This is a genomic window from Klebsiella pneumoniae (genome assembly GCF_000742135.1).
Classification (GTDB): domain Bacteria; phylum Pseudomonadota; class Gammaproteobacteria; order Enterobacterales; family Enterobacteriaceae; genus Klebsiella; species Klebsiella pneumoniae.
In genome coordinates, this window is the sequence record NZ_KN046818.1 from 4,126,696 (window position 1) to 4,182,970 (window position 56,275).

Here is a 56,275-nt window from a genome sequence, read left to right on the forward strand (position 1 = left end):
GGGGGTACGGCATCAGCATACCCGCTTAAAGAAATATGCGGAAGTAAGGATTTAGCATATCTATATGCGGAAGGGAAATAATGATAAGCAAGAAGGAATAAGCGCGATATAAGGGAGCGGCCTTTGCCGCCCCCAAGTGAAGGTGTTACCGCTATTTCCAGCTGGCGTGTCTATCGCGATAGCAATCGACCCACATGGCGGTGGCGCCGCAGATAGCCACCGGGAGGATCACCAGGTTTAACACCGGGATCATTGTGAACAGGCTGGTGAGCGCCCCAAACTGCATATTCATCACTTTGCGACTGCGCAGCGCTTCGCGCATGGTTTTGAAGGGAACCTTGTGATTATCAAAGGGATAATCACAGTATTGAATCGCCAGCATCCATGCGCTGAACAGGAACCAGAGTACCGGGGCTACCGTCTGGCCAACGCCGGGAATAAAGTAGAGCAGCAACAGCACGATGGCGCGCGGCAGATACCAGGCCAGCTTCTGCCACTCACGCTTCATAATCCGCGGAATATCTTTCATGATGCCAAAGACGCCGACGTCCGGCGGGGTAGCGCCGGTCAGGCGCGCTTCCAGCTGTTCCGCCAGCAGGCCGCTGAACGGCGCGGCTATCCAGTTGGCGATCGTCGAAAAGAAGTAGCCAAACACCAGCAGGATTGAGAGCACTACCACCGGCCACAGCAGGTAGTTTAGCCACTGCAGCCAGTCCGGCACATGGCTCATCAGCGAGGGGATCCAGCTGCCGAGACGGGTAAACAGCCACCAGAAGGCAGCGCCCATCAGCAGCACGTTAACCAGTAAAGGCAGGAAGACATAACGCCGTATGCCCGGCAGCCCGATGAGTTTCCAGCCCTGCGAAAAATAATAAACGCCGCTGCGCGGGGTCGGTGCGGATGATGAAACCATAGCCAGGCATTGCTCCTTTTTTAACATCCGGTGTGAATGCTCGCTTATTTTATCGGGTCGTCAGACAATAACCAGTTAGGAAATGTTCGAAAAAACAGCAAAAAGCACGATTTAGTTCATCTTTATGTGGTGAAAGCGACCGACGCACTTGCACTTGAGGTAATCGGCAAATACTCTTAGTGAGTAAATGTTTGCCGTGGTGGCAAGGTGTTAGAACAACAGAGAATATAATGATGCAGGATTTGCGTCTGATATTAATCATTGTTGGCGCGATCGCCATAATCGCTTTACTGGTACATGGTTTCTGGACCAGCCGTAAAGAACGTTCTTCGATGTTTCGCGATCGCCCACTGAAACGTATGAAGTCGCGCGACGATGAGTCGGAAAACGACGACTTTGATGATAATGTTGAAGGCGTAGGAGAAGTCCGCGTTCATCCGGTGACTCACGCCCCGCACGGCGCGCATGGGGAGCATGAAGCCCCTCGTCAGTCGCCGCAGCACCAGTACCAGCCGCCTTACGAGCGCCAGATGCAGCAGCCTGCGCGTCCTGAAGAACCGGTTCGCCAGCCGCCGCAGCCGCCGCGCCAGGCCCCGGTTCCACCGCAGCAACAGCCTGCGCCGCATGCGGCTCCGCAGCCTGGCTGGCAACAGCCGCAACCTGCGCAGCCGCCCGTACAACCGCAACACCAGCCGCAGCCTGTTGTGCAGCAGCCTGTCGCGCCGCAACCGGTGACGCCGACCGTCGCTCAGCCGCAGCCAGCCGCCCCGCAGCAGCCTGCGCCACAGCCTGTTGCCGCGTCGCAGCCCGCCGTCGCGGAACCGCAGCCGGTAGAGCCGCAGCAGCCCGCCGCGCCGCAGCCGAAAGAGCGCAAAGAGACGGTCATTGTGATGAACGTCGCCGCGCATCATGGCGCCCAGCTTAACGGTGAAGTGCTGATCAACAGTATCCAGCAGGCCGGCTTTAAGTTTGGTGAAATGAATATTTTCCACCGCCACCTAAGTCCGGACGGCAGCGGTCCGGTGTTGTTCAGTCTGGCCAACATGGTGAAACCGGGAACCTTCAATCCGGACAGCATGGCGGATATGATGACCCCTGGGGTGACTATCTTTATGCAGGTCCCTTCCTACGGCGATGAATTGCAGAACTTCAAGCTGATGCTGCAGTCTGCGCAGTATATCGCTGACGAAGTGGGCGGCGTGGTGCTTGACGATCAGCGTCGCATGATGACGCCGCAAAAACTGCGTGAATACCAGGATCGTATTCGCGAAGTGAAAGACGCGAACGCCTGACGTTCCGCGTTAACTCAATTCCTTCTCAACCCCCGCCTGTCGGGGGTTTTTTATCATTGATGGTGTGATATGGAACCAATCGAACAACAACTGACTGAACTGCGAACCACGCTTCGCCATCATGAATATCTGTACCACGTTATGGACGCGCCGGAAGTGCCGGATGCGGAATATGACCGCCTGATGCGCAAGCTGCGCGAGCTGGAGAGCCAGCACCCGGAGCTGATTACCCCGGATTCGCCAACACAGAGGGTGGGGGCGGCGCCACTCACCGCCTTTAGCCAGATCCGCCATGAAGTGCCGATGCTGTCGCTGGATAACGTGTTTGACGAAGAGAGCTTTCTCGCCTTCAACAAGCGGGTACAGGATCGCCTGAAAAGCACAGATCATCTTACCTACTGCTGCGAGCTTAAGCTCGACGGCCTCGCGGTGAGCATTCTCTATGAAAACGGCGTGTTGGTGCAGGCGGCAACCCGCGGCGACGGCACCACCGGCGAAGATATTACCTCTAACGTGCGAACTATTCGCGCCATCCCCCTCAAGCTGCATGGCGAGAATATTCCTGCACGCCTTGAGGTACGTGGGGAAGTGTTCCTCCCGCAGGCCGGGTTTGAAAAAATCAATGAGGAAGCTCGCCGCACCGGCGGGAAAGTGTTTGCTAACCCGCGTAATGCGGCAGCGGGTTCGCTGCGCCAGCTCGATCCGCGCATCACTGCGAAGCGACCGCTTACTTTCTTCTGCTACGGCGTGGGCGTGCTGGAGGGCGGCGAGCTGCCGGCCAGCCACTCGGCTCGGTTGCTGCAGTTCAAAGCATGGGGGCTGCCGGTGAGCGATCGCGTCACCCTGTGCCATACCCCCGAGGAAGTGCTTACTTACTATCGTAAAGTCGAGGAAGAGCGTCCCCACCTGGGCTTTGACATTGATGGCGTGGTGATCAAAGTCGATTCGCTGGCGCTGCAGGAACAGCTGGGTTTCGTCGCCCGCGCGCCGCGCTGGGCCGTGGCCTTTAAGTTCCCGGCACAGGAGCAGATGACCTTTGTCCGGGACGTGGAGTTCCAGGTGGGCCGCACCGGGGCGATTACGCCGGTGGCGCGTCTGGAGCCGGTCCATGTTGCCGGCGTGTTGGTGAGCAATGCCACCCTGCATAATGCCGATGAAATTGAACGCTTAGGCTTGAAAATCGGCGACAAGGTGGTGATTCGCCGGGCAGGCGATGTGATCCCGCAGGTGGTTAACGTGGTGCTTTCCGAGCGTCCGGCGGATGCCCGGGATGTCGTCTTCCCGACCCACTGTCCTGTATGTCAGTCAGACGTTGAACGGGTGGAAGGCGAGGCGGTAGCCCGCTGTACGGGCGGCCTGATCTGCGGCGCGCAGCGCAAAGAGTCGCTCAAGCACTTCGTCTCCCGTCGCGCGCTCGACGTTGACGGCATGGGCGACAAGATCATCGACCAGCTGGTGGAGAAAGAGTACGTCCATACCCCGGCGGATCTGTTCCGGCTGACGGCGGGGAAACTGACCGGGCTGGATCGGATGGGGCCGAAGTCCGCGCAAAACGTAGTCAACGCCCTCGAGAAAGCCAAAGAGACGACCTTCGCACGCTTCCTCTACGCCTTAGGTATTCGCGAGGTAGGAGAAGCGACGGCGGCGGGCCTGGCGGCGCATTTCGGCACTCTCGAAGCCCTGGAGCAGGCTTCCATTGAGGAGCTACAGAAAGTTCCTGATGTCGGCATCGTCGTCGCTACCCATACCTTCAACTTCTTTGCCGAAGAGAGCAACCGCGATGTCATTGCGCAACTGCTGGCGGAGGGGGTTCGCTGGCCTGCGCCGGTGGTGGTGAAGGCGGAAGAGATTGATAGCCCGTTTGCAGGCAAAACCGTGGTCCTTACCGGCAGCCTCAGCCAGCTGTCGCGCGATGACGCCAAAGCGCGTCTGGTGGCGCTGGGGGCGAAGGTGGCAGGCAGCGTGTCGAAGAAAACCGACCTGGTGATTGCCGGCGAAGCGGCGGGGTCTAAGCTGGCGAAAGCGCAGGAGCTGGGCATCGAGGTGATTGACGAAGCCGAAATGATGCGTCTGCTGGGAGAATAACGTGGATAAAGCGCAGCTGGTCGAGATAGCCAATACCGAAATGCCGTTCGGTAAATACAAGGGACGTCGCTTAATCGATGTCCCGGAAGAGTATTTATTGTGGTTCGCGCGTAAGGATCAATTCCCTGCCGGGCATCTTGGCGAACTGATGGCGTTGACCCTGCTGATTAAAACTGAGGGGCTGAGCGATCTGGTCCAGCCCCTGAAGAAAGCGCGTTAGGCTTTGGCCGCGTTGGCCTTTTCCTCAGCGAGACGCGCATCGGTTTGCTGCTTGTAGCGCCGCGCCAGCACCGCGCAGACCATCAGCTGGATTTGGTGGAAGATCATCAACGGCAGCACCATGATGCCGAGGATGGAGGTCGGGAAGAGAATATTGGCCATCGGAATGCCGTTGGCCAGGCTCTTTTTCGAACCGCAGAAGACGATGGTAATCTCATCGGCTTTGTTAAAGCCGCAGCGGCGGGCGACAAAGACGTTGACCGCGATGACGATGGCCAGCAGCACCAGGCTGACCACCACGATAAACAGCAGCGATCCCAGACCGACTTTATGCCAGATGCCATTCACCACCGCCTCGCTAAAGGCGGAGTAAACCACCAGCAGAATCGAGGTCTGGTCGGTCTTACCAATCCACTTCTTATGCTTCGCCACCCAGTCGCCAATCCACGGCCGCGATAAGTGACCGAGCACGAAAGGCAGCAGCAGCTGCAGCATAATTTTACCGACCTGCTCCAGACTGCCGCCTGCGCCGTGAAGGTTCATCAGGACCCCCACCAGTAACGGGGAAACAAAGATCCCCAGCAGGCTGGAGGCCGAGGCTGAGCAAACCGCAGCCGCGACGTTGCCCCCGGCCAGCGAAGTAAAGGCGATAGCGGATTGCACGGTGGCCGGCAGAATGCACAGATAGATAAAGCCGCTGTAGAGCATCGGATCGACATTCACCGGCGCCCACCAGGCAAACAGAACCCCGAGTAGCGGGAAGAGAATAAAGGTGCTGCACATCACCCAGAGATGCAAACGCCAGTGGCTGCCGCCGGCGATAATCGCCTCCCGGGAGAGTTTAGCGCCATGCATAAAGAACAGTAGCGCGATGGCGGCGGTGGTCAGATGTTCAAAGAAGGGGACGAAAGCGCCACGGGCCGGGAAGAATGAGGCCAGCAGGACAACGGTGATTAGCGTGGCCGTAAACGGATCGAGAATACGGAAAAGTTTCATAAACGCTCCTGAAAAGAGATGCGCTATTGTGCTTTTTTTCATTTGAGAAATAAAATTGATTTATTGCATCTATTCATGAATAAAAAAGATGAATTACTCTCTGCGTCAGTTAAAAGTATTTGTCACCGTCGCCCGGGCCAGAAGCTTCAGCCGGGCAGGGGAGATGATTGGCTTAAGTCAGTCGGCCGTCAGCCATAGCGTCAAGGAGCTGGAGCATCAGACCGGCGTCCGTCTGCTCGACCGTACTACTCGCGAAGTGGTGCTCACCGAGGCGGGTCAGCAGCTGGCGGGCAGGCTGGAACGTTTGCTTGATGAGTTGACGATTACCCTGCGTGACGCCGGGCGGGTAGGCCAGCAGCTGAGCGGCACCGTCAAGGTCGCCGCCAGTCAGACGATTTCCGCCCACCTTATTCCGCAGTGTATTGCTCACAGCAATCGTCGTTATCCCGATATCGATTTTGTGCTGCACGATCGGCCCCAGCAGTGGGTGCTGGAAAGTATCCGCCAGGGGGAAGTGGATTTTGGCATCGTGATTGATCCGGGCCCGGCGGCAGACCTTCAGTGTGAAGTGGTTCTGGCGGAACCATTTTTGCTGCTCTGCCGGGAGGATCATCCTTTTGCCAGCCTGACAGAAGTGCCGTGGCAGGCGCTGCAGGATGAAAGGCTAATCCTGCAGGATTATGCGTCCGGCAGCCGCCCGCTGATCGATGCGGCCCTCAGCAGGCTGGCTATCCGGGCGAACATCGTCCAGGAGATTGGCCACCCGGCAACGCTGTTTCCGATGGTAGAATCGGGAATTGGCATCAGCGTTCTGCCGGCGCTGGCGCTACCGTTACCGCAGGGGAGCCATCTGACGGTGAAACGGCTGACTCCGGTGATGGAGCGGCAGCTGATGCTGGCATGCAGGAAAAATCGCTCGCTGTCGACCGCCGCTCAGGCGTTATGGGAAATTGTGCGTGAAGAAGGGGAGAATTTAACCGCCGCCAGGGTTGAAGATCCGCTATATCAGCGCTGACAGAGGGGATTGCTGCGGAGGGACTCGTGGCAGGGCCATGTTCCGCGCATAGCAAAAAGGCGCCTTTAGGGCGCCTTTTTACATTGGTGGGTCGTGCAGGATTCGAACCTGCGACCAATTGATTAAAAGTCAACTGCTCTACCAACTGAGCTAACGACCCGAAGTGGTGGGTGATGACGGGATCAAACCGCCGACCCCCTCCTTGTAAGGGAGGTGCTCTCCCAGCTGAGCTAATCACCCACTTCGGTACTTCACATTTTGACAGAAAATCCAGCTGGCGAGAAAGTGGTGGGTGATGACGGGATCGAACCGCCGACCCCCTCCTTGTAAGGGAGGTGCTCTCCCAGCTGAGCTAATCACCCCCGCTGTGTGGAGTCGCATTATAGGGAGAGTTGAAAATGAGTCAACGCCTTTTCTAAAGAATTCGTTCGTTCGTCGTAAAATTAAACAAAGCGATCGCGAAACCGGCGCCATAGCATGATTTATAAACAAAAATGGCAAACCGTGACGTTCCGATGGGAACAACATTGAGGAATCAGCCCACGGTGTTAGAATATTGACCCATAATTTCCACCGGACATTGCCGGCTATCGGCATCTTTATTAAACGTAAGGCCAATTCATGAAAATCAAAACTCGCTTCGCGCCAAGCCCAACCGGCTATCTGCACGTTGGCGGTGCGCGTACTGCTCTCTATTCCTGGCTTTTTGCCCGTAACCACGGCGGTGAGTTTGTGCTGCGTATTGAAGACACCGATCTCGAACGCTCCACCCCGGAAGCAATTGAAGCCATCATGGATGGCATGAACTGGCTGAATCTGCAATGGGACGAAGGCCCCTATTTCCAGACCAAACGTTTCGATCGTTATAACAACGTAATCGATGAGATGCTGGAAGCCGGTACCGCTTACAAATGCTATTGCTCGAAAGAACGTCTGGAAGCGCTGCGCGAAGAGCAGATGGCGAAGGGTGAGAAGCCGCGTTACGATGGCCGCTGCCGCCATAGCCACGAGCACCATGCTGACGATGAGCCGTGCGTCGTGCGTTTCGCCAACCCGCAGGAAGGTTCGGTTATTTTTGACGATCAGATCCGCGGACCTATCGAGTTCAGCAACCAGGAACTGGACGATCTGATCATTCGCCGTACCGATGGTTCCCCGACCTATAACTTCTGCGTGGTGGTAGATGACTGGGATATGGCGATCACTCACGTGATCCGCGGCGAAGATCATATCAACAACACGCCGCGCCAGATCAACATCCTCAAAGCGCTGAATGCGCCGGTGCCTGTTTATGCGCACGTGTCGATGATCAACGGCGATGACGGTAAAAAACTTTCCAAGCGCCACGGCGCAGTGAGCGTGATGCAGTATCGCGACGACGGCTACCTGCCGGAAGCGCTACTCAACTATCTGGTGCGCCTGGGCTGGTCTCATGGCGATCAGGAGATTTTCACTCGCGAAGAGATGATTGAGTTCTTCTCGCTGGGCGCGGTGAGCAAATCCGCCAGTGCCTTTAACACCGATAAACTGCTGTGGTTAAACCATCACTATATCAATACCCTGCCGGCGGAGTATGTGGCAACGCATCTGCAGTGGCATATCGAGCAGGAAAATATCGACACTCGCAACGGCCCGCAGCTGGCTGAGCTGGTGAAACTGCTGGGCGAGCGTTGCAAGACGCTGAAAGAGATGGCCCAGAGCTGCCGCTACTTCTATGAAGAGTTCGCTGAATTCGATGCCGACGCCGCGAAAAAACATCTGCGTCCAGTGGCGCGTCAGCCGCTGGAAGTGGTTCGCGATAAGCTGGCGGCGATTAGCGACTGGACGGCGGAAAACGTCCATCACGCGATTCAGGCAACTGCTGATGAGCTGGAGGTGGGGATGGGTAAAGTCGGTATGCCGCTGCGCGTGGCGGTTACCGGGGTAGGGCAATCTCCTGCGCTAGACGTTACTGTCCATGCTATCGGTAAATCCCGTAGCGTAGATCGTATCAATAAAGCGCTGGCTTTTATCGCTGAACGCGAAGGCCAGGCGTCCTGACGGCGTCGCAGCTGAAACAACGGCAGGTTACCCTGCCGTTTTTTTTGTCTGTTATTCCGGACTGGCGATGCCGAGGCGGGCAAGAAAACCACTAATCCCTTCCCGGGCCAGCAGATCGCGGAGCTGCAGCTGTTCTGCCGGAGTCATCAGCTGTAGGGTTTCCGTGATTTGCCGCCAGATCGCGTCTGCCTCATTGACCAGGTATGCACCTGGCGATTCCGCGAGATGATTGTCGGTAAGCAGATGGCGTCTGGCAGGGATGTTGGTCAGAAACTCGCGTACCGGTTGGTCGATAACCACCAGTCGCGCTCGCCCCCCTTTAACGCCGGGTATTGCTTCGGTGCGCCATTGTTTCTCGCGAACCCAGCGATTGATCGTTTGTCTGGCCAGCCCCAGGCAGTCGGCAAGCTCTGCGGGCGTCATTTTATCTTTCAGTTTCATCATGGTTTACCGATCGCGGATCCCTAACCGAAGCAGTAACCCGGTGATCCCCTCGCGCAGCAACAAAGACATAAGCTGCTTCTGCTCGCTGGGGGTGAGTTCTTTACTGAGGGTCAGCAGCAGCGATTCCAGATCGCTATCATGGGGAGAATAGATGCCGGGCGTCTCCGCCACCCGCTGGGCGCTGCGGATAAACTCCCTGACTTGCTCATTGACATGGACCAGGCGCGCTTTGCCGCCCTGGACGCCAGGTCGCGGAGAGGTTTGCCAGCCTTCTTTCCGCACCCACTTATTGATAGTTTGCCGACTGTAGCCGGTTAGATGGGCAATTTCTTCAGGTGTCATTCGTTCCTTGAGCATACTATTTCCTGAGTAAATGTATGGGAATTAGCTGCCCATGTTATAGCATCCTTTTACGTGAAAAGGTGACCTGTTTAACTTCTGACTGCGATAAGGCTCGCAATGTCAGCAAGTTGCCTGCTTTTTCAGCGATTGAATCGGGAAGGATAATTTTGCCGTTGACACCTGAGCGAGGAATTCATATTATGCCGCCCGTCAACACGACACGCTTTACGTTACGGGGCTATAGCTCAGCTGGGAGAGCGCTTGCATGGCATGCAAGAGGTCAGCGGTTCGATCCCGCTTAGCTCCACCAAATTCTGCACCCAGCGGATTTGGTTCGTAAAGAAGTCCTGTGGGGCTATAGCTCAGCTGGGAGAGCGCTTGCATGGCATGCAAGAGGTCAGCGGTTCGATCCCGCTTAGCTCCACCAAAATTCAGAACCCTCGCTTCGGCGGGGGTTTTTGTTTTTAGCGGGTTTCATGTAAAGCACTTTCTGGTTACGTCAGTTAATCTCCAGCAATTAAAATCGAAAGTAATTTCAGACTTTTTCCTGATAATTCGCCTTGCCTGCCCTAAATAAGCAACATAACATTTCCCCCATTAAACGTGATGAGGTTTCTGGAGTTTTAATTAACAATAATGCTTGATAAAATTAACATTAATATCAAAAAAACTCTATTGGCCTTTATCATTTGTTTAGTCGCTATTCCGCTGGCTCGTTTTATTTCACCGCAAACGATAATTGACGGCAATCTTATTTATATTGCCTGGCTGCCAATCAGCGTGATGTTTTCTGTTATTTTTATCTTTGGCCGCTATGCAATTGCGCCATTAATTCTCGCGTTTGCCATCACCAATAGTTTTCTCATTAAATTAACGCTGCCGCAGGCGTTTATCTTACTTTTTTGTCAACTGTTCGCCGTGTTTGTCTCCTGCGCTATTCTGCGACTGTTGGTGGGGAAGCGCTGGCGCTGCGGTCCAACGGCAAAACATATGGGGGCGCGGATCTTCTGGGGCGGCTTCTTCGCGCCGGTGCTCCTGAAAATCACCATGTATCTCGCCGGACAATATTTTGCGTTTCCATTAGCTATTACCAGTTACTTTGGTAGTATGCCGTTGATTTATACTGTAATAGATATCCAAAGTTTAATCAGTGCGGCATTAATTTTTACGACGTTTCTTTATTATCCAATGCGGATGATTATCAGTCCGCGCTACGCCCGACGTTTCTGGCAGCAGGAATGTTTACCGTGGCTGGCACCGCAATATCGCTCCTTTACCCTATATTGGTTTATCGCGTTGGCGGTGATATTAACGCTATTGTGTGCGCCGTATCAGTCTGAATTTATTGCCGGTTATTTAGTTCCGGTTATTTTTATTGTTTACTTTATCGGTATCAGTCGAATAGGCCATGCGCTATTGCGTATTTCATGGTCTGTCTCGGCCTTTTTGCTGGTGGTATATAACAAAAACTTTCTCCAGGGGGTGCAAAGCGAGTATTCACTCTCCTTTGTGCTGTCGGTTCTGATCTCCTTTACTATCTGTTTGTTTTATATGGCCGACATCTATGCCCGCAGCGACCGCAACAAACGCCGCTGGCGTAGCCAGGCGGAAGAGGATCCGCTGACCGGCTTGCCTAACCTGCGCGCGCTGGAGAGCCATTTACAGAGCTGTCCTCAGCAGGCTATCTGCAGCCTGCGTATTGATAATCTCGACTTTCTCAGTCGGCATTATGGTCTGATGATGGGGGTGGACTGTAAACGGCAGATTATTCGGGCGCTGCAACCGCTGCTGGGAGCGGCGGATAAAGTCTTTCAGGTACCGGGCAGCGAACTGATCCTCGTGCTTGATGGACCGGAGCCGTCGTCCCGCTTGAACCATATGGTCGCGGTCCTCAACCACAAAAAGTTCAGCTGGCACAATCAGCCGCTGGATTTGGAGTTTGGCGCGGCCTGGGGCCGCGATGACGGTCAGGGTGAGGGACTTTACCAGATGCTGGGCCAGCTAAGCTGGCTTTCCGAACAGGCGGGCAGTGAACGTCGGGTGCTGGCGCTGGACGAGGAGCAGGATCTGGTGGTGGATCAAACTACCGAGCAGGTGCGCCTCCTTATGCGCGTCAAGCAAGTGCTCAAAGATCGCGCGCTGATGCTCTATGCGCAACCGATTCAGAATCCGGAGGGGGAGGGTTATCATGAGATCCTCACGCGCATGCGCTGTGGCGATAGCGTCATTATGCCCGACCGATTCATTCCGCTGATTGTGCAGTTTAACCTCAGCCAACGTTTTGACATGCTGGTGCTGGAGACCTTGTTCAGTATGCTCCATAAGCATCCCGGCCAGCGATTCTCGGTCAACCTGCTGCCTGCAACTCTGATGCAAAAGAACAGCGCAGGGCAGATTATCGCGCTGTTTCAACGCTATAGCGTCTCGCCAGAACTTATAACTATTGAGGTGACCGAAGAGCAGGCCTTCTCTAATGCGGACACCAGTCGGCAAAATCTTGAAGCGTTGCGCGCGTTTGGTTGCGCCATCGCTATTGATGACTTTGGCACCGGCTATGCGAACTATGAACGTCTGAAACATTTACAGGCCGATATCATTAAGATTGACGGCTGCTTCGTCCGCGACATCCTCACGGACCCGCTGGACGCCATCATGGTGAAATCGATTGTCGAGATGGCGCGGGCGAAACAGATGAGCGTGGTGGCGGAATATGTCGAAAGCGAACCGCAAAAAGCGCGCTTGCTGGAGCTGGGCGTGAATTATCTGCAGGGTTATCTGATCGGTAAACCACAGCCGCTGGGTGAATGTCGGGCAAAAAAAAGCCGGGCATTGCCCGGCTCAGATGACTGACGTCTGTTACAGAACCAGCGCCGCAATCGAGGCGGACAGCACGCTAACCAGCGTGGAGCCGTACACCAGCTTCAGACCGAAGCGAGAAACTACGTTGCCCTGTTCTTCGTTCAGACCTTTGATCGCCCCGGCAATAATACCGATAGATGAGAAGTTGGCGAAGGAGACCAGGAAGATAGAGATAATGCCTTCCGCGCGCGGGGAGAGCGTCGAGGCAATTTTCTGCAGATCCATCATGGCGACGAATTCATTGGAGACCAGTTTGGTAGCCATAATACTGCCCACCTGCAGCGCTTCGCTTGCCGGCACACCCATCACCCAGGCGACCGGGTAGAAGATATAGCCGAGGATACCCTGGAAGGAAATGCTATAGCCGAACCAACCGGTCACGGTGGCGAACAGGGCATTCAGCGCCGAGATCAGCGCGATGAAGCCGATCAACATCGCCGCCACGATAATCGCGACTTTAAAACCTGCCAGAATATACTCGCCCAGCATCTCGAAGAAGCTCTGACCTTCGTGCAGATTCGACATCTGCAGATTTTCTTCGCTCTCTTCCACGCGGTAAGGGTTAATTAATGACAGAACGATAAAGGTGCTGAACATGTTGAGCACCAGCGCCGCAACGACATACTTTGGCTGCAGCATGGTCATGTAAGCGCCTACGATGGACATGGACACGGTGGACATCGCCGTCGCCGCCATGGTGTACATGCGGTTGCGCGACATTTTGCCGAGAATATCTTTATACGCGATAAAGTTTTCCGACTGGCCGAGGATCAACGAGCTCACTGCGTTGAAGGACTCCAGCTTGCCCATGCCGTTAACTTTCGACAGGACGGTACCGATCGCGCGAATGACAATCGGCAGGATACGAATATGCTGCAAAATGCCGATCAAAGCCGAAATGAAGACGATAGGGCACAAAACTTTGAGGAAGAAGAAGGCCAGGCCTTTATCGTTCATGCCGCCGAACACGAAGTTTGTCCCTTCGTTGGCAAACCCGAGGAGTTTTTCAAACATCTCGGAAAATCCTTTCACAAAACCCAGACCAATATCGGAGTTGAGGAAGAACCAGGCCAGCAGGACTTCAATGACAAGCAGTTGAACAACATAACGAATACGGATCTTTTGGCGGTCATGGCTGACCAACAGGGCCAGTATAGCCACCACAACGATCGCGAGGACAAAATGCAAGACGCGGTCCATAGTTGCTCCAAATATGAGGCAGGTTAAATTTCCGTGCACATTCTATGCAACGGCTTTAAAGAAAACGAGATCAATTGCACACTATTGCAAGGAACTGTGACCAATGGCAAAAATAGTGATCCAACATCCACTTTTGTTATGTTACGTAAAGGTTTTAAAAGTTGCATTCTTGTACTACTCTTAATAGCGGGCTGGATCTCGTTTTCTGACGCCCGTATTCCATTTCCGGCCAGCTATTGTTCCCTTCTATCACAGCAATCATTATCTCCATTCTAAATGAACTTGATAATCATTCGCATTTTGATAGCATGAAACATAGCAAAGGCTATATTTCCAGAGGCAGAAGATGACTAGCAGTCGCGTTGAGAATAGCAGTAGTCGCGCCGCGCGCAAGGTGAAGCTCGCCTTAATGGGCCCGGCTTTCGTCGCTGCCATTGGCTATATCGATCCGGGTAATTTCGCCACTAACATTCAGGCCGGCGCCAGCTTTGGCTACCAGCTGCTGTGGGTCGTGGTGTGGGCTAACCTGATGGCGATGCTGATCCAGGTGCTTTCTGCCAAACTGGGCATTGCCACCGGCAAAAACCTGGCCGAGCAGATCCGCGACCATTACCCGCGTCCTGTTGTCTGGTTTTACTGGGTACAGGCGGAAATTATCGCTATGGCCACCGATCTGGCTGAATTTATCGGCGCCGCGATTGGCTTTAAGCTGGTGCTCGGCGTGTCGCTTCTGCAGGGGGCGGTGCTGACCGGGGTGGCCACTTTTCTGATCCTGATGCTGCAGCGGCGCGGACAAAAACCACTGGAGAAGGTGATCGGTGGATTGTTGCTGTTTGTCGCCGTGGCCTATGTCGTGGAGTTGATCTTTTCCCAGCCCGCGCTGGCTCCTCTGACGAAAGGGCTGGTGATCCCCACACTGCCCAACGGGGAGGCGGTATTCTTAGCCGCCGGGGTACTGGGGGCGACCATTATGCCGCACGTTATCTACTTACATTCCTCGCTTACCCAGCATCTGCATGGCGGAACGCGAAAAGAACGCTATAACGCGACCCGCTGGGATGTGGCGATCGCCATGACCATTGCAGGGTTCGTCAATCTGGCGATGATGGCGACCGCTGCGGCGGCATTCCACTTTAATGGCCATACCGGCGTCGCCGATCTCGATCAGGCCTACATGACGCTGGAGCCGCTGCTGAGCCACGCGGCGGCGACCATCTTTGGCCTCAGCCTGATTGCCGCCGGTTTATCGTCGACCGTGGTGGGCACTCTGGCAGGTCAGGTCGTTATGCAGGGGTTTATCCGCTTTCATATTCCGCTGTGGTTTCGCCGGGCGATCACCATGCTGCCGTCGTTTGTCGTCATTCTGCTGGGGCTGGATCCTACGCGCATCCTGGTAATGAGTCAGGTGTTGCTCAGCTTTGGCATTGCGCTTGCCCTGGTGCCGCTGCTGATATTTACCAGCAATGCGAAGCTGATGGGGGACCTGGTGAATACCCGTTGGGTGAGAGGCATCGGCTGGGCGATAGTCGCTATTGTGGTGAGCCTGAACGGCTGGTTAATAGTGGGGTCGCTGCTCGGGGTGGATTAATTGATTCCTGATGCTGAATAAAGTAAAGGGGAGCCGATGGGCTCCCCTTTTCGTTTGTTAGTGATGGCCATGTCCATGACCGTGACCGCGCCCACCCGGGCCGCGTCCCCAGCCGCCGCGGTGGTCATCGCGGTCGTTCCAGCCAGCACGATAGCCGCGCTCCCAGGCTTTATCTCTGCCTTTGTACCAGCCTTTGTGCCAGCCGTTGTCATGACGATGCCAACGGTTATCACGCCATTCATAGTGACGACGCCAGTAATCACGGTCGCGCCAGCTGCCACCGTCCCAGTAGTTACCGTAATTGTCACGATCGCCTATTTGTAATTTTACCGACGGCAGCAGGGTGATTTCACCAGCGTTAGCGACCAGTGGCCCTGCGGCCAGCAGTACTGCTGCCAGAATCAGTGACCTGAACATACTCTTCTCCTTCACGATCGGGGCCGTAAGCGGCCTGTTAACCTGATATTACGGGCCGGTAAAGACCCGCCGCATCGGACGAACTCCGAAAGCGCAGGAAAGAGCACTTTTTGCTAAAGTAACATTTGCTTTACAGCGCAAGGATGGCGTCAATGGCCGCGCACTCCTCGGTGGTGAAATGGCGATTCTGCAGCATGCCGACGGCATCATCCAGTTGCGCGGTTTTGCTGGCGCCGATCAGCACCGAGGTGACTTTCTCTTCACGCAACACCCAGGCCAGCGCCATTTGCGACAGCTTCTGCCCACGCGCTTCCGCCTGCCTGCTAAGCTGACGAATTTTTTCTAATCGGGCTGGAGTCAGTTGCTCCGGCTGCAGAAAACGACTGCTGCTGGCGGCGCGCGAGTCGGCCGGAATGCCGTTGAGATAGCGGTCGGTAAGTTGCCCACCGGCCAGCGGTGAAAACGCTATGCTTCCAATCCCTTCCGTCTGCAGAAAATCCAGCAATCCTTCTTCCACGCCGCGTTCGAACATCGAGTAGCGAGGCTGGTGAATGATGCAGGGGGTGCCGAGGTCGTTAAGGATCTTCACCGCCTCCCGCGCCTGGGCCAGAGGATAGTTGGAGATCCCGACATATAGTGCTTTACCCTGACGAACCAGATGATCGAGCGCACGCATCGTTTCCATCAGCGGCGTCTGTGGATCAGGCCGGTGATGGTAAAAAATATCGACGTATTCCAGCCCCATGCGTTTAAGGCTCTGGTTAAGACTGGCTACCAGATATTTTCGCGATCCCCAGTCGCCGTAAGGGCCGTCCCACATCGTGTAACCTGCTTTAGTGGAGATGATTAACTCATCGCGATAAGGCAGGAGCGACTCTTTCAGGATACGGCCAAAGTTGCTTTCCGCCGAGCCCGGCGGCGGCCCATAGTTGTTGGCCAAATCGAAATGGGTTATACCGAGGTCAAAAGCGTGCAGGAGCATCTGCCGGCTAGTTTCCACTCGCGTTTCATCGCCAAAGTTATGCCACAGGCCAAGGGAAATGGCCGGTAGCTGCAGACCGCTGCGGCCGCAGCGACGGTACTCCATCATTTGATATCGCGTGGTGCTTGCCTGGTAAACCATTCTTTCTCCGCCGACAAAACAGGTTGTGTATACGTTTACACTAAACAATGTTCTGCGTGGAGTACACTGCTTTTTCTGCGTAATTATTGCTTTACACTGCCATTATCACCTCCCATCTGGACAGGCGGATCGCTTATTCAATACTCAAATTACACCTGCACCAAAATGAGGATAATGGATATGCAACCGACCTACACTATTGGGGATTATCTGCTGGATCGCCTTGTCGACTGCGGTATTGACCGCTTGTTCGGCGTGCCGGGAGATTACAACTTACAGTTTCTCGATCGCGTCATCGCGCACAGCGCCTTGGGGTGGGTCGGCTGCGCCAACGAGCTGAATGCGGCATATGCCGCTGACGGCTATGCGCGCATCAAAGGGGCCGGTGCGCTGCTGACCACTTACGGCGTCGGCGAATTGAGCGCGCTGAACGGCATTGCGGGTAGCTATGCGGAACATATTCCGGTATTGCATATTGTCGGTGCGCCCTCTACCGGCGCCCAGCAGCGCGGCGAACTGCTGCACCATACCCTCGGCGATGGCGATTTTCGCCATTTCGCCCGCATGAGCGAGCAGATCACCTGTAGCCAGGCGCTGCTGACCGCCGGCAACGCCTGCCATGAAATCGACCGTGTGCTGCGCGATATGTTGACGCATCATCGCCCCGGCTATTTGATGCTGCCAGCCGATGTCGCCAGAGCGGCAGCGATTGCCCCAGCCCAGCCCTTGCTGGTGGAGCCCGCTCCGGCGGATGAAAACCAGCTTGCCGGGTTCTGCGAACATGCCAGCCGCCTGCTGCGGGGCAGCCGACGCATTTCCCTGCTGGCGGACTTCCTGGCGCAACGTTATGGCCTGCAGAAGACGCTCCGGGAGTGGGTGGCGAAAACGCCTGTCGCCCATGCGACGATGCTCATGGGCAAGGGATTGTTCGATGAGCAGCAGAGCGGGTTTGTCGGCACCTACAGCGGGATTGCCAGCGCGCCGCAGACCCGGGAGGCGATTGAAAACGCCGACACCATCATCTGCATTGGCACGCGCTTCACCGACACCATCACCGCAGGATTTACCCAACATCTGGCGCGGGAAAAGACTATTGAGATCCAGCCCTTCGCCGTCAGGGTGGGCGATCACTGGTTCAGCGGGGTGCCGATGGATAAGGCTTTGGCCGCGCTGATGACGCTTTCCGCCCCGCTGGCGGCGGAGTGGGCTACACCTCAGATCGTGGCGCCGGAGGCTGAGGAGGGCGCTGAAGGCGAGTTGACCCAGAAAAATTTCTGGGCGACGGTGCAGGGCGCCCTGCGTCCGGGGGATATTATTCTCGCCGATCAGGGGACGGCCGCCTTTGGCATTGCGGCGCTGAAGCTGCCCTCTGAAGCATCGCTGATCGTCCAGCCGCTGTGGGGCTCGATTGGTTTTACTCTCCCGGCCGCCTATGGCGCACAAACCGCGGCGGCGGAGCGGCGGGTGGTGCTAATTGTCGGCGATGGCGCGGCCCAACTGACCATTCAGGAGATGGGCTCCATGCTGCGTGATAAGCAAAAGCCGCTTATTCTGCTGCTGAATAACGAAGGGTATACCGTGGAACGGGCGATTCATGGTCCAGAGCAGCGCTACAATGACATCGCTCTGTGGGACTGGCAGCGGCTGCCGGAAGCCTTCGCCCCTGACGTTGCTTCGCGCTGCCGACGGGTCACTCAGACGTCTGAACTGCGGGAGGCGATGACGGAGAGCATCACCTCCGATACCCTCACTCTGGTAGAAGTGATGCTGCCGAAAATGGATATCCCCGATTTCCTGCGCGCGGTGACGCAGGCCCTTGAGGAGCGAAACAGCCGCGTTTAATCGGTATGCCGTTTGGCAATCATCAACGGTCTCCCGGCCAGCAGCAGCCAGGCCGGGAGCATCACCATACACAACAGCGGCAGCAAAGTCGTATCCGGGACCACCACGGCGGCCATAAACAGGCTCAACCAGCCGTCGCGAGTGACGACCAGCACCATGCCGAGGATCGCGCAGGAAACGGTGATTGCCGCCGGCACCGCGTCAACATGAGCATGCAGCATCAGCCCCAGCGCTACCCCGACGAACACCGCCGGGAAAATTCGCCCGCCGCGAAAGCCGCTGGCTGAGGCAAGAACCAGGGCTGCCAGTTTGACCAGCGCGATAAGCAGAAAATCCGCGGCGGTTAGCGTCTGGCTGAAGGCCAGCTGCTGCATCTCATCCAGCCCTTTAAAGAGCGTTAAGGGCCCGCCTATCGTCCCCACGATCCCCAGCAGCAGCCCGCCGATGCCGAGGGTCAGGATTGGATTTTTCAACCGATGCATCAGGGCATGCAGTCGCGGCAGACACCAGACGGCCACCATGCCGACGGCGATAGCGATCAGGGCGACGATAATGCCGCTGAGAATATCAACGAAGCGCATCTGACCATAGTGCGGGATCGGCAGCGAAAAATGGGGATGGAAAAACAGACCCGTCGTCAACGCGCCGGCGGCGGCGGCGAGGAGGGGAGCAAAGAGGCGATCCCACAGTGGCGTATCGTTGCTGCTATTGAGGGTTTGCGAAAAAATCAGCGTGGCGGCAACCGGGGTACCGAAGAGGGCGCCGATGGTGCCTGAGGCCGCGAGGATGGTCCAGTCCAGCGAGCTGACGCGCGGAAACAGTCGGGAGCCGACGGCGACAGCCAGCGCGATATTCACCACCATAATCGGATGCTCCGGGCCGAGGCTGACGCCGCCGGCGAGGCCGAGGATCAGTGCGGCCAGGAGTCCGGGCAGCGCGCCGGTGGCAATGGGAGCGCCGATTAACGACTCGGTCGCTGGATCCGGCCCGGCGTGCCCGGGGCTGTAACGAATGACCAGACCCACCGCGATCCCTGTCGCCGTCAGCATGGCGATGATCCACAGCGGGCTGTCGGCGCTCACCCCTAACTGCGCGGGCAGATTGCTCCACAGCACGCGCTGCAGCAGCGCGGCAACCTTCATCGCCACGATCAGGATCAGGCTGCAGGCGATACCTATCAGGATGGCCGGCACCGACAGGATCAGCATTGTTCTGGCGCGAGGATGGAGCATGGAAATGTCCTTGTAAAAGTGCTGGAGCACTACTTTGCCTTCGTCAGCGGAGACCGTCGATGCAAATGGTGCTGAAACGATAAAGTTAAGGTGACATCTGATATCCGGCGCGTCCTTTACAGGCTACCTTGCATAGATTACAAACTAAATGTGACCTGTGTCGCTAAACAAGGGGCGTCTGCGCGTTGGACGTTGTTGTTAAGCCGCCATGAATTTACAGTGTGCCAAAAGATTTATTTTGACTTTAGCGGAGCCGTAACGGAATGACAAAATTTGCTTTAGTAGGAGATGTCGGGGGGACCAACGCCCGCCTGGCGCTATGTGATCTGGCGAGTGGAGAGATCTCTCGCGCAAAGACCTATTCCGGGCTCGATTACCCCAGTCTGGAGGCAGTGGTGCGCGTCTACCTCGAGGAGCACCAGGTAACGGTCAACGAAGGTTGTATCGCCATCGCATGCCCGATTACCGGCGACTGGGTGGCGATGACCAACCATACCTGGGCTTTCTCTATCGCCGAAATGAAGCGCAACCTCGGCTTTGCCCATCTGGAGATAATTAACGATTTTACCGCTGTTTCAATGGCCATTCCGATGCTGAAAGCTGAGCACCTTATTCAGTTTGGCGGCAGTGCGCCGGTAGCGGGCAAACCGATCGCCGTTTATGGCGCCGGGACCGGGCTCGGCGTGGCGCATCTGGTCCACGTTGATAAGCGTTGGGTCAGCCTGCCGGGCGAAGGCGGTCATGTTGATTTTGCCCCGAACAGCGAAGAAGAAGGGATCATTCTGGAAGAGCTACGCGCCGAGCTGGGGCATGTTTCCGCAGAACGCGTGCTCTCAGGTCCCGGGATGGTCAACCTGTATCGCGCGATTGTCAAATCGGACGGCCGACTGCCGGAGAACCTGCAGCCGCGTGAGGTGACCGAGCGAGCGCTGGCGGACAGCTGCACTGACTGTCGTCGGGCGCTGTCGCTGTTCTGCGTCATTATGGGACGCTTCGGCGGTAACCTGGCGCTGACCCTTGGGACGTTTGGCGGGGTGTATATCGCCGGCGGCATCGTGCCGCGCTTCCTGGAGTTCTTTAAAGCCTCTGGTTTCCGCGGCGGTTTTGAAGACAAAGGCCGTTTTAAAGCTTATGTTCAGGATATCCCGGTTTACCTGATTGTGCATGATAACCCAGGCCTGCTGGGCTCCGGCGCGCATCTGCGTCAGACGCTGGGCCAGGTGCTTTAAGCATTCTTCTCCCGGGCTACCGTCGTAGCCCGGATGGCGGTGCTTTCCGCTCTCTACAGATTCATCAGCTGGCGAAACTCTTTCACTTTACTGCGACTGACCGGAACCTGAAACTCCAGGTCACGCAGGCGCAGCACATAGGTGTTGTTGAACCACGGCTCAATTTCCCGAATTTTGCTGAGATTTACGCAATACGAGCGGTGGCAGCGGAAGAAATGCGCGGTGGGCAGTTTGCTGCAGAATTCAGTAATGTTCATCGGCATGACGAATGACTCCCGGCGGGTATAGACGAATGTCATCTTTTCATGCGCCTCGGCATAATAAATATCATGAATACTGGTGACGATGATCCGCTCATCTTTGATCAGATTGATGGTGTCGTTTTCCCGTGGCGCCGCGCTGGCTAATCCTGAAGCAGCGTTATTTTGCTGCTGCCAGGCGGTGGTCAGCTTTTGCAGCATATTGATGATGCGCGACTCCTGGTAAGGTTTCAGGATGTAGTCAAATGCTTCCAGCTCAAAGGCTTCCACCGCATGTTCTTTCCACGCGGTGATAAAGACGATAAAAGGTTTATGGGCAAACTGGCTGATGTTTTGCGCCAGCAGAACCCCGTCGAGCGACGGAATATTGATATCGAGAAAGATGGCGTCGACCTTGTTGTGCTGGAGAAATTTCAGCACGTCCAGGCCGTCGTCAAAGCTGCCGACGATCTCCATCTGGCTATGGGTGTTAATAAGCCAGGAGAGCTCCTGCTGGGCCAGAAACTCATCCTCCACAATGATAACTTTCATCTTTTCTCCGCTCATGACAACAGCGACTCCGTCAGCGCCTGCGGCGTAGAGTTATTGGGGACATAAAAGGCGATTTCGGTTCCCGGCGTCAGATTGCGGATATGCAAACCCTCGCCGTAGAGAAGTTTCACCCGATGATGCACATTGAGCAGGCCGATTTTGTTACCCGGCATCTCATCGGCTTCCACGCGGGCGACCACGGCGGGATCGATACCGTTGCCCGTATCGCGAACGCTGATGCGTACCCGATTTCCGCACTCGTTAATGCCGATCGTCACCACGCCTTTGCCTTTACAGGGTTGAATACCGTGAACAATGGCATTTTCCACCAGCGGCTGGATAAGCAGGCTCGGGATCACGCAGCTGACGTCGTCGTCAATATCGTAGATGACCGTCAGCTTGTCGCCGAATCGCGCCTGTTCAATAGCGATATAATCTTTGATCTGATACAGCTCTCGTTTGATATCAATCTGCTCATCGTCTTTTAATTCGATGTTATAGCGCAGGTAGCGCGACAGATTAAAAATGAGCTGGCGCGCGGTGTCCGGATTAAGGCGAATCGAGGAGGAGATCGCGTTCAGCGCATTAAATAAAAAATGCGGGTTAATTTTGCTTTGCAGGGCGCGCAGCTCCGCTTTGTTGGCCATCTCCCGCAGCTGTTCGGCGCGGGAGACTTCCAGCTGGGTGGAGATTATTTGCGACAGGCCAATCGCCATCTCCTGCAGCGTCGAAGTGATGCGATGGGCGTGGCAGTAATAGATTTTTAGCGTGCCGGTCACCACCCCTTTTTCCCACAGCGGGATCACCATCAAGGAGTGGATCTCCGGGGTGCGGTGGGCTTCGTCATTGTTTTTTATGATGATTTTCCCATAACGAATCGCCTGCCGGGTGGTGGGGCTAATCATATCGTCGTGGCGTTGATAGTTGGCTTCACCGACGCCCACGTAGGCCAGCACGTGCTCGGTATTGGTGATCGCCACCGCGTCGGCGGTAATGTCGCGGCGGATAATCTCGCAAACCTGGCGCAGAGAATCGCTGTTAACGTGTCGAAACAGCGGCAGGGTTTTGTTGGCGATATCGAGCGCCAGTTTCGCCTGCCGCGCCGCGCTGGCCTCCTTTTCCCCTTCAACGCTCTGCACCAGCAGCACGATAAAGCCGATGCAGACGCTGCCGAGGATCATCGGGATACCAATTTTCGAAACAATATCTACGCCGAGACTCAGGGAAGGCGCCCAGACCACCACCAGGATCATGGTCAGAGTTTCACACATCATCCCCGCCAGAATGCCGATTTTCCACCGTTGTTCGCGGGCCACTTTACGATTAATCAACCCCGACAGCAGGCCGGCGACAATGCTGGTGATAAAGCAGGGCACCGCGGTCACGCCGTCGATATCAATCAAATAGCGGTGCACGCCGGCAATCGCCCCGACAATCGCGCCCACCCAGGGACCAAACAGGATCCCACCGGACATCACGGCGATAATGCGGACGTTCACCAGGGACCCCTCAACCGGGACGCCGGACCAGGTACTAAATAGCGCGAACAGCGAGAAAATGGCTGTCACCGCCAGCAGCTCTTTCGGAGTATGGGCCGACTTATGCAACAGTTCGCGGAACAGGCGCAGGCGAATAAGGAAAAAGAGGCAAATAAGCATCAGGGCCGCACGATCATAGACCGCCAGCATCATAGTAAAGATTTCGTGCATGGGTGCGTCGCGTCAGTGGCCAGAAAGGGACATGATAAAAAACCTGACGGCAGAAGACCAGCCGTGGAACCATAAAGCGGAAAAGACACACTTTTTAAAGGGGATTAATTAAAAAGCATCGCGATAGCGGCGGTCTTCGCCATTAACGATAATATTCTGTGTTAAGAAAGATATCAGTGTGTTACCACCTTTATACAACCCGGGATTATTCCGCCAATGAACTGCCGCATTTAGCGCAGTCGATACCCGTTTTATATGCCAGGGAATATTTTTTAACGGGCCTCTCGACAACATGAATTTTTTCAGGTTATTTTCTAAACGAGCCGCAACAGCGGCAGCGTCGCTCGGACGGTCCGGGCGCTAACGTTAATTAGAGGAACCTATGGCTGAATCCAGTCCTGAACGCCGTTTTACGCGTATCGATCGTCTCCCTCCGTACGTTTTTAACATTACTGCTGAACTGAAAATGGCTGCGCGTCGGCGCGGCGAAGATATTATCGATTTCAGTATGGGTAATCCCGATGGCGCGACGCCGCCGCATATCGTGGAAAAACTCTGCACCGTTGCTCAACGGCCTGACACCCATGGTTACTCTACCTCGCGGGGGATCCCGCGCCTGCGTCGCGCCATTTCACGCTGGTATGAAGAACGCTATAACGTCGATATCGATCCGGAATCGGAAGCGATCGTCACCATTGGTTCGAAAGAGGGGCTGGCGCACCTGATGCTGGCGACGCTGGATCATGGCGACACCGTACTGGTGCCGAACCCCAGCTATCCGATTCATATCTATGGCGCGGTGATCGCCGGGGCGCAGGTGCGCTCAGTGCCGCTGGTGGAAGGGGTGGATTTCTTTAACGAGCTGGAACGCGCCATCCGCGAGAGCTATCCGAAGCCGAAGATGATGATCCTTGGCTTTCCCTCAAATCCGACCGCGCAGTGCGTCGAACTGGATTTCTTTGAAAAGGTTGTCGCTCTGGCGAAGCAGTATGACATTCTGGTCGTCCACGATCTGGCCTATGCCGATATCGTGTATGACGGCTGGAAAGCGCCCTCCATCATGCAGGTGCCCGGCGCGCGCGATGTCGCCGTCGAGTTCTTTACCCTGTCGAAAAGCTATAACATGGCCGGCTGGCGCATTGGCTTTATGGTGGGTAATAAGACTTTGGTGAATGCCCTCGCTCGTATCAAAAGCTATCATGACTACGGGACTTTTACTCCGCTGCAGGTGGCGGCGATAGCTGCGCTGGAGGGCGATCAGCAGTGCGTGCGCGATATTGCCGAACAGTATAAGCGCCGTCGCGATGTGCTGGTCAAAGGGCTTCATGAGGCCGGCTGGATGGTGGAGTGTCCGAAAGCGTCTATGTACGTGTGGGCGAAAATACCGGAACCTTACGCCGCCATGGGGTCGCTGGAGTTTGCGAAAAAGCTGCTTAATGAAGCGAAGGTTTGCGTCTCGCCGGGGATTGGCTTTGGCGACTATGGTGATACCCACGTCCGCTTCGCCCTGATCGAGAACCGGGACCGTACGCGCCAGGCGATCCGCGGTATCAAGGCGATGTTCCGCGCGGATGGTCTGCTGGCCTCCGCGAGCTAGCGCTGCGGGCAGCACGGCAAAATAAAAACGGGAGCATGAAGGCTCCCGTTTTTTTTGACACCGCTGCAGTCTAGATCATCAGGGCAAAAGTACCGGCCCAAACGATGACCATAAAAGAGAGGCCCATAAAGAAGTATTTCACGACTCATCACTCCACGCGCTTGTGCGACGTTCAAATGAATTAATTGTTCTGTTTTTCAAGGGCTGTCGCCAGTGTAACTTCACCCTGCAGCAGCCCGTAATTCTGTGCGTTTAGTGCTCCAGATGGCGCTAATGTACGCCTAAAAAATCAGGGAAACAAGAGGCATTTTTTTATTAATTTTTAGTTACTTACGAGTGTCGTGATTCGGCGACACATTAATTTCACAGGGTAATAAATTTAGCGCCAGCGAAGCGAAGGAAACGGGTTTTAGCGATGGGCCGGGCGGGGAAGGCCAACGAGAGCGCGCGGCATTATCTTTGCCACGCGCCGCCGTCGGTTCAGGGCAGGTCTGAGGCGCGCTGTCGCCACTCGGCCGGGTAGTGTGCCGGGATAAAGCGCAGCGTCAGCGCCATGAGTAGCAGGACGCAGATCGCATGCCAGGACCAGTCAAGCGTGTAGTTCCCGCTCAGGCTACGCAGCAGGCCGGAAAGCCAGGGCGACAGACCGGCGATGATAAATCCGATCCCCTGCATAAAGGCTACCAGCCTGCCGGCCACCGCCGGTTGTCCGGCGTGATCCAGCGCCAGCACCAGGCACAGAGGAAACGCGCCGCCCAACCCCACGCCGCAGGCAATGGCCCAGAGCGCAGAGAAATGCTCTGGCAGCCAGATAAAGCCGCAGAAGCCAATCAGCTGTAGCGCCAGCGCTAGCAGAAGAAGCTGGCGCCGATCCTCCTGGCGAGCCAGCGCCGGGAGCAGCAGCGCGCCGGCGGTTTGCCCGACGGTCAGCAGCGCCAGCAGCGAACCGCTGTACTGGGCGCTGTCGCCTAGCTGGATGTAGTAAGGAGGCAGCCAGGCGATCAGGCTGGCGTAACCGGCATTGATCAGTCCGAAATAGAGTCCCAGCGTCCAGGCGCGGCGCTGGCCAATAATCGCGACCCGGGGGGAAGCGCTGGCCTGATGCGGTGCGCGAGGCAATTGCCGACAAATCGCCAGCCAGCTGAACAGAGCCAGGAGCGCAGGGAGCGCCCACCAGGCTAGCGCATTATGCCAGGCCGCGCTATGTGACGCCAGCCATGGGGTGAACGCGGCGCCTAACCCGCCGCCGCCCATCAGCGCCGCTGACCATAGTCCCATCACCAGCGGCGTCCGTCGGGGAAAGAGGTGCTTAATTACCGCCGGGATGGCGGCCTGAATAATGCCGATGCCAATTCCTCCGGCCAGAGCGCTGGTGAGCAGTAAGCCACTATTCGGAGCGATTTCCCGCAGCAGGGCGCCTGCCGCGATAATCAGCAGACTCAGCGCAATACTGCGCTTTTGACCGATATAGCGATCGACCCAGCCAGCGGCCAGCGCCAGCACCCCCATCGCGATCACCGGCAGCGCGGTCAGGAGTGCGGCCAGGGTATAGCTCATGCCGCTGGCTGCGCGGATGTCCGGCAGCAAAGGACCAATGGAGGTAAGCAGCGGCCGCATATTGATCCCAGTCAGTACCAGGACTGCCAGCGTCAGGTTCTGTCGCAGCGCTGGTGTCATGACTGCCGTTCCGCCCAGCGCTGATAAAGTTCAGTTCCCTCCGGCTGCGGGCGATGATGGATCGGCAGCGTTTGCTGGGCCAGCGGCTGCTGCAGCTGCTGATAAATCGCGGCGGTCGAGAGCTGAAAAGGCTCCCCGTCCTGATTGCTATTGGCGAAAAACACTTCCCGCACGCCGGTTAAATAGAGCGCGCTCAGGCACATAGGGCAAGGCTGTCCGCTGGCATAGATGACGCATTCGCGCAACACCGCGCTTCCCAGTCTGGCGGCAAGATCGCGTACGGCGTTCAGTTCGGCATGCGCCGTTGGGTCACCGCTCAGATGAAAGGTATTGACGCTTTCAGCGACAATCTCATCATTCCGCACCAGCACGGCGCCGAAGGGGCGCCCACCGTCAGCAATGTTTTGTTTTGCCAGCACTAATGCGCGCTGAAGATAATGATCGTGAGCGGACATAGTCACTCCTGCATAAAACGATGTTAAAGGTGAAATATGTTGAGGGTCGTGCGAAGAGGGTACGTCTCTTGTTTCATAAGTTAAAAGACTTATTTATGATAATGCCTATTGGAATGTCTTATAGGTGGGCCGATGCTTCTGCGCCAACTTTCCTACTTTATCGCTGTGGCTGAACATTGTGGCTTTTCCCGCGCCGCCGCGGCGCTGCATGTCTCCCAGCCTGCGCTGTCACAGCAGATACGCCAGCTGGAAGCGATGCTGGAGGTTCAGCTTTTCGACCGCTCTGGCCGACGTATTCGCCTGACCGATGCCGGTGAGATCTGGCTGGAGTATGCCCGTCGCGCGTTACGCGAGCTTGAGGAAGGTCGGCGCGCCTTGCATGACGCAGAAGATCTCCAGCACGGTAAACTCCGCATTGCTATGACGCCAACTTTCACTACCTATATGCTGGGCCCGCTGATGGAGGCGTACTACCGACGCTATCCTGGAGTAAAAGTGCTTATCCAGGAGATGAACCAGGAGCGGATGGAGGCGATGCTGCTGGAGGATGAACTGGATGTGGGGATTGCCTTTGACGACAGCCGGTCACAGGAAATTGTGGTTCAGCCGCTGCTGACGGAAACGCTTGCGCTGGTGGTGAGCCGTGCGCATCCGCTGGCAGGAGAGCGCGACTTGCAACTGCAGGCTCTCGACGCCCAGCCGCTAATTTTACTGAGCAGCGAGTTTGCTACCCGCGAGCAGATTGATCGTTATTGCCGCCTTCATCGGCTCGAACCAGACGTGCGGATGGAGGCCAACTCCATCGGGGCCGTTCTGTCGGTTATTCGAAGCACAACGTTAGCAACGCTGCTGCCGGCGGCGATCGCCGGGCAGTTTGATGATGTGGTGGCGATTGAGCTAAGACCTGCGCTGCTGCAGCGCACGGCCTGTTTATTGCAGCGGCAGGGCGCCTGGCAGAGCGCCGCAGCGCGCGAATTCATCACCCTGGCCCGAGAGAACGCGATAACGATTGAGCAGGAAAACCGCCAGTCCCTTGCCTGAAGGACTACGTTACTCGCCGGCGAACTGCGACTCACGGCTGGCTTCGCTGCCGATATCGCCTTCATCGGGCTGGGCATTCTCTATAAGCATGCCTTCTTCCTTAAGCCTTTCCAGCACGTGATGAAAGAGCTGAGTCTTGTCTGGCTCAGCCATATTCTGCAACTTCTCATTAAATACAGTATGGGACTGAACAAGATAATGGATAAATTCCAGCAATACCTCACTTTGCGGCAGGACGGTTAATTCCTGCTGGATGTAACGGGTTTGATCCAGTAGCGGATTTTTCGTCACGTCCATAGGCCGGGCGCTAATACTGTGGGCGTATATTTTCTCAATGGCCTGGCTGGTGATATAGATGCGGTTCAATGATATCGAGGGGCGTTCGTCTTCCTCTGGAATGAAATGACAATAAACAAATGGTTTATCCGGCAGCATCATGCTGAGGCGGTTTTCGAAAAGAATATCATCTGGCGCCTCCAGCAGCGCCATTAGGTTCCGACAGTGTGGATGCCAGAGCCCTGAAGCAAATACCTTTACGTTGAACTGGGTTACCGTATTTCCGCGCAGGGTTTCCATCGTCGGAATATCGCCTTCAAGTCGCAGAATGCTGCGGATATGGGAGTGATGCGACCAGACTGTTTCTCCTGCCTCGACTGAGGTAAATGGATTAAACGCGCTGGTTACCTCTTTTTCCTGATGGGAGAGGACGGCGATTTTTAATATTCCCGGCGTTGGGTTAAGCTTAAGACATAGATTGATTGCGCCTATATCATGCCAGTGAAGAATGTCTTCCAGTTCGCAGTTTAATAATTTTTGCGCCCGCGCCAGAGAGCAATACTCCATTGGCGGTAAATTATTTAGCTTCCAGATATTCCGTTCTGTAATATTCATAAGAATTGTATGTCGATGAAAAAATAAATCGCCATGGTGAGCAAAAGTATCAATGACAATGATTTATTTTTTCTGCTGACTTCCTTTACCTGATTAACAAAATCCATTCACATTGAGAATAATATATCGATAAATTGGCTGTTTTTATTGTTTTGCTGCCGCATATTTACTCTTTCCCGTTATCTTATCATCTCTTATTCGTAGAGAAAAATAGTTTGCTGAATATAAGTGTTTCTTCCTGTTTAGCAGCAATATTTAAGGTGAGTATGAGCGGAGCACGAAAAAAGGGACGGTCAATTTGGCAAACTTTGTGGTAGGCAGGAAGTATCAAACAGACGCCTGCGGCGCCTGTCGAACCTACCTGTAGTTATTGCGGCATAGACAGGAAGCGGTCACCCGGTTGCGCGATGGCATACCAGGCCATCATTTCGGCAGTGCCTGGCTGGCCTTCAGCAGGCGCCCAGGCCATAGTGTCAACTTCGGCAAGCGGTTGATAAGCGCCTTGTTTGACTTCAAATACCATGCCGCCTGCGTCGAGCGAGAGCACCGTATGCCAGGTGCCAGCCTCCATTTCCAGCGCCGTACAGGTTTCACCCAGCACCACCCGGTTGGTGACCACGCCGTGGTCATCAAAATTCAGCACTACAAATCGGCCTTTCAGTGGCAGTAAAAGTTCGAAGGTATGTCTGTGCCGGTGCGGGCGGATATAGGTGCCGGGTTCCATGGCGATGGCCAGACGCTGTATCGGGTCGCTCAGTTCAGGATGAAAATTGCGATGGGCACGCAGGCGCGGAGCACTGGCTGCCGCTTCGCTCTGCTGCTGCATATCGCTGAGGGTGATCTGTTTCATATCAACGCCTGGCTCCTGTATCGTCCAGAGAAGGTTATAAAAGGTCGCGGCTAGTGACTGAAAAAGTCAGAAGGTATTGTACGCAGAAATGCGCGTTGCTGTCGGTTTATTGTGTGCGTGATTGACAAAGACACGTTCCTTTCTGGCAGGACTAACCATACTGAAATCGTTGGCTAATTATGATTACGAGAAGAATACGTTCTGGCTGGCGTTTAGGTCATCGTGGTGAATGGCGGGCAACTTTTATATGGTGTCCCCTGCAGGAATCGAACCTGCAACTAGCCCTTAGGAGGGGCTCGTTATATCCATTTAACTAAGGGGACAAGGCGGCACGAGTATAGCGTTTTTTGCCCGCCTGAGTAAGAGCCATACCGTCTGACTGCTTAAACCCTCGCCACTCAGGGCGCTTTTTTTATGCCCGGTCGGCCTTTTTCCCTTTCTCCGCCGCCTGGGCGCGGGCTTCCGCTTTTCGCTTGCTGCTCATATCGTTACGGATCTGCGCATGGCTCAGCAGTGCGAAGATGAAGGTCCCGCCACAGATATTTCCCGCCAGGGTCGGCAGGGCGAACGGCCAGATAAAGTCGCTCCAGGGCAGATTTCCATTAAACACCAGATAAAGGATCTCGACCGAGCCCACCACAATATGGGTGGTATCCGCCAGGGCGATAAGCCAGGTCATGAGAATAATCACCACGATTTTGGCGGCGCCGGCGACAGGAAACATCCAGACCATGGTGGCGACCAGCCAGCCGGAAATAATCGCATTGGCGAACATCTCTGTCGGACTGTTCTTCATTACGTCTTCGGCGATGCTGACAAAGGCCTGACGGGTTGGCTCATCAAAAATAGGCATATAATTGAAGGCCCATGCGGCCACCGCGGTACCGATGAGATTGCCCGCCAGCACCACCGACCATAGCCGCATCAGCAAACCGACGTTACCGAGGGTGGGATTATGCATCACTGGCAGAACGGCGGTGACCGTATTTTCAGTGAACAGCTGCTGGCGGGCCATAATTACGATAATAAAGCCGAAGGTGTAGCCGAGGTTTTCCAGCAAAAAACCTCCCGGGATCCCCTCCAGTTTGACGTGAAAAATTCCCTTCGCCAGCAGGGAGGCCCCCATCGACAGGCCGGCCGCAATCGCTGACCATAGCAGGGCCAGCGCATCGCGCTCCATCTCTTTTTCCCCTTCCTGGCGAATATGTTCATGGATCGCCATCGCCCGCGAGGGAAGGCGATCTTCATTTACTTCGATCTCTTCACCACGCTGATTTTCCTCACTTTCCACTTCTCTTTCGTCATCCTCTGCCTTTAATTTGTTATTGTCTAGTTCATCCATTTCGTGGCCCTCGCTATCAATCTGTATAGTTATAGCGTAGCGGCTTTCCCTGCCGTCTGGCTGGGCATACTCTGAAATCGCAAAAATGGTAACGTCAGATTTTTGTCGCTCCGGTAGAATAGGAGCCCCGCGATTTCGTTATTCCCAGGCTAAGATCAAATCAACAACTTGGGTGATATAGACATCGTTCAACGTGCTGTTACAATCGCTCACATCTTTACGGGCGGAAGCGTTGTCTTTCCGTCATGGATGGCAACTCGCGATAGCCATAAAAACCAGGGAGACATCTATGAATTATCGCCTGTCGGCGCTTGCGCTTGGCGCCACATTGCTGGTGGGATGTGCCAGTTCCAGCTCTGGCGATCGGCCGCAGGGGCGCTCAGACCCGTTAGAAGGGTTTAACCGCACGATGTTTAACTTCAACTTTAATGTGGTTGATCCTTACGTACTTCGCCCCGTCGCGGTGGCATGGCGCGACTACGTCCCACAGCCGGCGCGCAACGGGTTAAGCAATTTTACCAGTAACCTGGAAGAGCCGGCAGTGATGGTGAACTACTTCCTGCAGGGCGACCCCTATAAAGGTATGGTGCATTTTACCCGCTTCTTCCTGAACACCATTCTCGGTATGGGTGGGCTTATCGATGTGGCCGGGATGGCGAATCCGCAGCTACAGCGGGTTGAGCCACATCGTTTCGGCAGTACGCTTGGGCATTATGGCGTTGGCTATGGCCCGTATGTTCAGTTGCCGTTCTATGGAAGCTTTACCCTGCGCGACGAAGGCGGCGATATGGCCGATGGCTTGTATCCGGTGCTCTCCTGGCTGACCTGGCCGATGTCGATCGGTAAATGGGCGGTGGAAGGGATTGAGACACGTGCTCAGCTGCTGGATTCCGACGGCCTGCTGCGCCAGTCTTCCGACCCTTACATTCTGATGCGTGAAGCCTACTTCCAGCGTCATGACTTTATCGCCAACGGCGGTAAGCTGACCCCGGCGGACAACCCGAATGCTCAGGCTATTCAGGATGAGCTGAAGGATATCGATTCACAGTGATCGGCGAATGATAAAAAAAGGGTGAACATAATGTTCACCCTTTTTTGTGGCGCGCTGCTTATCAGAAGCGGTAGTTGAAGTTAGCGCCGTACAGCCAGGCGGTTCCTTCGGAACGGAAGGTATACGGGCCTTCCTTAATTTCAACATGCTGCCCGTGCATGTATGAAACGCCGACGTCAACCGAGGCATCTTTATTGAACGCGTAGGTGGTACCAGCGCTCAGCCACAGGCGATCCTGGTCCGGAATAGAGATAGAGCGGTTATTAGCCGGCACCGGGCTGTCATCGAAGGCGATACCGGTACGGAAGGTCCAGTTATCGTCATAATAATAGGTGGTCCCCAGCGCAAGACGATAGGCGTCCTTGAAGCCTTCCTCTTTATAGAACAGCGTCTGGCCGTTGCTGCCGGTGGCTTTCAGCTCCTGGAACTGACTCCAGCTGGTGTAGGTCAGGCTATAGTGGACCGCCCACTGCGGCGCCACGCGGTTATAGCCGGACAGCTCCCACATTTCCGGCAGGTTAAGGGTTAGCGAACCATTGGTCGTCTGGCCGCTGGTGCCCGCCGGCAGGCCGAAGTTGCCGAGGATCTGGTTATAGGCCGCCGGCAGGCTGCTGCGGTAGTTACCGTCGAAGTCGATCTTGACCTCAGAACGGTAGGTTAAACCGTAGCGGTTATTCTTATCCAGCTCATAGAGGATCCCGGCGTTCCAGCCGAAGCCCCACGCGTTGCCATTAAGATGGGCGATCTGCGTGTCGGCCGGGATCTTCGCTACCTGGCCCGCCAGCGCCGGCGGCAGCGCGCCAGAGCCTGCGACAATCTGCCCCAGATCGCCGGCATAGCGCTCGATCTTCGCCTTGGCGTAGACCGCGTCAAAGCCTAAGCCGAAGCTCCAGTTGCTGTCGAGGCGGTAGGCGCCGCTCAGGTTGAAGTTCGCGGTGGTCAGGTCGGTTTTACCGCCCATGCTGCCGGCCGCATAATCATCGTTATACTCTGTTGCCAGACCATAGTTAGAGGTGATAGACGCCCCCCAACCAAATTGGTCGTTAATCGGCGCGACAAAGTGGAAGTTGGGCACCCACGCCGTCGGGGCGATATTGTCTGCTTTCAGGCTCTTGCCGGTGGGAGAGGTGCCCGAAACATTAACGCCCGGGTCGACAAACACGGCGCCCGCCGACATGGTCGGGCGGTCAAACATCATAATTAATGCCGGGTTACGACTGGCATTACCAGCATCGTCAGCGATCGCCCCTTCACCGGAATAGGCACGACCCAGCCCCGATGCAGAGAATTCGTTGAGCTGGAAGCCTGCTGACCAGGCCTGGGTGGAAACAAGTGCGACAGCCACTGCAAGGGCAGATTGGGTAAAGCGGGTTTTCTGGCTCATGCCCATAACCTCATTGAGTTATTTTTTTTTAAACTATGTTACATGCCGTAACAGAAGCGCGGGAGTGTAGGGTCTGCGGTACAACCAAGAAATCAGACCAGTGCGCTGAGTATAGGTCTGACCAGATGATTTGTTGCAAGTATGTTTATGAAGTTTTTCAATTGTGATAACAGAAACGCGATCCAGCTGGCAAAAATCTCGGAGAGAGCAAGGGGGACAGAAGGGGATTTTTGTTTTAGATCATTTTTAAGTGTGATTTCTGTCACTTAACGCCGGCAGAGCGATTCTCGGCTGGAGGCTCACCGGGGACAGGGCGTAAAATAGGCACATAATTTTTCTGGCACCGAAGGTGCATCTCCAGAGGAAATCTACGATGAGTAAATGTAGCGCTGATGAAACCCCGGTTTGCTGCTGTATGGATGTTGGCACGATTGTTGACAACACCGACTGCACCGCCTCCTACAGCCGCGTATTCGCCAACCGCGCTGAAGCCGAGCAAACGCTCGCCGCGTTAAGCGAAAAAGCCCGCAATGTCGAATCTGAGCCGTGCCAAATTAACCCAACCTTCACTGACGTTGACGGCGGTGTGCAGCTGGATATCGATTTTGTTTTCAGCTGCGAAGCAGAATCCCTGATCTTCCAGCTGGGCTTACGTTAATCCTTCCCCCTCGACGCCCCTGATAAGGGGCGTTTCCTTTTCTTTTCACTGTGTTTTGGCTCGCAATTTTGCGCTTCTCCGATTGGCTTAATGTAAAAAATTAGTTAAGAATGTTATCAGGTCAGACCACTTGGTTGTCTTGGTTAACAGGGGAGTGTTATGAGTCAGGCATTACCGCTTATCACCCGTCAGGGCGATCGCATTGCCATTGTCACGGGGTTACGCACGCCATTTGCTCGTCAGGCTACGGCTTTTCATGGCGTTCCAGCCATTGATTTAGGAAAAATGGTGGTTGGCGAGATGCTGGCGCGCAGCGACATTCCTGCCGAAGTCATCGAGCAACTGGTCTTTGGCCAGGTGGTGCAGATGCCGGAAGCGCCGAACATCGCCCGGGAAATTGTGCTGGGTACCGGCATGAGCGTACATACCGACGCCTATAGCGTCAGCCGCGCCTGCGCCACCAGTTTCCAGGCCGTGGCGAACGTCGCTGAAAGCCTGATGGCCGGCACCATCCGCGCCGGTATTGCCGGCGGCGCCGACTCTTCCTCTGTCCTGCCCATTGGGGTCAGTAAAACGCTGGCCCGCACGCTAGTGGATGCCAATAAGGCACGCACGCTGAGCCAAAAGCTGAAGCTGTTTTCCCGTCTGCGGCCACGCGACCTGCTGCCGGTCCCCCCGGCGGTGGCTGAATATTCAACCGGATTGCGGATGGGCGATACCGCCGAGCAGATGGCGAAAAGCTGGGGGATCTCCCGCGAGCAACAGGATGCCCTGGCGCATCGTTCGCACCAGCTGGCAGCGAAAGCCTGGGAAGAGGGTAAACTGTCCGCAGAGGTGATGACCGCCTATGCTCCCCCTTTCCGCGAACCGCTCGAGCAGGACAACAATATTCGTAAAAATTCAACGCTCGCAGATTATCAGAAGTTACGCCCGGCCTTTGACCGCAAACATGGCACCGTCACCGCCGCCAACAGTACGCCGCTGACGGACGGCGCGGCAGCGGTGATCCTGATGACCGAGTCGCGGGCTAAAGAGCTGGGGCTGAGGCCGCTGGGCTATCTGCGCAGCTACGCCTTTACCGCCATCGACGTCTGGCAGGATATGCTGCTGGGGCCCGCGTGGTCCACGCCGCTGGCGCTGGAGCGCGCTGGCCTGACGCTGGCGGATCTCACGCTTATCGATATGCACGAAGCTTTCGCCGCGCAGACGCTGGCCAATCTCCAGTGTCTGGCAAGCGACCGCTTTGCCCGCGAGGTGCTGGGCCGCTCGCAGGCCACCGGTGAGGTAGATGAAAGCAAGTTTAACGTCCTCGGCGGCTCTATCGCCTACGGTCACCCCTTCGCCGCCACCGGCGCGCGGATGATCACCCAGACGCTGCATGAGCTGCGGCGACGGGGCGGGGGATTTGGTTTGGTGACGGCCTGCGCGGCAGGTGGTCTGGGTGCGGCGATGATCGTGGAGGCTGAATAATGGATACTGTTTCCGCTTTTAAGCTTGAGGTCCGTGCGGACAAAATCGCGGTGATCACCATTGATGCCCCGGGTGAAAAAATGAATACCCTGAAAGCCGAATTTGGCAGTCAGGTACGGGGATTGATACGCCAGTTACGTGACGATAAGTCAGTGCGCGGCGTAGTATTTATCTCCGCCAAAGCGGATAACTTTATCGCCGGCGCTGATATCAACATGATTGCCCGCTGCCGCAGCGCGCAGGAGGCGGAAGCGCTGGCGCGCCAGGGACAGCAGATTATGGCTGAGATCCATGGCCTGTCGATCCCGGTGATTGCCGCTATCCACGGCGCCTGCCTTGGCGGCGGTCTGGAGCTGGCGCTGGCCTGTCATGGCCGTATCTGTAGCGATGACGAAAAAACCCGACTCGGCTTGCCGGAGGTACAGCTTGGCCTGCTGCCGGGTTCCGGCGGGACGCAGCGTTTACCGCGGCTGATCGGGGTCAGCACCGCGCTGGATATGATGCTCACCGGCAAGCAGCTGCGGCCGCGGCAGGCGCTGAAGGCTGGTCTGGTGGACGAGGTGGTGCCGCAGGCGATTTTACTGCAGGCGGCGGTGGAGTTGGCGCTGAAGGGACGACCGACCAGCCGGGAGGTGCCTGTTCGTGAACGCGTACTGGCAGGGCCTCTGGGGCGCCATCTGTTATTCCAGTTTGTCGGTAAACAAACGCAGCGCAAAACGCAGGGAAATTACCCGGCGGTGAAGCGAATCTTGCAGGTCGTCGAGAATGGTCTGGCCCATGGCTGCAGCAGCGGATACGCTGAAGAGGCGCGCGCATTTGGCGAACTGGCGATGAGCCCGCAGTCGCAGGCGCTGCGATCGATCTTCTTTGCCAGTACCGATCTGAAAAAAGACCCTGGCGCCGAGGCGGGCCCCGGTTCGCTGAGAAGCGTTGCAGTACTGGGCGGTGGCTTGATGGGCGGGGGGATCGCCTATGTGACCGCCTGTAAGGGTGGGCTGCCGGTGCGGATTAAAGATATCCAGCCGCGTGGCATCAACCACGCCTTAAAGTACAGCTGGGATCTGCTGAATAAACAGGTTCGTCAGCGTCGACTGCGCCCAGTGGAGCGCGATCGTCAGATGGCGCTGATCTCCGGCACTACCGACTATCAGGGCTTTGCTCATCGCGATGTGGTGATCGAGGCGGTATTTGAAGACCTGGCTCTCAAACAGCGGATGGTCAGCGAAGTGGAACAATACGGCGGGCCGCAGACCATCTTTGCGTCGAATACCTCATCGTTGCCAATCGGCGATATTGCCGCTCACGCCAGCCGCCCGGGGCAGGTAATCGGCCTGCATTTTTTCAGTCCGGTGGAAAAAATGCCGCTGGTTGAGGTGATCCCGCACAAGGGAACCGACCCGCAGACTATCGCCACCGTGGTGCAGCTGGCTAAACGGCAGGGGAAAACGCCGATTGTTGTCGCAGATAAAGCGGGGTTCTATGTGAACCGTATCCTCGCGCCGTATATCAATGAAGCGATGCGCCTGCTGGTGGAAGGCGAACCGATTGAAGTCATTGATAACGCGTTGGTTAAATTCGGTTTCCCGGTGGGGCCAATTCAACTGCTGGATGAGGTGGGTATCGATACCGGCACCAAAATTATCCCCGTGCTGGAGGGCGCGTTTGGAGAACGTTTTAGCCCGCCTGCAAACATCATTGACGCGATTTTGAAGGACGATCGCAAAGGCAGAAAAAATAATCGTGGTTTCTATCTTTATGAGACAAAAGGGCGTAAAAGCAAAAAACGGCCCGACCCGGCAGTCTATCCGCTGCTCGGCATCGGCCGCCCGCAGTCGCGGCTCTCCGCGCAGCAGGTGGCGGAGCGCTGTGTGATGATGATGCTTAACGAAGCGGCGCGCTGCTTTGATGAGCAGATTATCCGGAGCGCGCGCGATGGCGATATCGGCGCCGTCTTTGGTATAGGGTTTCCGCCATTTCTTGGCGGCCCGTTCCGGTATATGGATACTATCGGCGCGGGTGAAGTTGCCGCGATCCTGCAGCGCCTGGCCGCCCAGTTCGGCCCACGTTTTACACCCTGTGACACTTTATTACGCATGGCTGAACAGGGGACCACCTTTTGGCCAGCGGATGAACGGCTGACCTAAGTTGTGGTCAAAGAAGGTAAATCCGGCTGCGGACGACGCTGTTGATTGGCTGTTTTGTAAACAATGATTGACTATACTTACGCCATTGAGGTAAAAAACAGCGTTTCATTCGTGGAATGGATCAGGCACAATGCCCGGCCACCGGGTCACCTGCGTTTTGTCTTCGCAGGCCAAACTACGGTGCTTCTGGTTAACAAAAGCGGTGCAATATGCAAGTTTTTATTATGCGTCACGGCGACGCTGCCCTCGATGCAGCCAGTGACTCGGTTCGTCCATTAACCGTATGCGGTTGTGATGAGTCTCGTCAGATGGCAACCTGGCTGAAAGGTCAAAAAGTGGATATTGAGCGCGTTCTTGTCAGTCCCTATCTGCGTGCGGAACAGACGCTGGATATTGTTGGGGAGTGCATGAACCTGCCGAAACATGTCGACGTGATGCCGGAGCTCACGCCGTGCGGTGATGTGGGAATGGTGAGCGCCTATCTGCAGGCGCTGGCGAATGAAGGCGTGGCGACGGCGCTGGTTGTCTCCCACCTGCCGCTGGTGGGGTATCTGGTCTCAGAGCTGTGTCCGGGGGAAACGCCCCCGATGTTCACCACCTCGGCTATCGCCTGCGTGACGCTGGATGCCGACGGCAAAGGTGAGTTCCTCTGGCAAAAAAGCCCCTGCAACCTCAAGATGGCCAACGCCATCTGACGGCCCCCCGGAGCCCGCCGTTACGGCAGCTCCGGCGGTTGCCACTCCTCGACCTCAATCAATATCAGCAGTGCGGCGTCACCGCCGTACTCTTTTGGTGCCTGGTGAAACGCCATAATATGCGGATGTTGCGCCAGCCACAGCGGGGTTTGCTGTTTGAGGATGTGTTTCCCGTGCCCGTGCATCACGCAGGCGCAAAACACATGCTCGCGGCGGCAGGCGGCAATTAGCGCGCCCAGCTCCTGTTTGGCCTGCTGCTGGGTAAGCCCATGCAGATCGAGGAACAGCTCCGGCGAATAATCTCCACGGCGCAGCTTTTTCAGCTCGAAATGGCTGACGTCGGGGCGGACATATTTCGTCGAGCCTTCGGTATTCAGTAGCGGTTGAAACTCATCGGAAAAATAGTGGCTGTTATCGACCTGTTCCTGCAGCAAACGCTTAGGAGCAACCTCGGTAATTTTCTTGCGCTGCGGGCGGTGAACAATAGTGTCCTGTTTGATCTTCCGCGTGCCGGTCATCAGCTGACGGAACAGCGCCTGATCCTCCTCGCTAAGCGATGTCTTCTTTTTCATTGTCCGCTCTCATTCATACTTTGCGCTAGTTTACCCGACTCAATATCCCTTCGGGCAAGGAAAACCTGTTTTTTCCCCCGCCCCTTATCGCAAGAATGCTGATTTATCGCCGTCTTCATGGCACACTAGCCGCCGAATTTATAGCAGAGTGTGCCCTGGAGGATGTCGTGGATAAAATTTTTGTTGATGAGGCAGTCAATGAGCTGCATACCATTCAGGACATGCTGCGCTGGGCGGTAAGCCGTTTCAGCGCTGCTAATATCTGGTACGGTCACGGGACTGATAACCCGTGGGACGAGGCGGTACAGCTGGTGCTGCCTTCACTGTATCTGCCGCTGGATATCCCGGAAGACATGCGCACTGCGCGCCTGACCTCCAGCGAGAAACACCGCATTGTAGAGCGGGTGATTCGCCGCGTGAACGAGCGTATTCCCGTCGCCTATCTGACCAACAAAGCGTGGTTCTGCGGCCATGAGTTTTACGTTGATGAGCGGGTGCTGGTGCCGCGCTCCCCGATTGGCGAACTGATCAATAACCAGTTTGCCGGACTGATTAACCATAAGCCGCAGCACATCCTTGATATGTGCACCGGTAGCGGCTGCATCGCCATCGCCTGCGCCTATGCCTTCCCGGAGGCGGAAGTCGATGCGGTAGATATCTCCCCGGACGCGCTGGCCGTCGCCGAGCACAACGTTGAGTCCCATGGCCTGATCCATCACGTTACGCCGATCCGTTCCGACCTGTTCCGCGATCTGCCGAAGCTGCAGTACGATCTGATCGTCACCAATCCGCCGTATGTCGATGAAGAGGACATGGCCGATCTGCCGGAAGAGTATGAGCATGAGCCGGTGCTGGGGCTGGCCTCCGGAAGCGACGGCCTGAAGCTAACGCGCCGTATCCTCGGCAACGCGCCGGATTATCTCAGCGACGACGGGATTCTGATTTGTGAAGTCGGTAACAGCATGGTACATCTGATGGAGCAGTATCCGGATGTGCCGTTTACCTGGCTTGAGTTTGATAACGGCGGCGACGGGGTCTTTATGCTGACCAAACAGCAGCTGATTGACGCCCGTGCGCACTTCGGTATTTATAAAGACTAAAAAAACAACACGCCAACATAACGAAAAAGATTGGAGCCGTGATGGCAGGAAATACAATTGGACAACTCTTTCGCGTCACTACCTTCGGCGAATCGCACGGTCTGGCGCTGGGCTGCATCGTTGACGGCGTGCCGCCGGGCATCCCGCTGACCGAAGCCGACCTGCAGCACGACCTCGATCGTCGTCGCCCGGGTACCTCGCGTTACACCACGCAGCGTCGCGAGCCGGATCAGGTCAAAATCCTCTCCGGCGTCTTCGAAGGCGTTACCACCGGGACCAGTATCGGTCTGCTGATTGAGAACACCGATCAGCGTTCGCAGGATTACGGCGCGATCAAAGATCTGTTCCGTCCGGGCCACGCCGATTACACCTACGAGCAAAAGTATGGTCTGCGCGACTATCGCGGCGGCGGTCGTTCTTCTGCGCGCGAAACCGCGATGCGCGTAGCGGCCGGGGCGATTGCCAAAAAATACCTTGCCGCGAAGTTCGGCATCGTCATTCGCGGCTGCCTGACGCAGATGGGCAATATTCCGCTGGCCATCAAAGACTGGGATCAGGTTGAGCAGAACCCCTTCTTCTGTCCGGACCCGGATAAAATCGACGCCCTGGATGAACTGATGCGCGGCCTGAAAAAAGAGGGCGACTCCATTGGCGCGAAAGTGACGGTAGTGGCTGACGGCGTACCGCCAGGCCTCGGCGAGCCGGTCTTCGACCGTCTGGATGCCGATATCGCCCACGCGCTGATGAGCATCAACGCCGTGAAAGGGGTGGAAATTGGCGACGGCTTCGAGGTGGTGAAGCTGCGCGGCAGCGAAAACCGCGATGAGATCACCAAAGCCGGGTTCCAGAGCAACCACGCCGGCGGCATTCTTGGCGGCATCAGCAGCGGCCAGCAGATCGTTGCCAACATCGCGCTGAAGCCTACCTCCAGTATTACCGTTCCCGGTCATACGATTAATCGCTTTGGCGAAGAAGTGGAGATGATCACCAAAGGGCGTCACGATCCGTGCGTCGGCATCCGCGCCGTACCGATCGCTGAGGCGATGCTGGCGATCGTTCTGATGGATCACTTTATGCGTCAGCGCGCGCAGAATGGCGACGTGACGACGACAATTCCACGCTGGTAACCATGAAAAACACCGTTATCGCACTGCTTGCGCTGTTGGCCAGCGCCGGTAGCCTGGCCGCCACGCCATGGCAGAAAATAACCCAACCGATCGGCGGCAGCGCCCAGTCAATCGGCGCGTTTTCCAATGGCTGTATCGTTGGCGCCGAGGCGCTCCCCCTGAGTGCCCCCGGCTATCAGGTGATGCGTACCGATCAGCGTCGCTACTTCGGTCATCCGGATCTGGTTCAGTTTATTCAGCGCCTGAGTAATCAGGTGCACAATAAAGGAATGGGAACCGTGCTGATTGGCGACATGGGGATGCCGGCGGGCGGGCGCTTTAACGGCGGGCACGCCAGCCACCAGACGGGCCTCGATGTCGATATCTTCCTTCAGCTGCCGCAAACGCGCTGGACATCGTCCCAGCTGTTGAAGCCGCAGGCGCTGGACCTGGTCGCCAGCGATGGCAAGCATGTGGTGCCGTCGCTATGGAGCCCGCAAATCAGCCAGCTTATCAAGCTGGCGGCGGAAGATAGCGAAGTTACCCGCATCTTCGTCAACCCGGCGATTAAACAGCAGCTGTGCCTGGACGCGGGCAGCGACCGCCAGTGGCTGCGTAAAGTCCGTCCCTGGTTCCAGCATCGCGCTCATATGCACGTCCGACTGCGTTGCCCGGCGGGAAGTCTGGAGTGCGAGGATCAGGCGCCGCCGCCGCCCGGCGATGGCTGCGGAGCGGAGCTGCAGAGCTGGTTCGAACCACCTAAACCCGGGTCTACCCCCCCTGTGAAGAAGACGCCGCCGCCGCTGCCGCCTTCCTGCCAGGCGCTACTGGATGAGCATGTGCTGTAATGGATAGTTTTATCGAGTTGTTTGCCGTATCGCCGCTGGTGCTGGTGGTACTCTTCTTTGTCGCCATCCTGGCCGGTTTTATTGACTCACTGGCGGGGGGCGGGGGCTTATTGACTGTCCCTGCGCTGATGGCGGCCGGCATGCCGCCAGCCCAGGCGCTGGCGACCAATAAGCTGCAGGCCTGCGGCGGGTCGCTATCGGCGACCCTCTATTTTGTCCGCCGCAAGGTGGTTAATCTGGCCGATCAGAAGCTGAATATTCTGATGACCTTTATCGGCTCAACCGCCGGAGCGCTGCTGGTGCAGCACGTGCAATCCGATATTCTGAAGCAGATCCTGCCGTTGCTGGTGATTGGCATCGGCCTTTATTTCCTGCTGATGCCGAAACTGGGCGAAGCCGACCGGCAGCGTCGGCTTTACGGTCTGCCGTTTGCGCTGGTCGCCGGCGGTAGCGTAGGGTTTTACGATGGCTTTTTCGGCCCCGGCGCCGGTTCGTTTTACGCCCTGGCTTTTGTCACTCTGGCCGGGTTTAACCTTGCCAAGTCGACGGCCCATGCCAAGCTGCTGAACGCCACCTCAAACGTCGGCGGCCTGCTGCTGTTTATCATCGGTGGAAAGGTTATCTGGGCCACCGGCTTTGTGATGATGGCTGGCCAGTTTATTGGCGCCCGCGCCGGGTCCCGGCTGGTGCTGAGTAAAGGGCAGTCGCTGATCCGGCCGATGATCGTTATCGTCTCGGCGGTGATGAGCGCGAAACTTCTTTATGACAGCCACGGGGCTGAGATTTTGCAGTGGTTGGGAATTCATTAATGCAACAGCAACACCATTATCAGCAGCTGATAGACCTTTTCGATAGCTGCTTTGCCGAAGAATTTAATACCCGCCTGATTAAAGGCGACGATGAGCCGATCTACCTTCCGGCTGACGATGAAACGCCCTATCACCGTATCGTGTTTGCGCACGGATTTTTTGCCAGCGCCCTGCACGAGATCTCTCACTGGTGTGTCGCCGGCAAGGCGCGTCGCGAACAAGTAGATTTTGGCTACTGGTACTGCCCGGACGGCCGCGATGCGATGACCCAAAGCCAGTTTGAGGATGTCGAGGTGAAACCGCAGGCCTTTGAGTGGCTGTTCTGCGTGGCGGCGGGATTTCCGTTTAACGTCAGCTGTGACAATCTGGAAGGGGACGTTGAGCCCGATCGCATCGCCTTCCAGCGCCGGGTGCATGCTCGGGTGATGGCTTTACTTGAACAAGGGATCCCCGAACGTCCGGCGCGCTTTATTCGCGCATTACAACACTATTATCAAACGCCGCCATTGACGGCGGAACACTTTCCGTGGCCGGAAGACCTGCACTAAGGCCGCACATTACATGACAAGAGGTAAGATGATGATCGCGGAGTTTGAATCACGCATTCTGGCGCTGATTGACAACATGGTAGACCACGCCAGTGATGATGAACTGTTTGCCGGCGGTTATCTGCGCGGCCACCTGACGCTGGCGGTGGCTGAGCTGGAAGGTGAGGGCGAGCATTCTGCTGACGCGGTACACAGCAGAGTTAGCCAGAGCCTGGAGAAAGCCATCAGCGCTGGCGAACTGTCGCCGCCGGACCAAATTCTGGTGCAGGGGATGTGGCATAACCTGTATCAACAGGCGAAAAATCAGGCCTGAGCCATGTTGTAGCCCGGGTCAGGCGTCAGCCGTACCCGGGAAATTGCCTGCCCTCATGGTTTTATTTCACCGCTTTTCCCTTCAGCAGTTTTCTCACCCACAGCCGATTCGGATTCAGCGCCGCCAGGGTGTCGCTATCCAGCGGCAGCGGTTCCGCGCTCATTTGCGCCGCCAGCAGCTCAGCGCTTAACGGCGCGGTGCAAAGTCCGCGCGACCCGAGCGCGCCAAGCATAAACAGGTTACGACAGACCAGCGCGCTATCGGCGATATCCGGTTGTTCGTGGAGGCTGGCGTATTGCGTCAATGTTGCCGCGTAGTCCGGCACGTTGCCGACCATCGGTAGATGATCGCGGGTGGCGCAGCGCACGCCGCAGCGAGCGTCGTTGGCGCTGATATCCACGTCCTGTGGCCACTCCGCGCCCGGGAAGCAGTCGATCAGCCGTTGCCGGTTGTGCTGCTGATCTTCTTCGCTGAAGTTGGTGTCGGTTTTCCCGCGGTGGTAGCTGGCGCCAATGCAGTGCTGCTGATTTTGCGGATTCTGTGGCGTCAGGTAGCCGTCGTAGCACAGCACCTGGCGCAGGGCGGCAAGCCGCGGGGTGGTGGGAATATGGCTGACCTGGCCGCCAACCGGGTAGACCGGCAGTTGGGCTGTTTGCGCAAAACCAGTGATGCGGTGGCCGTTCGCCAGAACCACCGCCTGATGATAGCGCTGCTGATTGAGCAGCCAGCCATCGCCCTCCGCGCTGAGCGTTTCGACGGGATAACCATAGTGCACGTGCAGTCCGCGCGTGGCCGCCAGCGCCAGCAGCTCGGCGGTGAGCTGCTGCGGGCACAGCCAGCCGCCGGCCGGATAGGTGATGCCGCCGCAGCCGGTATCGACGCCGGTCAGCCCGGCAACCTGTTCCGCCGTCACCGCGCAGGCGATGTCCGGGGGTAAATTCAGCGCCAGCATCTGGGCGATTTTATGCGCGCTTTTCTCATCCCAGCCGAGCTGGGTAACACCGCACCATTGGTGATCGAACATCACCGGCAGCGCGTCATACATTCGGCGGGCGAAGGTAAAGGCGGCTGGAAAAAAGCGTGCCAGCGCCGGATCGTGCTGACTTAACAGCGGATACAGCGCGCCCTGGCGATTGCCGGAGGCGCCCTGCGCTGGAGCCTCATCGGCGCAGTAAAGGGTCACCTGCCAGCCGCGGCGCAGCAGCGCCAGGGAGAGCAGGGCGCTGGCGATCCCGCCGCCGATGATGGCCGCCTCGCGGGCATCGCTGCTACTGCGAGCGAACCAGGGGACGCGCGCAGGAAAGCTCAGCGTTTGCGCCATCTCGCCGGTCAGCATCTCCCGCTTGCGGCCGAAGCCTTTGCTTTTACGCATGGTAAAGCCGGCCTCCTGCAGGCCACGGCGGACAAAACCGGCGGAGGTAAAGGTGGCCAGCGTCCCGCCGGGTCGCGCCAGGCGCGCCATGGCGCTGAACAGATCCTGAGTCCACATGTCGGGATTTTTCGCCGGGGCAAAGCCGTCAAGAAACCAGGCGTCCACCTGCTGGTTCAGCGAATCATCCAGCTCCCTGGTCAGCTCATTGATATCGCCAAACCACAGATCGAGCGTCACCCGCCCGCCGTCGAGCAGCAGACGATGGCACCCGCCGAAGGCCGACGGCCATTGCGCCTGCAGCTGCTGCGCCCACGGAGCCAGCTCTGGCCAGCGCTGGTGCGCCAGGCGGAGATCCTCAGCCTTCAGCGGATATTTTTCAAAACTGATGAAATGTAACCTTTGCAAGGTAACGTCCGGGTTATCACGAACAAAAACGTCAAACGCCTGCCAGAGGGTGAGGAAATTGAGCCCGGTGCCGAAGCCGCTCTCCGCGACGATCATCAGCGGGCGAGGGTGGCTGGGGAAGCGCTCCGGCAGGCGATTTCCGCCGAGAAAAACGTAGCGAGTCTCTTCCAGACCGTTGTCATTGGAAAAGTAAACATCGTCGAAATCTCGGGAAACAGGTGTACCCTCAGCGTTGAATTCCAGGTTGGCGGGTTGTATGGCGTTTTGTTTCACGTAAGTTACTCGAATCACAAGGCGTAGCACGATCTTAACGATGTGTGCCTGAGGGCGCAAATTTATACACAAAATGTCTGATCGGACTTGTTCGGCGTACAAGTGTACGCTATTGTGCGACACGAAACTTAAAATAGTGCGACTTACAGAGGTATTTAATGAAACGTGCAGTGATTACTGGCTTGGGCATCGTTTCCAGCATCGGTAATAACCAGCAGGAAGTCCTGGCATCTCTGCGTGAAGGACGTTCAGGGATCACTTTCTCTCAGGAGCTTAAAGATTCAGGGATGCGCAGCCACGTATGGGGCAACGTCAAACTGGATACCACTGGCCTCATTGACCGCAAAGTAGTGCGCTTTATGAGCGACGCCTCCATCTATGCTTACCTGTCCATGGAACAGGCTGTTGCCGACGCAGGTCTGGCGCCTGAAGCATATCAGAATAACCCGCGTGTCGGCCTGATCGCAGGCTCCGGCGGCGGTTCCCCGAAATTCCAGGTCTTCGGCGCCGATGCCATGCGTAGCCCGCGTGGTCTGAAAGCCGTGGGCCCGTATGTGGTCACCAAAGCGATGGCTTCCGGCGTTTCCGCCTGCCTCGCTACGCCGTTCAAAATTCACGGCGTTAACTACTCCATCAGCTCGGCCTGCGCCACTTCCGCCCACTGTATTGGTAACGCGGTAGAGCAGATCCAGCTGGGCAAACAGGACATCGTCTTTGCCGGCGGCGGCGAAGAGCTGTGCTGGGAAATGGCCTGCGAATTCGACGCCATGGGCGCGCTGTCCACTAAATACAACGACACCCCGGAAAAAGCGTCCCGTACCTATGATGCTAACCGTGACGGCTTCGTTATCGCCGGCGGCGGCGGTATGGTCGTGGTGGAAGAGCTGGAACACGCCCTGGCGCGTGGCGCGCACATCTATGCCGAAATCGTCGGCTATGGCGCGACCTCCGATGGCGCGGACATGGTCGCCCCGTCTGGTGAAGGCGCAGTGCGCTGCATGCAGATGGCGATGCATGGCGTTGATACGCCGATCGACTATCTGAACTCCCACGGTACCTCCACTCCGGTCGGCGACGTGAAAGAGCTGGGCGCCATCCGCGAAGTATTCGGCGACAACAGCCCGGCTATTTCGGCAACTAAAGCGATGACCGGCCACTCGCTGGGCGCGGCGGGCGTACAGGAAGCCATTTACTCCCTGCTGATGCTGGAGCACGGCTTTATCGCGCCGAGCATCAACGTTGAAGAGCTCGACGAGCAGGCTGCCGGCCTGAACATCGTCACCAAACCGACGGACGCTAAGCTGACCACCGTAATGTCCAACAGCTTCGGCTTCGGCGGCACCAACGCCACGCTGGTGATGCGTAAATACAACGCCTAATCAGCATGTGATGCGCAAAGGGGAGCCACCGGCTCCCCTTTTTTGTCATCTTGACAGGGTAAGAGCCCGCAGGCACACTGCTCGCGGATCCATTAGTCTCTCCACTAATGCGTAAGCGTTTAACGTCAACCAACGCGCCTTAACCCTGATAATCAGGTGGAGGGGGCGTGTCGCTTTGCTCGCCTTACTCTGCGAATCTGGAGTAATGCATGTCCGCAGTTACTGAAACAACATCCAATTCTTCGGCGAATTTTTCGCTTTTCCGTATTACGTTTGCCGTCTTTTTGACCTATATGACCGTTGGTTTGCCGCTGCCGGTGATCCCGCTCTTTGTCCATCAGGAGCTGGGATTTGGCAACACCGTGGTTGGCGTGGCGGTAGGGATCCAGTTCCTCGCCACCGTTCTGACCCGGGGGTACGCCGGACGTCTGGCAGACCAGTACGGCGCTAAACGTTCCGTCCTGCAGGGGATGCTGGCCTGCGCCCTGGCGGGCGCGGCATGGCTGGCCGCTGCGCTGCTGCCGCTGCCGGTGCTCGCCAGGCTCGGTCTGCTGCTGCTGGGCCGCTTGATCCTCGGGTTTGGCGAAAGCCAGCTGCTGACCGGAAACCTGAGCTGGGGGATGGGCCTGGTGGGACCGGCCCGTTCCGGCAAAGTGATGTCATGGAACGGCATGGCGATGTACGGCTCGCTGGCGGTGGGCGCCCCGCTGGGATTATTGATCTATAGCCATTTTGGCGTGGCGGTGCTGGCCTGTGTCACCATGGGACTACCGCTCGTCGCCTGGCTTATTAACGGTACCGTGCGCAAAGTGGCGGCCCACGGAGGCGAGCGGCCTTCACTCTGGAGCGTCATCGGCATGATCTGGCGCCCGGGCATTGGCCTGGGCCTGCAGGGTGTCGGCTTTGCGGTGATCGGCACCTTCGTCTCCCTCTATTTCGCCAGCCATAGCTGGCCAATGGCCGGCTTTACCCTGACGGCGTTTGGTGGCGCCTTTGTGCTGATGCGAGTGCTGTTCGGCTGGATGCCGGATCGGTTTGGCGGCGTTAAGGTGGCGATGGTCTCGCTGCTGATAGAGGCGGTTGGTCTGACGCTGCTGGGACTGGCGCCGAATGCCTGGCTGGCGCTGGCCGGTGCGGCGCTGACCGGGTGCGGCTGTTCGCTTATTTTCCCCTCACTTGGCGTGGAAGTAGTGAAGCGCGTCCCGGCGCAGGTGCGCGGCACCGCGCTCGGCGGCTATGCGGCCTTTCAGGACATCTCCTATGGCCTGACCGGGCCGCTGACCGGCCTGCTGGCGACCTCGCTGGGCTACTCGTCGGTGTTCCTTGCCGGCGCCCTCTGCGCGGCGCTGGGGATCCTCGTCACCCTTATCTCATTTCGCCGCTAGGTTATTGTCCGGCCTGAAAACGCTGTAGGAAACACCGCGGCGTTTGGCATGAAGGGGAGCCGTAAACGCCGCCGGTGGCTGCTGGGCTACAGCAGGAGCCACAGCACAAGGAGCAGGACAACCGCGCCCAGCGCCAGCTGCCACGGCTTAGCGCTCCACGTCCGCCTGGCGACTGGCTCCTCCTGCGGGATGGCCAGCGTCTCCTGGGCGCGGGCCACCCGCAGCACAAACACCTTGTTCAGCAGCGCCAGGATCTGCGCCGGGCTCAGCGTGGTCCGCGGCGTGACCTGCCAGCTGCGACGGGCAAAGTCGACAATTGTCTGCCACTCCGCGGCCTCCAGCGGCTGCTTGAGCGCTCCCTGCAGCGAGGTGAGCGTCGGCGCGCTTTGCGCACTCAGCGTTTGCCGCGCCTGCAGCCAGTACGAAAGCGGCAGGAAGTGCGTCGCCGGGATCAGCTCCCCGGACTTGACGCCGCAAAGCTCCAGCATGGATTGCCAAATCAGCTTGCTTGGTTCGCCGGTGGCGGCCGCCAGCTTAGTCACCAGCTGATTGAGCGTATTATGCTCGGCTGGCAACAGCGGGCGCAGGGTCGGCGGGCGCTGCTGCGGCTGCGGGATCGACAGCTGGCCATGCTGCAGCAGATGCAGAATGGTCTCCAGCTGCGTCTGGCTAAGGGCATGCAGCGCCGTTTGCCCATAATGCTGACGAATATAATCGCTCACCGCCTGGCGGTTATTGCCCTGACCGAGCAGATCGCTGAGCTGCGCTAAGGTCTGGCGATGATGATGATTATCCTGAGCGGCGGCTAAGCGCTGGTTGAGACTGGCCTCCGCGGCGTTGAAATGGCAGGCCAGCAGGGGCGAGTCGCCTTTCAGTCCGAGGTCATGTTTGACGCAGGCCCACACTTCCGCGTTCTGCTGCGAGGTCAGCGCCACCAGGCGCGTGATCAGTCGCTCCAGAACGGTGCGTTGCTGCATGGAAAGCGAAGGTTCGCCGGTGGCGGCAGTGCCTGATGGGCCTCGCCCTGGAGGACGGTCTGGCATATCAGCAAGGGGGTGCGTCATGATTCATCCTTTCGATATCGCGGTGCTTGAACCAGGTGATGAGTATGCCTGGCGGCCAGATTATGGCACACTTCCCCAGTTAACTCTCGTTCTCAGACAGGTACTGAACTGTGAAAATCCTCGTTGATGAAAATATGCCCTATGCCCGTGAGCTTTTTAGCCGTTTAGGCGACGTGCAGGCGATCCCAGGCCGTCCGGTCCCGGCCGATGCCCTGACCGATGCGGATGCCCTAATGGTGCGTTCGGTCACCCGGGTCAATGAAGCATTGCTCGCCGGCAAGGCCATTAAGTTCGTCGGCACCGCTACCGCCGGCACCGATCACGTCGATCAGGCGTGGCTGCAGCAGGCGGGGATTGGTTTCTCTGCGGCGCCCGGCTGTAACGCCATTGCGGTGGTAGAGTACGTCTTTTCATCGCTGCTGATGCTGGCTGAACGCGACGGCTTTGCACTGCGCGACCGCTCCGTCGGGATCGTCGGCGTCGGTAACGTTGGCGGGCGACTGCAAAAGCGCCTGGAAGCGTTGGGGATCAAAACTCTGCTCTGCGACCCACCGCGCGCCGATCGCGGCGACGAAGGTGACTTCCGCTCCCTCGAGGCGCTGGTCCAGGAAGCCGATGTCATCACCTTCCATACACCGCTGTATAAAGAAGGGCAATATAAAACCCTGCATCTGGCGGATGAGGCGCTGATAAGCCGCCTGAAGCCTGGAACGATTTTGATCAACGCCTGCCGCGGGCCGGTGGTCGATAACGCCGCACTGCTAAAGCGGCTGGAAGCTGGTCAGCCGCTGAGTGTGGTATTGGACGTCTGGGAGCCGGAGCCGGATCTAAACGTTGAGCTTCTCAAGCGAGTGGATATCGGTACCGCGCATATCGCCGGCTACACCCTCGAAGGGAAAGCGCGCGGGACGACGCAGGTTTTTGAAGCCTACAGCGCCTTTATCGGCCATCCGCAGCAGGTAGCGCTGGACACTCTGCTGCCGGCGCCGGAATTTGGCCGCATTACACTGCATGGACCGCTCGATCAGCCGACGCTGAAAAGACTGGTCCACTTGGTGTATGATGTGCGCCGCGATGATGCGCCGCTGCGGAAGGTGGCCGACGTCGCCGGTGAATTCGACAAGCTGCGTAAAAATTATCAGGAACGTCGCGAATGGTCTTCGCTGTATGTGCAGTGCAGCGATGAGCAGGCGGCGACGCTGTTGCGCCAGCTCGGTTTTAACGCCGTGCATCATCCTGTTCGTTAATGTCTTCTTAATGCCCCTGCCGGATACTCCGGCGGGGCCGCTTTATTTCTGGAGTTAACCACCATGTCTGAAGGCTGGAATATTGCCGTACTGGGCGCAACGGGCGCCGTAGGCGAAGCCCTGCTCGAAACTCTTGCTGAACGCCAGTTCCCGGTAGGAGAGATTTTTGCTCTGGCGCGCAACGACAGCGCGGGCGAACATCTGCGTTTTGGTGGCAAGTCGGTGATCGTCAAAGACGCCGCCGAATTTGACTGGACCCAGGCCCAGCTGGCTTTCTTCGCCGCCGGCGTCGAAGCCAGTGCAGCGTATGTCGAAGAAGCGACCAACGCCGGGTGTCTGGTTATCGATCTCAGCGGCCTGTTTGCGCTGGAGCCGGACGTACCGCTGGTGGTGCCGGACGTGAACCCGTTCGTATTAGGCGATTACCGCAACCGCAACCTGATTGCGGTGCCTAATAGCCTGACCAGTCAGCTGTTGACGGCGCTCAAACCGCTGATCGATCAGGGCGGGTTGTCGCGCATTAGCGTCACTAACCTGCTCTCCGCCTCGGGGCAGGGGAAAAAAGCGGTGGATGCGCTGGCGGGTCAGAGCGCTAAGCTGCTGAACGGCATCCCTATCGATGAAGACGATTTCTTTGGTCGCCAGCTGGCGTTCAATATGCTGCCGCTGCTGCCGGATCGTGAAGGTAGCGTGCGCGAAGAGCGCCGGATCGTCGATGAAGCGCGCAAAATTCTTCAGGATGACGGGCTGATGATCTCCGCCAGCGTCGTTCAGTCGCCGGTCTTCTACGGCCATGCGCAGATGGTGAGCTTCGAAGCGATGCGCCCGCTGGCGGCGGAGGAGGCGCGCGACGCTTTTACCCGCGGCGAGGATATCGAACTTTCTGAAGAGGGCGAATTCCCGACCCAGGTTGGCGATGCCTCCGGCAATGCCCGCCTCTCCATCGGCTGCGTGCATAACGATTACGGTATGCCGGAGCAGATCCAGTTCTGGTCGGTAGCGGATAACGTGCGCTTCGGCGGCGCGCTGATGGCGGTGAAGATCGCCGAGAAGCTGATTGAGGAGTACCTGTACTGATGTCTGAGATGGAGCAACAGCCGATCTGTAAAATCGCGCTGGGCATCGAGTACGACGGCAGCAAATATTACGGCTGGCAGCGGCAAAACGAAGTGCGCAGCGTGCAGGAGAAGCTGGAAAAGGCGCTCTCGCAGGTGGCGAACGAACCGATTACCGTCTTTTGCGCCGGCCGCACCGACGCCGGCGTCCATGGCACCGGCCAGGTGGTGCATTTCGAAACCCGGGCGCAGCGGAAAGATGCCGCCTGGACGCTGGGGGTAAATGCGAATTTACCTGGTGACATCGCGGTGCGTTGGGTCAAACATGTACCGGCGGATTTTCACGCCCGGTTCAGCGCCACGGCGCGCCGCTATCGCTACGTCATCTATAATCATCGCCTGCGTCCGGCGGTGTTAAGTCAGGGAGTGACGCATTTTCACCAGCCGCTCGACGCCGAGCGTATGCAGCGCGCCGCGCAGTGTCTGCTGGGAGAGAATGACTTTACCTCGTTTCGCGCGGTACAGTGCCAGTCGCGTACCCCGTGGCGCAACGTGATGCATATTAACGTTACCCGCTACGGCGCGTATGTGGTGGTGGATATCAAAGCGAATGCCTTTGTACATCATATGGTCAGGAATATTGTAGGCAGCCTGATGGAGGTCGGGGCCGGAAACCAGCCGGAGAGCTGGATGGCAGAACTGCTGGCAGCAAAAGACAGGACGCTCGCTGCGGCAACGGCAAAAGCGGAAGGGTTGTATCTGGTGTCGGTGGATTACCCGGCCCACTATGATTTACCGGTGCTGCCAATGGGCCCGCTGTTTCTGGCGGACTAATAGGGTCATTAAGGGTAAAGACAAACATGGACTTGATTCACTTTTTAATTGATTTCATCCTGCATATTGATGTGCACCTTGCCGAACTGGTTGCCCAGTATGGCGTCTGGGTTTATGCCATTCTGTTTTTGATTCTGTTCTGCGAAACCGGGCTGGTGGTGACGCCATTCCTGCCGGGCGATTCCCTGCTGTTCGTCGCGGGCGCGCTCTCGGCCTTGCCAACCAACGATCTCAATGTCCACCTGATGGTACTGCTGATGGTCATCGCGGCCATCGTCGGCGATGCGGTCAACTACACCATTGGCCGGCTGTTCGGCGAAAAGCTGTTCAGCAATCCGAACTCAAAGATATTCCGTCGCAGCTATCTGGATAAAACCCACAGCTTTTACGAACGTCACGGCGGGAAAACCATTATCCTGGCGCGCTTTGTGCCGATAGTCCGAACCTTCGCGCCGTTTGTGGCGGGAATGGGGCATATGTCCTATCGTCATTTTGCAGCCTATAACGTGGTTGGGGCGCTGCTGTGGGTGCTGCTGTTCACCTATGCCGGCTATCTGTTTGGCGATTTGCCGGTGGTGCAGGAGAATCTGAAGCTGCTGATCGTGGCGATCATCGTCCTCTCCGTCCTGCCGGGTGTGATTGAGATCATCCGCCATAAGCGGGCGGCGTCAAAGCAGGCGAAGTAGTTTAGCCTGTGTTGCGCGTGACGGTGCAGAGCGTCACGCGCAGCGGTTTGACCACTTTTTTATCCCATGTTCCGGGATGATATGATTTAATGTGCAACATTCATGGTCTGTAAGAGGCAAAAATGGCATTATGCGCCCCTTACGACAAAACTGGCATCGACCAGGTTCAGGCAGAAAGGTTATCAATGAGCTGGATTGAACGAATTAAAAGCAACATCACTCCCACCCGCAAGGCGAGCATTCCTGAGGGTGTATGGACCAAGTGCGACAGCTGCGGTCAGGTACTCTACCGCGCCGAGCTGGAGCGCAACCTGGAGGTTTGTCCTAAGTGCGATCACCATATGCGCATGTCGGCGCGTAATCGCCTGCATAGCCTGTTGGATGAAGGTTCTCTGGTAGAACTGGGTAGCGAACTTGAGCCAAAAGATGTGCTGAAGTTCCGCGATTCAAAAAAATACAAAGACCGCCTGGCGTCCGCTCAGAAAGAGACGGGCGAGAAAGACGCGCTGGTGGTGATGAAAGGTACGCTCTACGCGATGCCGGTGGTTGCCGCCGCCTTTGAGTTCTCCTTTATGGGGGGCTCGATGGGTTCCGTCGTCGGCGCACGCTTTGTGCGCGCGGTGGAGCAGGCGCTGGAAGATAACTGCCCGCTGATCTGCTTCTCCGCCTCCGGTGGCGCCCGTATGCAGGAAGCGCTGATGTCGCTGATGCAGATGGCGAAAACCTCCGCGGCGCTGGCGAAAATGCAGGAGCGCGGACTGCCGTACATCTCCGTGCTGACCGACCCGACCATGGGCGGCGTATCGGCGAGCTTTGCGATGCTGGGCGATCTGAACATTGCCGAGCCGAAAGCGCTGATCGGCTTTGCCGGTCCTCGCGTTATCGAGCAGACCGTACGCGAGAAGCTGCCGCCGGGATTCCAGCGCAGTGAGTTTCTGATTGAAAAAGGGGCGATCGATATGATCGTTCGCCGTCCGGAAATGCGTCTCAAGCTGGCCAGCATTCTGGCGAAGCTGATGAACCTGCCGGCGCCGGTTGCCGTTTCGGAAGCGCCTCATGAAGGCGTGGTGGTGCCGCCGGCACCGGATCAGGAACCTGAGGCCTGATAAAGCAGAGGGCAGGGCCTGGCGGCGCTGCCCTTTTTTATTCATACGCGTTAACCGTCAATTCTTACGGGCATCATGGAAAAAGATCCTATTCCTCAGGCCACGTCGCCCCTGGCTACGTGGCTTTCTTATCTGGAACATCTGCACAGTAAAACCATCGACCTTGGGCTGGCGCGCGTCAGCGAGGTCGCCGGGCAGATGGATATCGTTAAACCGGCGCCGTTCGTTTTTACCGTCGCGGGCACCAATGGCAAAGGCACCACCTGCCGCACGCTGGAAACCATCCTGATGGCGGCCGGTTATAAAGTGGGGGTCTACAGCTCTCCGCATCTGGTGCGCTATACCGAACGCGTGCGCATTCAGGGGGCTGAACTGCCGGAGGCGGCGCATACGGCTTCGTTTGCTGAAATCGAAGCGGCGCGGGGTGACATCTCGCTGACCTATTTTGAATACGGCACGCTCTCGGCGCTGTGGCTGTTTAAGCAGGCGCAGCTGGATGTAGTGATCCTTGAGGTCGGGCTCGGCGGGCGTCTCGACGCCACCAACATCGTTGATGCCGACGTCGCGGTGGTCACCAGCATCGCCCTCGATCATACCGACTGGCTGGGGCCGGATCGCGAAAGTATCGGCCGGGAAAAAGCGGGCATCTTTCGCGCCGGTAAACCGGCGGTGGTGGGGGAGCCGGATATGCCGCTCACCATCGCGGAAGTGGCTAGCGAGAAGGGCGCGCTGCTCCAGCGCCGCGGCGTCGACTGGCGCTATGAGGTGGAGGGCGAAACGTGGTCCTTCCGCGATACGGCAGGGGCGTTAATACACCTGCCTCTGCCTCAGGTGCCGTTGCCGAATGCGGCGACGGCCGTGGCGGCGCTGCGCGCCAGCGGACTTGCCGTGGATGACGCTATCCTGCGCGCAGGGATCCGCGATGCGATGCTCCCGGGACGCTTTCAGATAATCAGCGATGCCCCGCGAGTGATCCTCGATGTGGCGCACAACCCGCACGCGGCGGCCTATCTCGCCGGGCGTCTCAAAACGTTAGCGAAAACGGGACGCGTGCTGGCGGTTATTGGTATGCTGCATGATAAGGACATCGCCGGCACGTTGGCCAATCTGGCTCCGGAAGTCGATGCCTGGTACTGCGCGCCGCTGGAAGGCCCGCGCGGCGCGACGGCAGAGCAGCTGGTGGAACATTTGCGCTGCGGTACAGTCTATAGCAGCGTGGCGCAGGCGTGGCGTGCGGCCATGGCTGACGCTAAAGTGGAAGATACCGTGCTGGTGTGTGGTTCGTTTCACACCGTAGCGCAGGTTATGGAAGAGATAGACGCGGGGAGAATCGGTGGCGAGTAAGTTTCAGAACCGTTTAGTCGGGACAATCGTGCTGGTGGCGCTGGGGGTGATTATCCTGCCAGGGCTGCTGGACGGGCAGAAAAAGCATTACCAGGATGAGTTTGCCGCGATCCCGCTGGTACCGAAACCAGGCGATCGCGATGAACCGGATATGTTGCCGGCGGCAACCCAGGCGTTGCCTTCGCAACCGCCGGAAGGGGCGGCGGAAGAGGTGCGGGCGGGCGATGCCGCCGCGCCA

At 57.1% G+C, this 56,275-nt stretch carries 53 protein-coding genes and 6 tRNA genes (1 of these 59 cut by a window edge); 34 read left to right on the plus strand and 25 right to left on the minus strand.

Annotated features, from left to right (window positions below; translation table 11 throughout):
* Nucleotides 1–151: 151 nt before the first annotated feature.
* On the minus strand, nt 152–913 hold the full coding sequence (gene cysZ, locus DR88_RS06150) for a sulfate transporter CysZ (protein ID WP_004174922.1): 762 nt from the start codon (nt 911–913) through the stop codon (nt 152–154).
* A gap of 230 nt (nt 914–1,143) precedes the next feature.
* On the opposite strand from cysZ, the gene zipA reads away from it, so the two are divergent.
* The 3 genes from zipA to DR88_RS06135 all read left to right on the plus strand — a co-directional run bounded on the left by zipA (nt 1,144) and on the right by DR88_RS06135 (nt 4,510).
* Entirely contained in the window at nt 1,144–2,205 is a 1,062-nt protein-coding gene (gene zipA / locus DR88_RS06145; protein ID WP_004151995.1) for a cell division protein ZipA, read from the plus strand.
* A 69-nt stretch (nt 2,206–2,274) separates the two neighbouring features.
* Nucleotides 2,275–4,290: an NAD-dependent DNA ligase LigA gene (gene ligA / locus DR88_RS06140; RefSeq protein WP_004180820.1), complete on the plus strand. Its 2,016-nt coding sequence runs from the start codon at nt 2,275–2,277 to the stop codon at nt 4,288–4,290.
* 1 nt (nt 4,291) lies between these two features.
* On the plus strand, nt 4,292–4,510 hold the full coding sequence (locus DR88_RS06135) for a DUF3820 family protein (protein ID WP_002913440.1): 219 nt from the start codon (nt 4,292–4,294) through the stop codon (nt 4,508–4,510).
* On the opposite strand, the gene DR88_RS06130 is transcribed toward DR88_RS06135, so the two are convergent.
* Entirely contained in the window at nt 4,507–5,505 is a 999-nt protein-coding gene (locus DR88_RS06130) for a bile acid:sodium symporter family protein (RefSeq protein WP_002913439.1), read from the minus strand. The genes DR88_RS06135 and DR88_RS06130 overlap by 4 nt on opposite strands.
* An 88-nt stretch (nt 5,506–5,593) precedes the next feature.
* On the opposite strand from DR88_RS06130, the gene DR88_RS06125 reads away from it, so the two are divergent.
* A complete protein-coding gene (locus tag DR88_RS06125) occupies nt 5,594–6,520 on the plus strand; it encodes a LysR family transcriptional regulator (protein WP_002913438.1) in 927 nt (308 codons plus the stop codon).
* 84 nt (nt 6,521–6,604) lie between these two features.
* Here DR88_RS06125 and DR88_RS06120 read toward each other — a convergent pair.
* From DR88_RS06120 to DR88_RS06110, 3 genes are all read right to left on the minus strand, one after another.
* Nucleotides 6,605–6,680, minus strand: a tRNA-Lys gene (locus tag DR88_RS06120).
* Between the two features lie 4 nt (nt 6,681–6,684).
* Nucleotides 6,685–6,760, minus strand: a tRNA-Val gene (locus tag DR88_RS06115).
* Nucleotides 6,761–6,806: 46 nt separating this feature from the next.
* Nucleotides 6,807–6,882 (minus strand) — tRNA-Val (locus tag DR88_RS06110).
* A 259-nt stretch (nt 6,883–7,141) separates the two neighbouring features.
* Here DR88_RS06110 and gltX point away from each other — a divergent pair.
* On the plus strand, nt 7,142–8,560 hold the full coding sequence (gene gltX, locus DR88_RS06105; protein WP_025861122.1) for a glutamate--tRNA ligase: 1,419 nt from the start codon (nt 7,142–7,144) through the stop codon (nt 8,558–8,560).
* 51 nt (nt 8,561–8,611) lie between these two features.
* Here the strand turns inward: gltX and DR88_RS06100 are convergent, their stop codons facing one another.
* Both DR88_RS06100 and DR88_RS06095 read right to left on the minus strand, forming a co-directional pair.
* Nucleotides 8,612–9,004, minus strand: a complete 393-nt coding sequence (locus DR88_RS06100) for a MerR family transcriptional regulator (protein ID WP_002913435.1) — start codon at nt 9,002–9,004, stop codon at nt 8,612–8,614.
* Nucleotides 9,005–9,007: 3 nt separating this feature from the next.
* A complete protein-coding gene (locus DR88_RS06095; RefSeq protein WP_002913434.1) occupies nt 9,008–9,361 on the minus strand; it encodes a MerR family transcriptional regulator in 354 nt (117 codons plus the stop codon).
* Between the two features lie 219 nt (nt 9,362–9,580).
* On the opposite strand from DR88_RS06095, the gene DR88_RS06090 reads away from it, so the two are divergent.
* The 3 genes from DR88_RS06090 (at nt 9,581) to DR88_RS06080 (ending at nt 12,196) form a co-directional block, all read left to right on the plus strand.
* Nucleotides 9,581–9,656: transfer RNA gene (locus DR88_RS06090), tRNA-Ala, on the plus strand.
* A 41-nt stretch (nt 9,657–9,697) separates the two neighbouring features.
* Nucleotides 9,698–9,773 (plus strand) — tRNA-Ala (locus DR88_RS06085).
* A gap of 209 nt (nt 9,774–9,982) precedes the next feature.
* Nucleotides 9,983–12,196, plus strand: a complete 2,214-nt coding sequence (locus tag DR88_RS06080) for an EAL domain-containing protein (RefSeq protein WP_004149240.1) — start codon at nt 9,983–9,985, stop codon at nt 12,194–12,196.
* Nucleotides 12,197–12,202: 6 nt separating this feature from the next.
* On the opposite strand, the gene nupC is transcribed toward DR88_RS06080, so the two are convergent.
* Nucleotides 12,203–13,405, minus strand: a complete 1,203-nt coding sequence (gene nupC, locus DR88_RS06075; protein ID WP_002913423.1) for a nucleoside permease NupC — start codon at nt 13,403–13,405, stop codon at nt 12,203–12,205.
* A 346-nt stretch (nt 13,406–13,751) separates the two neighbouring features.
* On the opposite strand from nupC, the gene DR88_RS06070 reads away from it, so the two are divergent.
* The gene (locus DR88_RS06070) at nt 13,752–14,993 is read left to right on the plus strand and encodes an Nramp family divalent metal transporter (protein ID WP_002913421.1); all 1,242 of its coding nucleotides are present in this window, start codon (nt 13,752–13,754) and stop codon (nt 14,991–14,993) included.
* Between the two features lie 57 nt (nt 14,994–15,050).
* Here DR88_RS06070 and DR88_RS06065 read toward each other — a convergent pair whose 3' ends face one another.
* A complete protein-coding gene (locus DR88_RS06065) occupies nt 15,051–15,410 on the minus strand; it encodes a DUF2502 domain-containing protein (RefSeq protein WP_002913419.1) in 360 nt (119 codons plus the stop codon).
* Nucleotides 15,411–15,540: 130 nt separating this feature from the next.
* The gene (locus tag DR88_RS06060; RefSeq protein ID WP_004149234.1) at nt 15,541–16,533 is read right to left on the minus strand and encodes an aldo/keto reductase; all 993 of its coding nucleotides are present in this window, start codon (nt 16,531–16,533) and stop codon (nt 15,541–15,543) included.
* Between the two features lie 180 nt (nt 16,534–16,713).
* On the opposite strand from DR88_RS06060, the gene DR88_RS06055 reads away from it, so the two are divergent.
* Complete coding sequence (locus tag DR88_RS06055; protein WP_032444045.1) at nt 16,714–18,375, plus strand: alpha-keto acid decarboxylase family protein; 1,662 nt, start codon at nt 16,714–16,716, stop codon at nt 18,373–18,375.
* On the opposite strand, the gene DR88_RS06050 is transcribed toward DR88_RS06055, so the two are convergent.
* Nucleotides 18,372–19,607 carry an ion channel protein gene (locus DR88_RS06050; protein WP_025861125.1) on the minus strand — a complete coding sequence of 412 codons (1,236 nt, stop codon included), beginning with the start codon at nt 19,605–19,607 and terminating at the stop codon, nt 18,372–18,374. The two genes, DR88_RS06055 and DR88_RS06050, sit on opposite strands and share 4 nt — an antisense overlap.
* Before the next feature lie 263 nt (nt 19,608–19,870).
* Here DR88_RS06050 and glk point away from each other — a divergent pair, with 263 nt between their 5' ends.
* Complete coding sequence (glk, locus tag DR88_RS06045) at nt 19,871–20,836, plus strand: glucokinase (RefSeq protein ID WP_004149232.1); 966 nt, start codon at nt 19,871–19,873, stop codon at nt 20,834–20,836.
* A gap of 53 nt (nt 20,837–20,889) precedes the next feature.
* On the opposite strand, the gene DR88_RS06040 is transcribed toward glk, so the two are convergent.
* On the minus strand, nt 20,890–21,627 hold the full coding sequence (locus DR88_RS06040; RefSeq protein ID WP_002913374.1) for a LytR/AlgR family response regulator transcription factor: 738 nt from the start codon (nt 21,625–21,627) through the stop codon (nt 20,890–20,892).
* A gap of 11 nt (nt 21,628–21,638) precedes the next feature.
* Complete coding sequence (locus DR88_RS06035) at nt 21,639–23,336, minus strand: sensor histidine kinase (RefSeq protein WP_004149230.1); 1,698 nt, start codon at nt 23,334–23,336, stop codon at nt 21,639–21,641.
* Here DR88_RS06035 and DR88_RS31045 point away from each other — a divergent pair.
* Nucleotides 23,335–23,448, plus strand: coding sequence for a hypothetical protein (locus DR88_RS31045; protein ID WP_004149231.1), 114 nt, complete (start codon nt 23,335–23,337; stop codon nt 23,446–23,448). The genes DR88_RS06035 and DR88_RS31045 overlap by 2 nt on opposite strands.
* Here the strand turns inward: DR88_RS31045 and DR88_RS0126515 are convergent.
* Nucleotides 23,445–23,630: a hypothetical protein gene (locus DR88_RS0126515; RefSeq protein WP_004145585.1), complete on the minus strand. Its 186-nt coding sequence runs from the start codon at nt 23,628–23,630 to the stop codon at nt 23,445–23,447. The two genes, DR88_RS31045 and DR88_RS0126515, sit on opposite strands and share 4 nt — an antisense overlap.
* Nucleotides 23,631–23,718: 88 nt before the next feature.
* On the opposite strand from DR88_RS0126515, the gene alaC reads away from it, so the two are divergent.
* The gene (gene alaC / locus DR88_RS06030; protein WP_002913372.1) at nt 23,719–24,933 is read left to right on the plus strand and encodes an alanine transaminase; all 1,215 of its coding nucleotides are present in this window, start codon (nt 23,719–23,721) and stop codon (nt 24,931–24,933) included.
* A 70-nt stretch (nt 24,934–25,003) separates the two neighbouring features.
* On the opposite strand, the gene ypdK is transcribed toward alaC, so the two are convergent.
* From ypdK to DR88_RS06020, 3 genes are all read right to left on the minus strand, one after another.
* Nucleotides 25,004–25,075, minus strand: coding sequence for a membrane protein YpdK (gene ypdK / locus DR88_RS29975; RefSeq protein WP_099119320.1), 72 nt, complete (start codon nt 25,073–25,075; stop codon nt 25,004–25,006).
* Between the two features lie 338 nt (nt 25,076–25,413).
* Nucleotides 25,414–26,610 (minus strand): CynX/NimT family MFS transporter, encoded by a 1,197-nt coding sequence (locus DR88_RS06025; RefSeq protein ID WP_004149229.1) that lies wholly within the window; start codon nt 26,608–26,610, stop codon nt 25,414–25,416.
* Complete coding sequence (locus DR88_RS06020) at nt 26,607–27,065, minus strand: nucleoside deaminase (RefSeq protein WP_025861128.1); 459 nt, start codon at nt 27,063–27,065, stop codon at nt 26,607–26,609. The genes DR88_RS06025 and DR88_RS06020 overlap by 4 nt, the downstream gene beginning before the upstream one ends.
* 132 nt (nt 27,066–27,197) lie before the next feature.
* On the opposite strand from DR88_RS06020, the gene cynR reads away from it, so the two are divergent.
* A complete protein-coding gene (gene cynR, locus DR88_RS06015; RefSeq protein WP_004149227.1) occupies nt 27,198–28,106 on the plus strand; it encodes a transcriptional regulator CynR in 909 nt (302 codons plus the stop codon).
* Nucleotides 28,107–28,115: 9 nt separating this feature from the next.
* On the opposite strand, the gene DR88_RS06010 is transcribed toward cynR, so the two are convergent.
* From DR88_RS06010 to DR88_RS05995, 4 genes are all read right to left on the minus strand, one after another.
* Nucleotides 28,116–28,997: a hypothetical protein gene (locus tag DR88_RS06010; RefSeq protein ID WP_004149226.1), complete on the minus strand. Its 882-nt coding sequence runs from the start codon at nt 28,995–28,997 to the stop codon at nt 28,116–28,118.
* 367 nt (nt 28,998–29,364) lie between these two features.
* The gene (locus DR88_RS06005) at nt 29,365–29,847 is read right to left on the minus strand and encodes a WbuC family cupin fold metalloprotein (RefSeq protein ID WP_025861132.1); all 483 of its coding nucleotides are present in this window, start codon (nt 29,845–29,847) and stop codon (nt 29,365–29,367) included.
* A 248-nt stretch (nt 29,848–30,095) separates the two neighbouring features.
* Nucleotides 30,096–30,170: transfer RNA gene (locus DR88_RS06000), tRNA-Arg, on the minus strand.
* Between the two features lie 89 nt (nt 30,171–30,259).
* Complete coding sequence (locus DR88_RS05995; RefSeq protein ID WP_004149224.1) at nt 30,260–31,189, minus strand: formate/nitrite transporter family protein; 930 nt, start codon at nt 31,187–31,189, stop codon at nt 30,260–30,262.
* A gap of 289 nt (nt 31,190–31,478) precedes the next feature.
* Here DR88_RS05995 and mlaA point away from each other — a divergent pair, with 289 nt between their 5' ends.
* Complete coding sequence (mlaA, locus tag DR88_RS05990) at nt 31,479–32,240, plus strand: phospholipid-binding lipoprotein MlaA (RefSeq protein ID WP_002913362.1); 762 nt, start codon at nt 31,479–31,481, stop codon at nt 32,238–32,240.
* A 61-nt stretch (nt 32,241–32,301) separates the two neighbouring features.
* On the opposite strand, the gene fadL is transcribed toward mlaA, so the two are convergent.
* The gene (gene fadL / locus DR88_RS05985) at nt 32,302–33,630 is read right to left on the minus strand and encodes a long-chain fatty acid transporter FadL (RefSeq protein ID WP_004149222.1); all 1,329 of its coding nucleotides are present in this window, start codon (nt 33,628–33,630) and stop codon (nt 32,302–32,304) included.
* 367 nt (nt 33,631–33,997) lie between these two features.
* On the opposite strand from fadL, the gene DR88_RS05980 reads away from it, so the two are divergent.
* From DR88_RS05980 to sixA, 4 genes are all read left to right on the plus strand, one after another.
* The gene (locus tag DR88_RS05980; RefSeq protein ID WP_002913359.1) at nt 33,998–34,282 is read left to right on the plus strand and encodes a YfcZ/YiiS family protein; all 285 of its coding nucleotides are present in this window, start codon (nt 33,998–34,000) and stop codon (nt 34,280–34,282) included.
* Nucleotides 34,283–34,441: 159 nt separating this feature from the next.
* Entirely contained in the window at nt 34,442–35,752 is a 1,311-nt protein-coding gene (gene fadI / locus DR88_RS05975; protein WP_002913358.1) for an acetyl-CoA C-acyltransferase FadI, read from the plus strand.
* The gene (gene fadJ, locus DR88_RS05970; protein ID WP_004149220.1) at nt 35,752–37,896 is read left to right on the plus strand and encodes a fatty acid oxidation complex subunit alpha FadJ; all 2,145 of its coding nucleotides are present in this window, start codon (nt 35,752–35,754) and stop codon (nt 37,894–37,896) included. The genes fadI and fadJ overlap by 1 nt, the downstream gene beginning before the upstream one ends.
* A gap of 209 nt (nt 37,897–38,105) precedes the next feature.
* The gene (gene sixA, locus DR88_RS0126520) at nt 38,106–38,591 is read left to right on the plus strand and encodes a phosphohistidine phosphatase SixA (RefSeq protein WP_002913355.1); all 486 of its coding nucleotides are present in this window, start codon (nt 38,106–38,108) and stop codon (nt 38,589–38,591) included.
* 20 nt (nt 38,592–38,611) lie between these two features.
* Here the strand turns inward: sixA and smrB are convergent, their stop codons facing one another.
* A complete protein-coding gene (gene smrB, locus DR88_RS05965; RefSeq protein ID WP_002913348.1) occupies nt 38,612–39,163 on the minus strand; it encodes an endonuclease SmrB in 552 nt (183 codons plus the stop codon).
* Between the two features lie 167 nt (nt 39,164–39,330).
* Between smrB and prmB the strand changes: the two genes are divergently transcribed.
* From prmB to DR88_RS05935, 6 genes are read left to right on the plus strand one after another with little or no spacing between them, the layout of a single operon-like run.
* The gene (prmB, locus tag DR88_RS05960; RefSeq protein ID WP_002913346.1) at nt 39,331–40,263 is read left to right on the plus strand and encodes a 50S ribosomal protein L3 N(5)-glutamine methyltransferase; all 933 of its coding nucleotides are present in this window, start codon (nt 39,331–39,333) and stop codon (nt 40,261–40,263) included.
* A gap of 41 nt (nt 40,264–40,304) precedes the next feature.
* On the plus strand, nt 40,305–41,390 hold the full coding sequence (gene aroC, locus DR88_RS05955; protein WP_025861134.1) for a chorismate synthase: 1,086 nt from the start codon (nt 40,305–40,307) through the stop codon (nt 41,388–41,390).
* 2 nt (nt 41,391–41,392) lie between these two features.
* Nucleotides 41,393–42,217, plus strand: coding sequence for a penicillin-insensitive murein endopeptidase (mepA, locus tag DR88_RS05950; RefSeq protein ID WP_004174960.1), 825 nt, complete (start codon nt 41,393–41,395; stop codon nt 42,215–42,217).
* Entirely contained in the window at nt 42,217–43,026 is an 810-nt protein-coding gene (locus DR88_RS05945) for a sulfite exporter TauE/SafE family protein (protein ID WP_002913340.1), read from the plus strand. The genes mepA and DR88_RS05945 overlap by 1 nt, the downstream gene beginning before the upstream one ends.
* Nucleotides 43,026–43,574, plus strand: a complete 549-nt coding sequence (locus DR88_RS05940; RefSeq protein WP_004174962.1) for an elongation factor P hydroxylase — start codon at nt 43,026–43,028, stop codon at nt 43,572–43,574. The genes DR88_RS05945 and DR88_RS05940 overlap by 1 nt, the downstream gene beginning before the upstream one ends.
* Before the next feature lie 31 nt (nt 43,575–43,605).
* Nucleotides 43,606–43,887 carry a YfcL family protein gene (locus DR88_RS05935; RefSeq protein ID WP_002913338.1) on the plus strand — a complete coding sequence of 94 codons (282 nt, stop codon included), beginning with the start codon at nt 43,606–43,608 and terminating at the stop codon, nt 43,885–43,887.
* Nucleotides 43,888–43,948: 61 nt separating this feature from the next.
* Here the strand turns inward: DR88_RS05935 and mnmC are convergent, their stop codons facing one another.
* The gene (mnmC, locus tag DR88_RS05930; RefSeq protein ID WP_025861139.1) at nt 43,949–45,937 is read right to left on the minus strand and encodes a bifunctional tRNA (5-methylaminomethyl-2-thiouridine)(34)-methyltransferase MnmC2/FAD-dependent 5-carboxymethylaminomethyl-2-thiouridine(34) oxidoreductase MnmC1; all 1,989 of its coding nucleotides are present in this window, start codon (nt 45,935–45,937) and stop codon (nt 43,949–43,951) included.
* Nucleotides 45,938–46,095: 158 nt separating this feature from the next.
* On the opposite strand from mnmC, the gene fabB reads away from it, so the two are divergent.
* Together fabB and DR88_RS05920 are read left to right on the plus strand one after the other, a co-directional pair.
* Entirely contained in the window at nt 46,096–47,316 is a 1,221-nt protein-coding gene (fabB, locus tag DR88_RS05925; RefSeq protein WP_002913291.1) for a beta-ketoacyl-ACP synthase I, read from the plus strand.
* A gap of 209 nt (nt 47,317–47,525) precedes the next feature.
* The gene (locus tag DR88_RS05920; RefSeq protein ID WP_004149211.1) at nt 47,526–48,701 is read left to right on the plus strand and encodes an MFS transporter; all 1,176 of its coding nucleotides are present in this window, start codon (nt 47,526–47,528) and stop codon (nt 48,699–48,701) included.
* Nucleotides 48,702–48,787: 86 nt separating this feature from the next.
* Here DR88_RS05920 and flk read toward each other — a convergent pair whose 3' ends face one another.
* On the minus strand, nt 48,788–49,765 hold the full coding sequence (flk, locus tag DR88_RS05915; RefSeq protein WP_004149210.1) for a flagella biosynthesis regulator Flk: 978 nt from the start codon (nt 49,763–49,765) through the stop codon (nt 48,788–48,790).
* A 110-nt stretch (nt 49,766–49,875) separates the two neighbouring features.
* Between flk and pdxB the strand changes: the two genes are divergently transcribed.
* From pdxB to dedD, 7 genes are all read left to right on the plus strand, one after another.
* Nucleotides 49,876–51,012: a 4-phosphoerythronate dehydrogenase PdxB gene (gene pdxB / locus DR88_RS05910; protein ID WP_004149209.1), complete on the plus strand. Its 1,137-nt coding sequence runs from the start codon at nt 49,876–49,878 to the stop codon at nt 51,010–51,012.
* Nucleotides 51,013–51,075: 63 nt separating this feature from the next.
* Nucleotides 51,076–52,089: an aspartate-semialdehyde dehydrogenase gene (locus tag DR88_RS05905; protein WP_002913227.1), complete on the plus strand. Its 1,014-nt coding sequence runs from the start codon at nt 51,076–51,078 to the stop codon at nt 52,087–52,089.
* Nucleotides 52,089–52,901, plus strand: a complete 813-nt coding sequence (truA, locus tag DR88_RS05900; protein WP_015958766.1) for a tRNA pseudouridine(38-40) synthase TruA — start codon at nt 52,089–52,091, stop codon at nt 52,899–52,901. Before DR88_RS05905 ends, truA begins: the two co-directional genes overlap by 1 nt.
* Nucleotides 52,902–52,927: 26 nt before the next feature.
* A complete protein-coding gene (locus DR88_RS05895; RefSeq protein ID WP_008803926.1) occupies nt 52,928–53,587 on the plus strand; it encodes a DedA family protein in 660 nt (219 codons plus the stop codon).
* Nucleotides 53,588–53,772: 185 nt separating this feature from the next.
* Nucleotides 53,773–54,693 carry an acetyl-CoA carboxylase, carboxyltransferase subunit beta gene (gene accD, locus DR88_RS05890; protein WP_002913220.1) on the plus strand — a complete coding sequence of 307 codons (921 nt, stop codon included), beginning with the start codon at nt 53,773–53,775 and terminating at the stop codon, nt 54,691–54,693.
* A 75-nt stretch (nt 54,694–54,768) separates the two neighbouring features.
* Nucleotides 54,769–56,037 (plus strand): bifunctional tetrahydrofolate synthase/dihydrofolate synthase, encoded by a 1,269-nt coding sequence (gene folC, locus DR88_RS05885; protein ID WP_004149205.1) that lies wholly within the window; start codon nt 54,769–54,771, stop codon nt 56,035–56,037.
* A protein-coding gene (gene dedD, locus DR88_RS05880; protein WP_004151102.1) for a cell division protein DedD crosses the window boundary here: on the plus strand, nt 56,027–56,275 show its start. 441 nt of this gene lie beyond the right edge of the window; only the first 249 of its 690 coding nucleotides appear in the window; it begins with the start codon at nt 56,027–56,029; the stop codon falls past the right edge of the window. The genes folC and dedD overlap by 11 nt, the downstream gene beginning before the upstream one ends.

Coding starts and splice junctions, on each gene's coding strand:
- fadJ (WP_004149220.1), top strand. CDS start 35,752: ATGGATACTGTTTCCGCTTTTAAGCTTGAGGTCCGTGCGGACAAAATC.
- DR88_RS06070 (WP_002913421.1), top strand. CDS start 13,752: ATGACTAGCAGTCGCGTTGAGAATAGCAGTAGTCGCGCCGCGCGCAAG.
- DR88_RS06095 (WP_002913434.1), bottom strand. CDS start 9,361: ATGCTCAAGGAACGAATGACACCTGAAGAAATTGCCCATCTAACCGGC.
- DR88_RS06050 (WP_025861125.1), bottom strand. CDS start 19,607: ATGCTCCATCCTCGCGCCAGAACAATGCTGATCCTGTCGGTGCCGGCC.
- glk (WP_004149232.1), top strand. CDS start 19,871: ATGACAAAATTTGCTTTAGTAGGAGATGTCGGGGGGACCAACGCCCGC.
- smrB (WP_002913348.1), bottom strand. CDS start 39,163: ATGAAAAAGAAGACATCGCTTAGCGAGGAGGATCAGGCGCTGTTCCGT.
- ligA (WP_004180820.1), top strand. CDS start 2,275: ATGGAACCAATCGAACAACAACTGACTGAACTGCGAACCACGCTTCGC.
- DR88_RS06005 (WP_025861132.1), bottom strand. CDS start 29,847: ATGAAACAGATCACCCTCAGCGATATGCAGCAGCAGAGCGAAGCGGCA.
- DR88_RS05940 (WP_004174962.1), top strand. CDS start 43,026: ATGCAACAGCAACACCATTATCAGCAGCTGATAGACCTTTTCGATAGC.
- DR88_RS05995 (WP_004149224.1), bottom strand. CDS start 31,189: ATGGATGAACTAGACAATAACAAATTAAAGGCAGAGGATGACGAAAGA.
- fadL (WP_004149222.1), bottom strand. CDS start 33,630: ATGGGCATGAGCCAGAAAACCCGCTTTACCCAATCTGCCCTTGCAGTG.
- flk (WP_004149210.1), bottom strand. CDS start 49,765: ATGACGCACCCCCTTGCTGATATGCCAGACCGTCCTCCAGGGCGAGGC.
- cynR (WP_004149227.1), top strand. CDS start 27,198: ATGCTTCTGCGCCAACTTTCCTACTTTATCGCTGTGGCTGAACATTGT.
- gltX (WP_025861122.1), top strand. CDS start 7,142: ATGAAAATCAAAACTCGCTTCGCGCCAAGCCCAACCGGCTATCTGCAC.
- DR88_RS06010 (WP_004149226.1), bottom strand. CDS start 28,997: ATGAATATTACAGAACGGAATATCTGGAAGCTAAATAATTTACCGCCA.
- truA (WP_015958766.1), top strand. CDS start 52,089: ATGTCTGAGATGGAGCAACAGCCGATCTGTAAAATCGCGCTGGGCATC.
- aroC (WP_025861134.1), top strand. CDS start 40,305: ATGGCAGGAAATACAATTGGACAACTCTTTCGCGTCACTACCTTCGGC.
- DR88_RS06035 (WP_004149230.1), bottom strand. CDS start 23,336: ATGCACGAAATCTTTACTATGATGCTGGCGGTCTATGATCGTGCGGCC.
- DR88_RS06020 (WP_025861128.1), bottom strand. CDS start 27,065: ATGTCCGCTCACGATCATTATCTTCAGCGCGCATTAGTGCTGGCAAAA.
- DR88_RS05905 (WP_002913227.1), top strand. CDS start 51,076: ATGTCTGAAGGCTGGAATATTGCCGTACTGGGCGCAACGGGCGCCGTA.
- mepA (WP_004174960.1), top strand. CDS start 41,393: ATGAAAAACACCGTTATCGCACTGCTTGCGCTGTTGGCCAGCGCCGGT.
- DR88_RS05895 (WP_008803926.1), top strand. CDS start 52,928: ATGGACTTGATTCACTTTTTAATTGATTTCATCCTGCATATTGATGTG.
- DR88_RS06055 (WP_032444045.1), top strand. CDS start 16,714: ATGCAACCGACCTACACTATTGGGGATTATCTGCTGGATCGCCTTGTC.
- DR88_RS31045 (WP_004149231.1), top strand. CDS start 23,335: ATGGGTGCGTCGCGTCAGTGGCCAGAAAGGGACATGATAAAAAACCTG.
- fabB (WP_002913291.1), top strand. CDS start 46,096: ATGAAACGTGCAGTGATTACTGGCTTGGGCATCGTTTCCAGCATCGGT.
- DR88_RS05920 (WP_004149211.1), top strand. CDS start 47,526: ATGTCCGCAGTTACTGAAACAACATCCAATTCTTCGGCGAATTTTTCG.
- DR88_RS05980 (WP_002913359.1), top strand. CDS start 33,998: ATGAGTAAATGTAGCGCTGATGAAACCCCGGTTTGCTGCTGTATGGAT.
- accD (WP_002913220.1), top strand. CDS start 53,773: ATGAGCTGGATTGAACGAATTAAAAGCAACATCACTCCCACCCGCAAG.
- DR88_RS06080 (WP_004149240.1), top strand. CDS start 9,983: ATGCTTGATAAAATTAACATTAATATCAAAAAAACTCTATTGGCCTTT.
- DR88_RS06065 (WP_002913419.1), bottom strand. CDS start 15,410: ATGTTCAGGTCACTGATTCTGGCAGCAGTACTGCTGGCCGCAGGGCCA.
- DR88_RS06130 (WP_002913439.1), bottom strand. CDS start 5,505: ATGAAACTTTTCCGTATTCTCGATCCGTTTACGGCCACGCTAATCACC.
- DR88_RS05945 (WP_002913340.1), top strand. CDS start 42,217: ATGGATAGTTTTATCGAGTTGTTTGCCGTATCGCCGCTGGTGCTGGTG.
- DR88_RS06060 (WP_004149234.1), bottom strand. CDS start 16,533: ATGGTTTACCAGGCAAGCACCACGCGATATCAAATGATGGAGTACCGT.
- folC (WP_004149205.1), top strand. CDS start 54,769: ATGGAAAAAGATCCTATTCCTCAGGCCACGTCGCCCCTGGCTACGTGG.
- DR88_RS06100 (WP_002913435.1), bottom strand. CDS start 9,004: ATGATGAAACTGAAAGATAAAATGACGCCCGCAGAGCTTGCCGACTGC.
- nupC (WP_002913423.1), bottom strand. CDS start 13,405: ATGGACCGCGTCTTGCATTTTGTCCTCGCGATCGTTGTGGTGGCTATA.
- DR88_RS06040 (WP_002913374.1), bottom strand. CDS start 21,627: ATGAAAGTTATCATTGTGGAGGATGAGTTTCTGGCCCAGCAGGAGCTC.
- mlaA (WP_002913362.1), top strand. CDS start 31,479: ATGAATTATCGCCTGTCGGCGCTTGCGCTTGGCGCCACATTGCTGGTG.
- alaC (WP_002913372.1), top strand. CDS start 23,719: ATGGCTGAATCCAGTCCTGAACGCCGTTTTACGCGTATCGATCGTCTC.
- cysZ (WP_004174922.1), bottom strand. CDS start 913: ATGGTTTCATCATCCGCACCGACCCCGCGCAGCGGCGTTTATTATTTT.
- DR88_RS05935 (WP_002913338.1), top strand. CDS start 43,606: ATGATCGCGGAGTTTGAATCACGCATTCTGGCGCTGATTGACAACATG.
- zipA (WP_004151995.1), top strand. CDS start 1,144: ATGATGCAGGATTTGCGTCTGATATTAATCATTGTTGGCGCGATCGCC.
- DR88_RS0126515 (WP_004145585.1), bottom strand. CDS start 23,630: ATGTTGTCGAGAGGCCCGTTAAAAAATATTCCCTGGCATATAAAACGG.
- DR88_RS06025 (WP_004149229.1), bottom strand. CDS start 26,610: ATGACACCAGCGCTGCGACAGAACCTGACGCTGGCAGTCCTGGTACTG.
- DR88_RS06125 (WP_002913438.1), top strand. CDS start 5,594: ATGAATTACTCTCTGCGTCAGTTAAAAGTATTTGTCACCGTCGCCCGG.
- fadI (WP_002913358.1), top strand. CDS start 34,442: ATGAGTCAGGCATTACCGCTTATCACCCGTCAGGGCGATCGCATTGCC.
- sixA (WP_002913355.1), top strand. CDS start 38,106: ATGCAAGTTTTTATTATGCGTCACGGCGACGCTGCCCTCGATGCAGCC.